Annotated in this window: 52 protein-coding genes and 9 pseudogenes (1 of these 61 cut by a window edge); 37 read left to right on the top strand and 24 right to left on the bottom strand. The window is 58.6% G+C overall.

All coding sequences use genetic code 11. From position 1 onward, the window contains the following. The 5 genes from BFP89_RS06075 to BFP89_RS06055 form a co-directional block, all read left to right on the top strand. Window positions 1-900, top strand: the 3' portion of a protein-coding gene (locus BFP89_RS06075; protein WP_065884624.1) for an MFS transporter. Its footprint begins 393 nt before the window's first position; 900 of the gene's 1,293 nt are visible here — the last part of the coding sequence; the start codon falls outside the window, past its left edge; the stop codon is at window positions 898-900. A 243-nt stretch (window positions 901-1,143) separates the two neighbouring features. Then, a complete protein-coding gene (gene mexE, locus BFP89_RS06070) occupies window positions 1,144-2,385 on the top strand; it encodes a multidrug efflux RND transporter periplasmic adaptor subunit MexE (protein ID WP_065884626.1) in 1,242 nt (413 codons plus the stop codon). A 15-nt stretch (window positions 2,386-2,400) separates the two neighbouring features. Continuing rightward, window positions 2,401-5,580, top strand: coding sequence for an efflux RND transporter permease subunit (locus tag BFP89_RS06065; protein WP_065884623.1), 3,180 nt, complete (start codon window positions 2,401-2,403; stop codon window positions 5,578-5,580). Then, window positions 5,577-6,992, top strand: a complete 1,416-nt coding sequence (locus BFP89_RS06060; RefSeq protein WP_065884622.1) for an efflux transporter outer membrane subunit — start codon at window positions 5,577-5,579, stop codon at window positions 6,990-6,992. The genes BFP89_RS06065 and BFP89_RS06060 overlap by 4 nt, the downstream gene beginning before the upstream one ends. Window positions 6,993-7,211: 219 nt before the next feature. Then, the gene (locus tag BFP89_RS06055; RefSeq protein ID WP_065884621.1) at window positions 7,212-7,736 is read left to right on the top strand and encodes a hypothetical protein; all 525 of its coding nucleotides are present in this window, start codon (window positions 7,212-7,214) and stop codon (window positions 7,734-7,736) included. Between the two features lie 716 nt (window positions 7,737-8,452). Here the strand turns inward: BFP89_RS06055 and BFP89_RS06050 are convergent. Next, window positions 8,453-9,478, bottom strand: coding sequence for an AraC family transcriptional regulator (locus tag BFP89_RS06050; RefSeq protein WP_065884620.1), 1,026 nt, complete (start codon window positions 9,476-9,478; stop codon window positions 8,453-8,455). Between the two features lie 168 nt (window positions 9,479-9,646). Here BFP89_RS06050 and efeU point away from each other — a divergent pair, with 168 nt between their 5' ends. The 4 genes from efeU to efeO (BFP89_RS06030) are packed head-to-tail and all read left to right on the top strand — an operon-like array spanning window position 9,647 to window position 13,868. After that, window positions 9,647-10,492, top strand: coding sequence for an iron uptake transporter permease EfeU (gene efeU / locus BFP89_RS06045; RefSeq protein ID WP_065884619.1), 846 nt, complete (start codon window positions 9,647-9,649; stop codon window positions 10,490-10,492). Window positions 10,493-10,502: 10 nt separating this feature from the next. After that, complete coding sequence (gene efeO / locus BFP89_RS06040; RefSeq protein ID WP_065884618.1) at window positions 10,503-11,705, top strand: iron uptake system protein EfeO; 1,203 nt, start codon at window positions 10,503-10,505, stop codon at window positions 11,703-11,705. A 13-nt stretch (window positions 11,706-11,718) separates the two neighbouring features. Continuing rightward, window positions 11,719-13,023 carry an iron uptake transporter deferrochelatase/peroxidase subunit gene (gene efeB, locus BFP89_RS06035; protein ID WP_065884617.1) on the top strand — a complete coding sequence of 435 codons (1,305 nt, stop codon included), beginning with the start codon at window positions 11,719-11,721 and terminating at the stop codon, window positions 13,021-13,023. Between the two features lie 26 nt (window positions 13,024-13,049). Further along, window positions 13,050-13,868, top strand: coding sequence for an iron uptake system protein EfeO (gene efeO, locus BFP89_RS06030; RefSeq protein WP_065884616.1), 819 nt, complete (start codon window positions 13,050-13,052; stop codon window positions 13,866-13,868). 86 nt (window positions 13,869-13,954) lie between these two features. Here the strand turns inward: efeO (BFP89_RS06030) and pssA are convergent, their stop codons facing one another. Next, window positions 13,955-15,298, bottom strand: coding sequence for a CDP-diacylglycerol--serine O-phosphatidyltransferase (gene pssA, locus BFP89_RS06025; RefSeq protein WP_065884615.1), 1,344 nt, complete (start codon window positions 15,296-15,298; stop codon window positions 13,955-13,957). A gap of 124 nt (window positions 15,299-15,422) precedes the next feature. Here pssA and BFP89_RS06020 point away from each other — a divergent pair, with 124 nt between their 5' ends. Next, window positions 15,423-15,986, top strand: a complete 564-nt coding sequence (locus BFP89_RS06020) for a TetR/AcrR family transcriptional regulator (protein ID WP_065884614.1) — start codon at window positions 15,423-15,425, stop codon at window positions 15,984-15,986. 52 nt (window positions 15,987-16,038) lie between these two features. Beyond that, window positions 16,039-16,518: a nuclear transport factor 2 family protein gene (locus BFP89_RS06015; protein WP_065884613.1), complete on the top strand. Its 480-nt coding sequence runs from the start codon at window positions 16,039-16,041 to the stop codon at window positions 16,516-16,518. 472 nt (window positions 16,519-16,990) lie between these two features. Here the strand turns inward: BFP89_RS06015 and BFP89_RS06010 are convergent, their stop codons facing one another. Both BFP89_RS06010 and BFP89_RS06005 read right to left on the bottom strand, forming a co-directional pair. Next, window positions 16,991-18,148, bottom strand: a complete 1,158-nt coding sequence (locus BFP89_RS06010) for a PQQ-dependent sugar dehydrogenase (RefSeq protein WP_065884612.1) — start codon at window positions 18,146-18,148, stop codon at window positions 16,991-16,993. Between the two features lie 11 nt (window positions 18,149-18,159). After that, complete coding sequence (locus BFP89_RS06005) at window positions 18,160-18,474, bottom strand: hypothetical protein (RefSeq protein ID WP_065884611.1); 315 nt, start codon at window positions 18,472-18,474, stop codon at window positions 18,160-18,162. Between the two features lie 189 nt (window positions 18,475-18,663). Here BFP89_RS06005 and BFP89_RS06000 point away from each other — a divergent pair, with 189 nt between their 5' ends. Both BFP89_RS06000 and ligD read left to right on the top strand, forming a co-directional pair. After that, entirely contained in the window at window positions 18,664-19,503 is an 840-nt protein-coding gene (locus tag BFP89_RS06000; protein WP_065884610.1) for a non-homologous end joining protein Ku, read from the top strand. 24 nt (window positions 19,504-19,527) lie between these two features. After that, entirely contained in the window at window positions 19,528-22,053 is a 2,526-nt protein-coding gene (gene ligD / locus BFP89_RS05995) for a DNA ligase D (RefSeq protein WP_065884609.1), read from the top strand. A gap of 31 nt (window positions 22,054-22,084) precedes the next feature. Here the strand turns inward: ligD and lpxO are convergent, their stop codons facing one another. Together lpxO and BFP89_RS05985 are read right to left on the bottom strand one after the other, a co-directional pair. After that, a complete protein-coding gene (gene lpxO / locus BFP89_RS05990; protein WP_065884608.1) occupies window positions 22,085-22,984 on the bottom strand; it encodes a lipid A hydroxylase LpxO in 900 nt (299 codons plus the stop codon). A gap of 266 nt (window positions 22,985-23,250) precedes the next feature. Next, the gene (locus tag BFP89_RS05985) at window positions 23,251-24,543 is read right to left on the bottom strand and encodes a Wzz/FepE/Etk N-terminal domain-containing protein (RefSeq protein WP_141689041.1); all 1,293 of its coding nucleotides are present in this window, start codon (window positions 24,541-24,543) and stop codon (window positions 23,251-23,253) included. A gap of 382 nt (window positions 24,544-24,925) precedes the next feature. On the opposite strand from BFP89_RS05985, the gene BFP89_RS05980 reads away from it, so the two are divergent. From BFP89_RS05980 to BFP89_RS05970, 3 genes are all read left to right on the top strand, one after another. Beyond that, on the top strand, window positions 24,926-25,312 hold the full coding sequence (locus BFP89_RS05980; RefSeq protein WP_065884606.1) for a TIGR03067 domain-containing protein: 387 nt from the start codon (window positions 24,926-24,928) through the stop codon (window positions 25,310-25,312). Between the two features lie 222 nt (window positions 25,313-25,534). Further along, window positions 25,535-26,773 carry an MFS transporter gene (locus BFP89_RS05975; protein WP_065884605.1) on the top strand — a complete coding sequence of 413 codons (1,239 nt, stop codon included), beginning with the start codon at window positions 25,535-25,537 and terminating at the stop codon, window positions 26,771-26,773. Window positions 26,774-27,174: 401 nt separating this feature from the next. Further along, complete coding sequence (locus BFP89_RS05970) at window positions 27,175-27,393, top strand: hypothetical protein (RefSeq protein ID WP_065884604.1); 219 nt, start codon at window positions 27,175-27,177, stop codon at window positions 27,391-27,393. Window positions 27,394-27,620: 227 nt separating this feature from the next. Here the strand turns inward: BFP89_RS05970 and BFP89_RS05965 are convergent, their stop codons facing one another. Then, entirely contained in the window at window positions 27,621-28,184 is a 564-nt protein-coding gene (locus BFP89_RS05965; protein WP_065884603.1) for a hypothetical protein, read from the bottom strand. 68 nt (window positions 28,185-28,252) lie between these two features. Further along, complete coding sequence (locus tag BFP89_RS05960; protein ID WP_065884602.1) at window positions 28,253-28,636, bottom strand: Rap1a/Tai family immunity protein; 384 nt, start codon at window positions 28,634-28,636, stop codon at window positions 28,253-28,255. 133 nt (window positions 28,637-28,769) lie between these two features. Between BFP89_RS05960 and BFP89_RS05955 the strand changes: the two genes are divergently transcribed. Continuing rightward, window positions 28,770-29,075 (top strand): NIPSNAP family protein, encoded by a 306-nt coding sequence (locus BFP89_RS05955; protein ID WP_065884601.1) that lies wholly within the window; start codon window positions 28,770-28,772, stop codon window positions 29,073-29,075. Window positions 29,076-29,160: 85 nt separating this feature from the next. Here BFP89_RS05955 and BFP89_RS28885 read toward each other — a convergent pair whose 3' ends face one another. After that, window positions 29,161-29,316, bottom strand: coding sequence for a hypothetical protein (locus BFP89_RS28885; protein ID WP_176718397.1), 156 nt, complete (start codon window positions 29,314-29,316; stop codon window positions 29,161-29,163). Between the two features lie 141 nt (window positions 29,317-29,457). Between BFP89_RS28885 and BFP89_RS05950 the strand changes: the two genes are divergently transcribed. Both BFP89_RS05950 and BFP89_RS27110 read left to right on the top strand, forming a co-directional pair. Further along, window positions 29,458-29,781, top strand: a complete 324-nt coding sequence (locus tag BFP89_RS05950) for a hypothetical protein (RefSeq protein ID WP_065884600.1) — start codon at window positions 29,458-29,460, stop codon at window positions 29,779-29,781. 79 nt (window positions 29,782-29,860) lie between these two features. Beyond that, window positions 29,861-30,076, top strand: coding sequence for a hypothetical protein (locus BFP89_RS27110; protein WP_256097322.1), 216 nt, complete (start codon window positions 29,861-29,863; stop codon window positions 30,074-30,076). Window positions 30,077-30,326: 250 nt separating this feature from the next. Here the strand turns inward: BFP89_RS27110 and BFP89_RS05940 are convergent, their stop codons facing one another. Next, complete coding sequence (locus BFP89_RS05940; RefSeq protein ID WP_141689042.1) at window positions 30,327-31,082, bottom strand: C40 family peptidase; 756 nt, start codon at window positions 31,080-31,082, stop codon at window positions 30,327-30,329. Between BFP89_RS05940 and BFP89_RS27105 the strand changes: the two are divergent. The 4 genes and pseudogenes from BFP89_RS27105 to BFP89_RS05920 all read left to right on the top strand — a co-directional run. Beyond that, window positions 31,029-31,395, top strand: a pseudogene (locus BFP89_RS27105) (siphovirus Gp157 family protein); the annotation flags it as partial. The gene BFP89_RS05940 and the pseudogene BFP89_RS27105 sit on opposite strands and share 54 nt — an antisense overlap. Before the next feature lie 7 nt (window positions 31,396-31,402). Then, window positions 31,403-31,648 (top strand): hypothetical protein, encoded by a 246-nt coding sequence (locus tag BFP89_RS05930; protein WP_065884597.1) that lies wholly within the window; start codon window positions 31,403-31,405, stop codon window positions 31,646-31,648. Then, window positions 31,645-32,028: pseudogene (locus tag BFP89_RS29665) on the top strand (hypothetical protein); the annotation flags it as partial. The gene BFP89_RS05930 and the pseudogene BFP89_RS29665, both read left to right, overlap by 4 nt. Before the next feature lie 25 nt (window positions 32,029-32,053). Continuing rightward, window positions 32,054-32,382, top strand: a pseudogene (locus BFP89_RS05920) (hypothetical protein). A 91-nt stretch (window positions 32,383-32,473) separates the two neighbouring features. On the opposite strand, the gene BFP89_RS05915 reads toward BFP89_RS05920, so the two are convergent. After that, window positions 32,474-33,343: a hypothetical protein gene (locus BFP89_RS05915; protein WP_141689040.1), complete on the bottom strand. Its 870-nt coding sequence runs from the start codon at window positions 33,341-33,343 to the stop codon at window positions 32,474-32,476. 109 nt (window positions 33,344-33,452) lie between these two features. Here BFP89_RS05915 and yejK point away from each other — a divergent pair. After that, a pseudogene (yejK, locus tag BFP89_RS05910) lies at window positions 33,453-34,460 on the top strand (nucleoid-associated protein YejK). Window positions 34,461-34,474: 14 nt separating this feature from the next. Here yejK and BFP89_RS05905 read toward each other — a convergent pair. From BFP89_RS05905 to BFP89_RS05895, 3 genes are all read right to left on the bottom strand, one after another. Then, window positions 34,475-34,732: a hypothetical protein gene (locus tag BFP89_RS05905; RefSeq protein ID WP_065884595.1), complete on the bottom strand. Its 258-nt coding sequence runs from the start codon at window positions 34,730-34,732 to the stop codon at window positions 34,475-34,477. Window positions 34,733-34,826: 94 nt separating this feature from the next. Then, a complete protein-coding gene (locus tag BFP89_RS05900) occupies window positions 34,827-35,051 on the bottom strand; it encodes a hypothetical protein (protein WP_065884594.1) in 225 nt (74 codons plus the stop codon). Between the two features lie 90 nt (window positions 35,052-35,141). Then, window positions 35,142-35,702 (bottom strand): GNAT family N-acetyltransferase, encoded by a 561-nt coding sequence (locus BFP89_RS05895; RefSeq protein WP_065884593.1) that lies wholly within the window; start codon window positions 35,700-35,702, stop codon window positions 35,142-35,144. 630 nt (window positions 35,703-36,332) lie between these two features. Between BFP89_RS05895 and BFP89_RS05885 the strand changes: the two genes are divergently transcribed. Continuing rightward, the gene (locus tag BFP89_RS05885) at window positions 36,333-37,058 is read left to right on the top strand and encodes a hypothetical protein (protein WP_256097320.1); all 726 of its coding nucleotides are present in this window, start codon (window positions 36,333-36,335) and stop codon (window positions 37,056-37,058) included. Window positions 37,059-37,085: 27 nt separating this feature from the next. Here BFP89_RS05885 and BFP89_RS05880 read toward each other — a convergent pair whose 3' ends face one another. From BFP89_RS05880 to BFP89_RS28290, 4 genes are all read right to left on the bottom strand, one after another. Further along, a complete protein-coding gene (locus tag BFP89_RS05880) occupies window positions 37,086-37,490 on the bottom strand; it encodes a hypothetical protein (RefSeq protein WP_141689039.1) in 405 nt (134 codons plus the stop codon). Window positions 37,491-37,673: 183 nt separating this feature from the next. Beyond that, on the bottom strand, window positions 37,674-37,907 hold the full coding sequence (locus BFP89_RS05875; RefSeq protein ID WP_065884590.1) for a hypothetical protein: 234 nt from the start codon (window positions 37,905-37,907) through the stop codon (window positions 37,674-37,676). 30 nt (window positions 37,908-37,937) lie between these two features. Next, entirely contained in the window at window positions 37,938-38,426 is a 489-nt protein-coding gene (locus BFP89_RS05870; RefSeq protein ID WP_065884589.1) for a hypothetical protein, read from the bottom strand. Between the two features lie 112 nt (window positions 38,427-38,538). Next, window positions 38,539-39,189: a hypothetical protein gene (locus tag BFP89_RS28290; protein WP_141689038.1), complete on the bottom strand. Its 651-nt coding sequence runs from the start codon at window positions 39,187-39,189 to the stop codon at window positions 38,539-38,541. A 50-nt stretch (window positions 39,190-39,239) separates the two neighbouring features. Between BFP89_RS28290 and BFP89_RS05860 the strand changes: the two are divergent. Continuing rightward, window positions 39,240-40,888 (top strand): annotated as a pseudogene (locus tag BFP89_RS05860) (DNA cytosine methyltransferase). A 98-nt stretch (window positions 40,889-40,986) separates the two neighbouring features. Here the strand turns inward: BFP89_RS05860 and BFP89_RS05855 are convergent. After that, the gene (locus tag BFP89_RS05855; protein ID WP_065884587.1) at window positions 40,987-41,925 is read right to left on the bottom strand and encodes a hypothetical protein; all 939 of its coding nucleotides are present in this window, start codon (window positions 41,923-41,925) and stop codon (window positions 40,987-40,989) included. 110 nt (window positions 41,926-42,035) lie between these two features. Between BFP89_RS05855 and BFP89_RS05850 the strand changes: the two are divergent. The 3 genes and pseudogenes from BFP89_RS05850 (at window position 42,036) to BFP89_RS05840 (ending at window position 44,171) form a co-directional block, all read left to right on the top strand. Continuing rightward, window positions 42,036-42,632, top strand: a pseudogene (locus BFP89_RS05850) (DUF4406 domain-containing protein). Between the two features lie 91 nt (window positions 42,633-42,723). Beyond that, window positions 42,724-43,407, top strand: coding sequence for a hypothetical protein (locus tag BFP89_RS05845; RefSeq protein WP_065884586.1), 684 nt, complete (start codon window positions 42,724-42,726; stop codon window positions 43,405-43,407). A 106-nt stretch (window positions 43,408-43,513) separates the two neighbouring features. After that, window positions 43,514-44,171, top strand: a pseudogene (locus BFP89_RS05840) (morphogenetic protein). An 84-nt stretch (window positions 44,172-44,255) separates the two neighbouring features. Here BFP89_RS05840 and BFP89_RS05835 read toward each other — a convergent pair. Continuing rightward, on the bottom strand, window positions 44,256-44,531 hold the full coding sequence (locus BFP89_RS05835) for a hypothetical protein (RefSeq protein ID WP_065884585.1): 276 nt from the start codon (window positions 44,529-44,531) through the stop codon (window positions 44,256-44,258). 106 nt (window positions 44,532-44,637) lie between these two features. On the opposite strand from BFP89_RS05835, the pseudogene BFP89_RS05830 reads away from it, so the two are divergent. From BFP89_RS05830 to BFP89_RS05810, 5 genes and pseudogenes are all read left to right on the top strand, one after another. Next, window positions 44,638-45,101: pseudogene (locus BFP89_RS05830) on the top strand (hypothetical protein). Between the two features lie 36 nt (window positions 45,102-45,137). Continuing rightward, a complete protein-coding gene (locus BFP89_RS05825; protein ID WP_065884584.1) occupies window positions 45,138-45,359 on the top strand; it encodes a hypothetical protein in 222 nt (73 codons plus the stop codon). A gap of 187 nt (window positions 45,360-45,546) precedes the next feature. Then, window positions 45,547-46,740, top strand: a pseudogene (locus tag BFP89_RS05820) (tyrosine-type recombinase/integrase). A 20-nt stretch (window positions 46,741-46,760) separates the two neighbouring features. After that, window positions 46,761-48,347: an ABC-F family ATPase gene (locus tag BFP89_RS05815; RefSeq protein WP_082632055.1), complete on the top strand. Its 1,587-nt coding sequence runs from the start codon at window positions 46,761-46,763 to the stop codon at window positions 48,345-48,347. 225 nt (window positions 48,348-48,572) lie between these two features. After that, window positions 48,573-49,745: an MFS transporter gene (locus BFP89_RS05810; protein ID WP_065884583.1), complete on the top strand. Its 1,173-nt coding sequence runs from the start codon at window positions 48,573-48,575 to the stop codon at window positions 49,743-49,745. Here BFP89_RS05810 and BFP89_RS05805 read toward each other — a convergent pair. Continuing rightward, window positions 49,739-50,776, bottom strand: a complete 1,038-nt coding sequence (locus BFP89_RS05805) for an alpha/beta hydrolase family protein (protein ID WP_065884582.1) — start codon at window positions 50,774-50,776, stop codon at window positions 49,739-49,741. The genes BFP89_RS05810 and BFP89_RS05805 overlap by 7 nt on opposite strands. Window positions 50,777-50,967: 191 nt before the next feature. Beyond that, a complete protein-coding gene (locus BFP89_RS05800) occupies window positions 50,968-51,579 on the bottom strand; it encodes an FMN-dependent NADH-azoreductase (protein ID WP_065884581.1) in 612 nt (203 codons plus the stop codon). Window positions 51,580-51,704: 125 nt separating this feature from the next. Here BFP89_RS05800 and BFP89_RS05795 point away from each other — a divergent pair, with 125 nt between their 5' ends. Both BFP89_RS05795 and BFP89_RS05790 read left to right on the top strand, forming a co-directional pair. After that, window positions 51,705-52,613, top strand: coding sequence for a LysR substrate-binding domain-containing protein (locus BFP89_RS05795; protein ID WP_065884580.1), 909 nt, complete (start codon window positions 51,705-51,707; stop codon window positions 52,611-52,613). After that, on the top strand, window positions 52,610-52,972 hold the full coding sequence (locus tag BFP89_RS05790) for an MmcQ/YjbR family DNA-binding protein (RefSeq protein WP_065884579.1): 363 nt from the start codon (window positions 52,610-52,612) through the stop codon (window positions 52,970-52,972). The genes BFP89_RS05795 and BFP89_RS05790 overlap by 4 nt, the downstream gene beginning before the upstream one ends. Here the strand turns inward: BFP89_RS05790 and BFP89_RS05785 are convergent. Together BFP89_RS05785 and BFP89_RS05780 are read right to left on the bottom strand one after the other, a co-directional pair. Continuing rightward, window positions 52,955-53,338 (bottom strand): DUF1294 domain-containing protein, encoded by a 384-nt coding sequence (locus BFP89_RS05785; protein ID WP_065884578.1) that lies wholly within the window; start codon window positions 53,336-53,338, stop codon window positions 52,955-52,957. The two genes, BFP89_RS05790 and BFP89_RS05785, sit on opposite strands and share 18 nt — an antisense overlap. Further along, window positions 53,335-54,165 (bottom strand): undecaprenyl-diphosphate phosphatase, encoded by an 831-nt coding sequence (locus BFP89_RS05780; RefSeq protein WP_065884577.1) that lies wholly within the window; start codon window positions 54,163-54,165, stop codon window positions 53,335-53,337. The genes BFP89_RS05785 and BFP89_RS05780 overlap by 4 nt, the downstream gene beginning before the upstream one ends. Before the next feature lie 228 nt (window positions 54,166-54,393). Here BFP89_RS05780 and BFP89_RS05775 point away from each other — a divergent pair, with 228 nt between their 5' ends. Further along, window positions 54,394-56,028, top strand: coding sequence for a methyl-accepting chemotaxis protein (locus BFP89_RS05775; protein ID WP_065884576.1), 1,635 nt, complete (start codon window positions 54,394-54,396; stop codon window positions 56,026-56,028). The last annotated feature ends 241 nt before the right edge of the window (window positions 56,029-56,269 follow it).

Here is a 56,269-nt window from a genome sequence, read left to right as displayed (position 1 = left end):
TTGCTCGCGCTGTACATGATCGTGCTGTATGGCGCAGGCGTACTGGGCCAGGCGGCGCTGGGCAGGATCGCCGGCCTGAGCGAGAGCGCACCGTTCATGGTGGCCGGCATGCTCGCGTCGTTGTCGGTATTGCCGATTGTGATCCTGCCCCGGGTATCGCCCCTGCTGGATCAGGTTGAACCGCTCAAGCCACGGCAACTGCTGGGCGTGACGCCGACCGGGCTGGTCGGGTGCTTCGGCTCGGGGGTCAGCATCGCGGCGATCTACACCTTGCTGCCGCTGTACCTGCAACGCGCCGGCCTGAACGTTGGCGACGTCGGCAGCATGATGGCCTGGACGATCCTCGGCGCCATGCTGTTGCAATACCCGGTCGGACGCTGGTCCGACCACAAGGATCGCTTGCAGGTGCTGACCATCTTGGCGGTGGCCTGCACCCTGTTGTCCCTGCTGATCGTACTGCTGCCCCTGTCGTCGATGCTGCTTGCGGTGCTGCTGTTCCTGCTCGGCGGCGCGGTGTTCGCGCTGTACCCGGTCGCCGTCAGCCATGCCGCCGACCGCGCGCCTGCCGACGCGTTGGTACCGATGATCCAGGGCCTGTTGCTGATCAACTCGCTGGGCTCGGCCATCAGTCCGATGATGATCTCGCCGGTGATGAATTCGTTCGGCGCCAACGGCCTGTTCTGGGTATTTGCGCTGGTGAACCTGTGCATGGTCACCTTCTTCCTGTGGCGACGCGGCAAGCGCCCCGTTCCGGCCAACCCCGCGCCGTTTGCGGCAGCGGCAACGTTCTCGCCGACGGGCGCTGAACTGCGGGTCACCGAGGATCTGCGCCAGGCGGTGCAGGAACACCCACCCATGATGGATGCATTGAGCGGTGAGCCCGCTCAGCCTCAGCCGTAAAAGTCATCCGATTGTCCCGGCCTGAGTGGCCGGGACACTACCGGTGAGTTTAGATACGTCAGCAACAACAGTGTTTTGTCATCACGCACATTGATAGCTCCCTAACTAAAACTGCAGACTGGGGGGCTGTCCGCAGCGCTTATATCATTCCGAATGATAGTCACCTTTGCTTCATTCGATTCGTGACATACCGCCTCCCCGCGCATGATCCGCCCATCTCAAATACATTGGCGGATGCACCTCATGGAACAGTCACTCAAACATTTGCGCTTGCCCCTGGCGATATTGGCCGTGGTGGTGATGAGCGCGTGCGGCAAGTCCCCGGACCAAGCGGCCGCCATGCCTGCCGCCAAGGTCAGCGTGGCCAAGGTGCTGGAACAGCCGGTCAACGAGTGGGATGAATTCACCGGGCGCCTGGAAGCCCCGGAAACCGTACAGATTCGCCCACGGGTTTCTGGCCAGATTGACCAAGTCGCTTTCACCGAAGGCGCTTTGGTCAAGAAAGGCGACCTGCTGTTCCAGATCGACCCGCGCCCGTTCCAGGCCGAAGTGCGCCGTCTTGAAGCGCAGCTCGCGCAGACCAAGGCCGCCGCCACCCGCAGTGATAACGAAGCACAACGCGGCGAACGCCTGCGCCAGAGCAATGCGATCTCCGCCGAACTCGCCGACTCGCGCGCCACCGCCGCCCAGGAAGCCCGCGCCGCCATGGCCGGGATCCAGGCGCAGTTGGACCTGGCCAAGTTGAACCTGAGCTTTACCCGCGTCACCTCGCCCATCAGCGGCCGCGTCAGCCGTGCCGAAATCACCGCCGGCAACCTGGTGACCGCCGACACCACCGCGCTGACCAGCGTGGTGTCCACCGACAAGGTCTACGCCTACTTCGACGCCGATGAGCGTGTGTTCCTCAAGTACACCGAGCTGGCCCGCCAAGGCCGTCGGGGCGCGACCACGCCGGTGTACCTGGGTCTGTCGAACGAAACCGGCAACCCGCACCTGGGCCAGATGAACTTCGTCGACAACCAGGTCAACCCGGCCACCGGCACCATCCGTGGCCGCGCGGTGTTCGATAACAGCAAGGGCGAATACACCCCTGGCCTGTATGCACGCCTGAAGCTGGTCGGCAGCGGCACCTACTCCGCCGTGCTGATCAACGACGAAGCCGTGGGCACCGACCTGGGCAAGAAGTTCGTGCTGGTGATGGAAGGCGACAAGCCGGCCTATCGCGCCGTGGAACTGGGTCCGAAGATCGAAGGCTTGCGCATCGTGCGCAGCGGTTTGAACAAGGACGACACCATTATCGTCAAGGGCCTGCAGCGCGTGCGGCCGGGCTCGCCGGTGGCGCCGGAAACCATTCCGATGGCCAGCCAGGAAACCCTCGCCGCCCTGGCCCAACAACGACAAGCGCTTGAAGCCAGCAACCTGGAGCAGGTGGCGCCGGAAAAACCCGCGCCCAAGCTTGCCAGCAGCGCGACTCCACGCGGTTAAGGGATACGACTCAAGATGAATTTTTCCAAGTTCTTCATATCGCGGCCGATCTTCGCAGCGGTGCTGTCGCTGTTGATCCTGATCGCCGGCGCCATCTCGCTGTTCCAGCTGCCGATCAGTGAATACCCGGAAGTGGTGCCGCCGACCGTGGTGGTACGCGCCAACTTCCCGGGTGCGAACCCCAAAGTCATCGGCGAAACCGTGGCGGCGCCGCTGGAGCAAGCCATTACCGGCGTCGAGAACATGCTGTACATGTCCTCGCAGTCGACCGCCGACGGCAAGCTGACCCTGACCATCACCTTCGCCCTGGGCACTGACCTGGACAACGCGCAGGTGCAGGTACAAAACCGGGTGACGCGCACTCAGCCAAAACTGCCCGAGGAAGTGACACGCATCGGTATCACCGTGGACAAGGCCTCTCCCGACCTGACCATGGTGGTGCACTTGACCTCCCCGGATCAGCGTTACGACATGCTGTACCTGTCCAACTACGCGATCCTCAATATCAAGGATGAGCTGGCCCGCCTGGGCGGCGTCGGCGACGTGCAGTTGTTCGGCATGGGCGACTATTCCCTGCGCGTGTGGCTGGACCCGAACAAGACCGCTTCGCGCAACCTGACCGCGACCGATGTGGTCACGGCGATTCGCGAGCAGAACCGTCAAGTGGCCGCCGGTGCCCTGGGCGCGCAGCCTGCGCCGAGTGCCACCAGCTTCCAGTTGTCGGTCAATACCCAAGGCCGCCTGGTCACCGAGGAAGAGTTCGAGAACATTGTGATTCGCGCCGGCGCCAACGGTGAAATCACGCGGCTCAAGGACATCGCTCGGGTCGAGTTGGGCTCCAGCCAATACGCGCTGCGCTCGTTGATCGATAACCAGCCGGCCGTGGCGATTCCGATTTTCCAGCGACCCGGTTCCAACGCCATCGACATCTCCAACGATGTACGCGCGAAAATGGCCGAGCTGAAAAAGAGCTTTCCGGCGGGGATGGACTACCGCATCGCCTATGACCCGACGATCTTTGTGCGCGGCTCCATCGAAGCGGTGGTGCATACCCTGTTCGAAGCACTGATCCTGGTCGTGCTGGTGGTGATCCTGTTCCTGCAGACCTGGCGCGCCTCGATCATTCCCCTGGTGGCGGTGCCGGTCTCCCTGATCGGTACGTTTGCGGTGATGCACCTGTTCGGCTTCTCGCTCAACGCGCTGTCCCTGTTCGGCCTGGTACTGGCCATCGGGATCGTGGTGGACGACGCCATCGTAGTGGTGGAGAACGTCGAGCGTAATATCGAGCTGGGCCTGGAGCCGTTCCCGGCCACTGAAAAGGCCATGAGCGAAGTGACCGGCCCGATCATCGCCACGGCGCTGGTGCTGTGCGCGGTGTTCATCCCGGCCGCCTTTATCAGCGGCTTGACCGGACAGTTCTACAAACAGTTCGCCTTGACCATTGCCATCTCGACAGTGATCTCGGCGTTCAACTCGCTGACGCTGTCCCCTGCCCTGGCCGCCGTGTTGCTGCGGGCCCACGATGCGCCGAAGGATCGTTTCTCCAGGTTCCTCGACAAGATTTTCGGCGGCTGGTTGTTCCGTCCGTTCAACCGCTTCTTCGAAAAGGCCAGCCATGGCTACGTGGGGACCGTTCGCCGGGTGATTCGCGGCAGCGGCATTGCCCTGTTCGTGTACGCCGGCCTGATGGTGCTGACGTTCTTCGGTTTTGCCCACACCCCGACCGGTTTCGTCCCGGCCCAGGACAAGCAATACCTGGTGGCCTTCGCCCAACTGCCCGATGCCGCGAGCCTTGATCGCACCGAAAGCGTGATGAAGCGCATGTCGGAGATCGCCCTGAAACAACCTGGCGTGGAAGCCGCGATTGCCTTCCCCGGCCTGTCGATCAACGGTTTCACCAACAGCCCCAACAGCGGCATCGTGTTCGTGACCTTGAAACCCTTCGACGAGCGTAAGGACGCGAGCATGTCCGCCGGTGCGATTGCCGGTGCACTGAACGGTCAATACGCCAATATCGAAGAAGCCTACATGGCGATCTTCCCGCCGCCGCCGGTACAAGGCCTGGGCACCATCGGCGGGTTCCGCCTGCAGATCGAAGACCGTGGCAACCTCGGCTATGACGAGCTGTACAAAGAAGTGCAGAACATCATCGCCAAGAGCCACAACGTGCCCGAGCTGTTCGGCCTGTTCACCAGCTACACGGTGAACGTGCCGCAAGTCGACGCGGCCATCGACCGTGAAAAGGCCAAGACCCATGGCGTGGCGATCAGCGACATCTTCGACACGCTGCAGGTCTACCTGGGCTCGTTGTATGCCAACGACTTCAACCGCTTCGGACGTACCTATCAGGTCAACGTGCAGGCCGAGCAGCAGTTCCGCCAGGACGCCGACCAGATCGGCCAGTTGAAAGTGCGCAACAACAAGGGCGAGATGATCCCGCTGGCGACCTTTATCAAGGTCAGCGACACCTCGGGCCCCGACCGCGTGATGCACTACAACGGCTTTATCACCGCTGAAATCAACGGCAACGCCGCACCGGGCTACAGCTCCGGCCAGGCCCAGATAGCCATTGAAAAGCTGTTGAAAGATGAACTGCCCAACGGCATGACCTATGAGTGGACCGACCTGACCTATCAGCAAATCCTCTCGGGCAATACCGCGCTGTTCGTGTTCCCGCTCTGCGTACTGCTGGCGTTCCTGGTACTGGCCGCCCAATACGAAAGCTGGAGCCTGCCGCTGGCGGTGATCCTGATCGTACCGATGACACTGCTGTCGGCCATCACCGGGGTGATTCTCTCGGGCAGCGACAACAACATCTTCACCCAGATCGGCCTGATCGTACTGGTGGGCCTGGCCTGCAAGAACGCGATCCTGATCGTCGAGTTTGCCAAGGATAAACAGCAGGAAGGCCTCGACCCGCTGGCGGCGGTACTGGAAGCCTGCCGCCTGCGTCTGCGGCCGATCCTGATGACTTCCTTCGCCTTCATCATGGGTGTGGTGCCGCTGGTGCTGTCCAGCGGTGCCGGTGCCGAGATGCGCCATGCCATGGGTGTGGCGGTGTTCTCCGGGATGATCGGGGTGACCTTCTTCGGTCTGTTGCTGACGCCCGTGTTCTACGTACTGATCCGGCGTTATGTGGAGCGCCAGGAAGCGCGCAAAGCGGCCAAGGCCTTGAAGCTGGAGACACAGCAATGAGTGTGAAAATATTCCTGCCGAGCCTGCTGGTACTGGCGCTCGCCGCCTGTGCCGTAGGCCCGGACTACAAGACCCAACAGCTGGAGGCGGCCAATATCACGGCCGCCGCCGACAGCAAAAGCTACGACCACGCCAAATACGAAGGCATCTGGTGGCAGCAGTTCGAAGACCCGACGCTTAACCAGCTGGTGACCCAGTCGTTGAGCGGCAACCGTGATTTACGCGTAGCGTTTGCCCGCCTGCGGGCGGCACGTGCGATTCGCGATGACGCGGCCAACGACATCATGCCGGTGGTCACCTCCCGCGCCAGCAGTGAAGTGGGCAAAGGCCAGATTCCGGGCCAGACCACCAAGCGTGTCAACAGCGAGCGCTATGACCTGGGCCTGGACATGGCCTGGGAAGTCGACCTGTTCGGGCGCATCCGCCGCAACCTGGAAGCCAGCGACGCCGACCAGCAAGTGGCCGAAGCCGACCTGTACCAACTGCAAGTCACCATGATTGCCGAACTGGTGGACGCCTACGGCCAACTGCGCGGTGCGCAACTGCGAGAACGCATCGCCCTGGACAACCTGAAGAACCAGCAGGACTCGCGCGCCATCACCATGAGCCTGCGCGATGCCGGTGTGGGTGATCAGCTTGACGTGGAACGTGCCGATGCGCGCCTGGCAGCGGTGGAAGCCAGCGTGCCGCAACTGCAGGCCGAGCAAGTGCGCGAGCGTAACCGCATCGCCACCCTCCTCGGCCAGCGCCCGGACAAACTGAGCGTGGACCTGAGCCCCAAAGACCTGCCGGCGATTGCCAAGGCATTACCGATCGGCGATCCGGGGCAACTGCTGCAACGACGCCCGGACATTCTCAGCGCCGAACGCAAACTGGCCGCCGCCACCGCGCGGATCGGCGTGGCCAAGGCCGATCTGTTTCCACGGGTCAGCCTCAGCGGCTTCCTCGGCTTCACCGCCGGGCGCGGCTCGCAGATCGGTTCGGCCGCCGCGAATGCCTGGTCCCTGGGCCCGAGCATCACCTGGGCCGCATTCGACCTGGGCAGCGTGCGCGCCCGTTTGCGCGGTGCGAATGCCGAAGCCGAAGGCGCCCTGGCAACCTATGAGCAGCAAGTGCTGCTGGCCCTGGAAGAATCCGAAAACGCTTTCAGCGACTACGGCAAGCGCCAGCAACGCCTGGTCTCGCTGATCCGCCAAAGCGAATCCAGCCGCGCCGCCGCCGACCTCGCGGCGATCCGCTACCGCGAAGGCACCGTGGACTTCCTGGTGTTGCTCGACGCCCAGCGCGAACGCCTGGCCGCCGAAGACGCCCAGGCCCAGGCCGAAGTGGACCTGTATCGCGGCATAGTGGCGATCTACAAAGCGTTGGGTGGTGGCTGGCAGCCGGACACGGTGGTCGCCGGCAACAAGTGATGTAAAGAGCTCCTTTGGTTGGTCGCATCCAGCCAATTTTTAGCCCTGCGATCCATTCGGTCGCGGGGCTTTTTTTTACCCGGTTATCAGTGAGCCAAACGGTTTCCGCCTGTTGGTAATCCTTATCTGTCAGACACTTCCCAAATTTCCAAATGACTTAAATATCACTCAAAAGAGGTCGATAACGGGACGTACCCTTCATCCTATAAGGAGACGAACATGGACATGAGAGTGACAATACCTAATGTACTTTCCAAACAGACGGATGCGGTCGTCATCAAGAACCCGGAAAAGGTCACGAATGCGTTCACCATTACGGAGGAGTCAAACGCCGTTGACGAACTGCGAATGTGGCAGCAAGACGAACTGGCGGATTTGAAAGCGTTTTTGAAGAAGTATGATATGACGTCTATCAGCACCGATGAGCTTAAGCAGGTGGGGCGGCGGTTGTTCGATAGTAAAGTAATCGATGAGCAGGCTTTCCTGATTTTCATATCCGGAGATGGCGCCTCTGACGCCACCGGCCGACAAACGAACACGCATGTGAAATTCAATGCAATTGCGCTGTTTGACGAAAAGCTGGAGGGCTACCTTGCATTTGTAAAAAGCAACCCGGACGTAGGGCGCTCACAGGGCATTCCGGAATATATACAGGGCATGTTTGACGCCAATCGTGCCATTAATGCCCTGGCGTATTTCGCAAACTCGTCAAAACATGATTTGTCGGTGGAGGAGCGGGCCTGATGATGAAGCATCAGGAAGGTAGCAGCGTGCCAGCGCTCTGACACACTGCTATCACTGCCGCCTAGCGTCCGTATCTGACAGTTCCTGAAAAGACCTTCGAGCCGGTATCAGGATTGTGCGCCCTGACTCGATATGTACCCAGAGGCCCCAGCCAAGACACACTAGGAGACAAAGGATTGGCCGCAACCTTCGTCCAAGAGGAGCCAACTTCACGCTCGATGGATATCTGGGGCGCTCTTCCCGCACCCGCTGCTGAAATCATTGCCTCAATATTCGCATTAGAACATCCATTACTGCCCGTTATTGCGAACGGCCCATGTACGGTAACTTCAGTTTCCGGCTCTACTATTCCGCTAAAACTCTCCGAGATATTCAAGCACAGTGCCGACGCCTGAACCGAGGCCAGCATCAACGCGGCAAAGGGTAACGCAACGAAACGATTCATAAGTTCACCATCAAGTTATTGATTGGAGACGTCACATATGAAGGTCATCACACCACGCTTTACTGGGTATCCAGCAAACCCTCACAGTTAACAACGCGACCCGTACGGCCTGAATCGTCCGACTTCACCCATCTACCGAGTAGGATCACGGTTAAAACTGTGCACGATTTTTTATTCCGGATATGCCAGCCGCTTCCTAAAAACAATAAGGAAGGTTCTGTCATACCCAAGTGAAAGAAACTGTAAGTTGCTTCCTAGTCCCGCACCGGCGCTACATTCCAGGCGTTATCTCATTCAGAATCAAACTCCGATAATGCCCCGGATTCGACCCCGACCATTTACGGAACGCCTTATAGAAAGAACTGGCATCGGCAAACCCCAGTCGCTCGGCAATCTCGGCAAAGCTGATCTGCGGCTCCGCCAGCCATACAACTGCCAGCTCCTTGCGCACGCTGTCCTTGAGGCCCTGATAAGTCTGCCCTTCTTCCGCCAGGCGGCGGCGCAAGGTGGAGGCGGAGATGCACAAGGTGGCTGCCAGGCCCTCCGTTTCCGGCCAGGTGTCGGGAGGCATCTGCCGAAGGTCGTGCTTGATGCGCGTGGCGAGGCTTTCGGGATCGCGGTATTTGACCAGGATGTTAGCCGGCGCATGGGCGAGAAAACGTTGGAGCTCCTGCGGACTGCGCTTGATCGGCAGGTCCAGGCAGTCGGCGGAAAAGATCATGCGGGTACGTGGGCGATTAAAACGCAGGTTGTCGGAAAACATCACCTGGTAATCATCACAAAAATCCGGACGGGCGCAGCGCAGTTCGATGGCCAGGATCGGAATGCGCCGCCCGGCCAGCCAGCAGGCAACGCCGTGCACGATCATCCAATAGGTGAAATAGGTGAACGCGCGCTTGGGCTCAGGCTCGGGTTCAAGCAGAACGATCTCCGCCAGGCTCTGTTGACGCACCAACTGGGCAGGCATGCGCTCGAGCATCAGCGACAGAAAACCCAACCCGGTTTCCAGGCCGGCCATCAGGCTCGGTTGTGCCATGGCGGCGCGACACAGAAACGCCAGGCTGCCGCTTTTGAGCTTGCGCGGGTCCATGCCAAAAAACTCGTCATCCCTGCGCCGCGCCAGCAAACGCCACAGGCGCGCATAGGCCGTGGCCGGGACACGGGCATTGGGCTGCTCAAGCAACGCAGGATCAATCCCGACTTTGCTCAATGCCTCGACAGTGGCCGCACCAGGCGCACAGCTTTGCAGCAAGGCTTCGCGCACAAGGTGGATGGAGATGGTGTCTTTTTCCGACATGGGATGTTGAGTTGTCCGACTGCAAACCAGGTGGCCTGCATCATAAGGGCGGTTGCGCTTCGCCACCACCGTTCAGCCGAGGTTCAGCAAAGGTCAATATTTCTTGTTTAGCAATGAGTATCATTATGTTACAACTTAGCTTCCTATCTAGTTACGCCGTGGTGCCCGATGCTCGTTCCTTTTTTAATCATGCTGCGCGAAGGCATTGAGGCGGCGTTGATCGTTGGCATCATCGCCAGTTACCTGCAACAGACCGGGCGCGGCCAGTGGATGCCTGCCGTGTGGATCGGTGTATTTCTCGCTGCTGCCCTGTCTTTGCTGGTGGGCGGTGGGCTGGAACTGGTCAGCGCCGAATTCCCGCAGAAACAGCAGGAATTGTTCGAAGGCATCGTCGGACTGGTCGCGGTGGGCATCCTCAGTTCCATGGTGTTCTGGATGCGCAAGGTGGCGCGCTCCATCAAGCATTCGCTGCATGAGTCCCTTGACCATGCCTTGGCTGGCTCCCGGCATCAAGTGTTTGCGCTGATCGCCATGGTGTTTTTCGCGGTGGCGCGCGAAGGCCTGGAAACGGTGTTCTTTCTGCTCGCCGTGTTCCAGCAGAGCGAAGGCCCCGGCGCGCCGATGGGTGCCCTGCTCGGCCTGATCCTCGCAATTGTCGTGGGCTTTTTGATCTATTCCGGCAGCATGCGCCTGAACCTCGGCGCGTTTTTCCGCTGGACCGGGCTGTTCATTCTCGTGGTGGCGGCCGGCATTCTCGCCAACTCGGTGCAGGCCCTGCATGAAGCGGGCGTGTGGAATCACCTGCAAACCGTGCTGTTCGATTTCAGCGCCGCGCTGCCGATGGACAGCCCGCTCGGCTCAGTGCTCGCCGGTATGTTCGGCTATCAGGAAGCACCGACCGTCAGCACGCTCGGCGCTTATCTGATCTACCTGGTGGTGGCGCTGGTGATGTTCTTCCTGCCCGCGCCGTCCGCCAAGCCTGTCACGCCCACTTCTTCCGTCTCCAGCCAGTAAGGACCGTCCCTTGTCCAGCCCAACTCCTCAACCGGCCCCGCCGTCCCGCGCGCTGCGCTGGGCCCTGGCCGGCTCAGTGGTCGTGATGATCGCCGCCGGCGGCCTGTTCTATTACGCCTCGCAGCTGGCCGCCGGCAAGCGCCAGGCCAACCACAATGAAATCGCGGTGACCATCCACGGCCACGCCTGCGAGCCCAACGCTCTGACGGTGCCGGCTGGACGAGCGAGCTTTCGCATCATCAACCGCTCCGATCGCGCGGTGGAATGGGAAATCCTCGACGGCGTGCTGGTCGTCGAAGAGCGGGAGAATATCGCCCCAGGCTTGAGCCAGGTGATCAACGCCAACCTGCTGCCCGGCGACTACGCCATCACGTGCGGCCTGCTGAGTAACCCGCGCGGCACCTTGCATGTGACGCCCACGGCTGAATCCGAAGCCCAGGCCAAGGCCAAGCCGTCGATGGTGGCGTTTATCGGGCCGCTGTCGGAGTTCCGCGTGTACCTGAGCGGCCAAGGCAGTGCACTGGTCAAGGCTGTGACGGCGTTGCAGCAGGCGATTGCTGCGGGCGACCTCGCCCAGGCCCAGGCCTTGTACGTACCGGCCCGCGAGGCCTACCAACGCCTGGCGCCGGCCTCGCAACGTTTGGCCGAGCTGGACAACGCCATCAACGCCCGCGCCGACTATTTCGAAAAGCGCGAGCAGGACCCGGCCTTCAGCGGCTTCCACCGCCTGGAATACAGCCTGTTCCAGCAGCGCAGCCTCGATGGCCTGGCGCCCGTTGCGCAGCGTTTGGTCGACGACGTCACCACGCTCAAGCAACAGTTGCTCGCGCAATCGCTGCCGCCGGAGCAACTGGTGAGCATTGTGGTGCGCAACCTCAACAGCCTCGCCGATGTCCGTGCCGCCAGCGGTGAAGAAGAACGCTACAGCCATATCGACCTCAATGGTTTCGCCGCCAACCTGCAGGTGGCGCACAAAGTGGTCGACCTGATGCGCCCACTGTTGACCCAGTCGGCGGCCGACCTGCTGCCGACCATCGACAGCGCACTGGCGCAATTGGATGCCGAACTGGCCGGTTTCAAAGTCGGCAGCCGCTACAGCACGTACGACAGCGTCACGGCCGATCAGCGCAAGCAGATCGCCGACAAGGCCAAGGCACTGGCCGCCGCACTCGATGGAATCGACCCCGCCCTCGGCCTTTCCGGCCTGCAGTGAGACGAACGCACACATGAGTGATCCACAACAATTCAACCTTCAGCGTCGCCGTGTCCTGCTCGGCATGGCGGCCACCGGCGCAGCCATTGCGGGCAGCACCCTGACCTGCCCGGCCATGGCTGCGGCCGCCGAACAAGTCACCACCGCGCCGCGCAGCGACAAGACCCAGGACCACCACGCGTTCTTCGGCCGGCACCAGAGCGGTATCGTCACCCCGCGCCCGGCCTGCGGCATGGTGGTGGCATTCGATGTGCTCGCCAGCGACCGCGAAGACCTGGAACGTCTGTTTCGCACCTTGAACGAGCGCATCGCGTTCCTGATGAGCGGCGGCACCGTGCCGCAGGTCGACCCGAAACTGCCGCCCACCGACTCCGGCATCCTCGGCCCGGTGGTCACCCCGGATAACCTGACCATCACGGTTTCCGTCGGCGAGTCGTTGTTCGATGAGCGCTTCGGCCTCGCTGCGGCCAAACCCAAGCGCCTGATTCGCATGGTCGGCTTTCCCAACGATGCGCTGGAGCCGGCACAGTGTCACGGCGACCTGAGCCTGCAGTTCAGCTCAAATACACCGGACACCAATATCCACGCCCTGCGCGACATCGTGAAGAACCTGCCGGACCTGTTGCTGGTGCGCTGGAAACAGGAAGGCAGCGTACCGCCCCAGGCGCCGGCCAAACCCGGCGAGCCTGCGCAAAGTGCGCGCAACTTCCTGGGCTTTCGTGACGGCTCGGCCAACCCCGACTCCAACGACGCCAAGGCCATGGACCGCATCGTCTGGGTCCAGCCCGGCGGCGACGAACCTGCCTGGGCCGCCCATGGCAGCTACCAGGCGGTGCGCATCATCCGCAACTTCGTCGAACGCTGGGACCGTACCCCGCTGCAGGAACAGGAAAGCATCATTGGCCGCGTCAAACCCACCGGCGCGCCGATGGGGGGCGACAAAGAGTCCCAGGTGCCCGATTACAGCAAGGACCCGGAAGGCAAGTTGACCAAGCTCGATGCGCACATTCGCCTGGCCAACCCGCGCACGCCCCAGACCCAGGCCAACCTGATCCTGCGCCGGCCGTTCAACTACTCCAACGGTGTGAATAAAAACGGTCAGCTGGACATGGGGCTGTTGTTCATCTGCTACCAGGCTGACCTGGAGCAAGGCTTTATCAGCGTGCAAACCCGGCTCAACGGCGAGCCCCTGGAGGAGTACCTCAAGCCGGTCGGCGGCGGCTATTTCTTTACCTTGCCGGGCGTCACGGGCGCTGAGGATTTCATCGGGCGCTCGCTGCTCGCGGCAACGCCCCTTCAAACTACTGCCAACACCTAAAACAAACTCAGAGCGGATACCGTCCCATGAAAAAGTCGACCCTCGCGTTGTCGTTGCTGATCACCCTTTCGCCACTGGCCGCGTTCGCCGCCACGGCACCACTGGACCTGGTAGGGCCGGTGTCCGACTACAAGATCTACGTCACCGAAGAGATCGGTGAACTGGTCACCCAGACCCAGGCCTTCACCGCCGCCGTGAAAAAAGGCGACCTGGCCACCGCGAAAAAACTCTACGCGCCGACCCGGGTGCACTATGAGTCCATCGAGCCGATTGCCGAGCTGTTCAGCGACCTCGACGCCTCCATCGACTCACGGGTCGACGACCACGAAAAAGGCGTAAAGGCTGAAGACTTCACCGGCTTTCACCGCATCGAATACAGCCTGTTTTCCGAGAACACCACCCAGGGTCTCGACGCTCTCACCGACAAGCTCAACAGCGACGTGCTGGACCTCAAGACCCGCGTGGACGGCCTGACCTTCCCACCGGAAAAAGTCGTCGGCGGCGCCGCAGCGCTGCTTGAAGAAGTGGCCGCCACCAAGATTTCCGGCGAAGAAGACCGCTACAGCCACACCGACCTGTATGACTTCCAGGGCAATATCGACGGCGCGAAGAAGATTGTTGACCTGTTTCGTGGCCAGATCGAAAAGCAAGACAAGGCATTCCTGGCCAAGGTCGACAAGAACTTTGCCACCGTGGACAAGATCCTCGCCAAGTACAAGACCCCGGACGGCGGGTTTCAGACCTACGACAAGGTCAAGGATAACGACCGCAAGGCCCTGGTGGGCCCGGTCAATACCCTGGCCGAAGACCTGTCGATGCTGCGCGGCAAGTTGGGCCTGAACTAATCGGGCCTGAGCCAGGCCGCCCGCGCAAAAAAAAACACCCAGGCCCCGTGGGAAGCCTGGGTGTTTTTTTATGGGCCGGGGTGAATTTACAGAATCCGGTACAGCAACCGCTCGATACGCACCCTGCTCACCCGCCGCAGGAACTTGCCCACCGCCGCCGGATAATCCACCAGCGTCTGCAATTGCTGGTAGCCGGCAATGCGCGTGGCGTGCTGGAAAATATGCGCCAGCTCCTGCGCTCGCGGCGCCAGCCATTCGCCCTTGGGGTCGTCGATCAGCAAGGCGTTTTCCAGGTCGAGTCGGAAAGCCCTGGGGTTGAGGTTGTTGCCGGTCAGCAAGGTATAACGCTCGTCGACCCACATGCCCTTGAGGTGGTAGCTGTGCTCACCGTCACGCCACAGGTGCAGGTTCAACTGGCCGCTGTCGATCATCGGCTGGTGGCGCTTGGCAAAGCGACGCAGGCTGATCTCATACAGATAAGGCAAGGCTGCGATCACCTTGAAAGGTTCGCTGGGCGGAATGTAGAAGTCGTTGGCGGTCTTGTCGCCGACGATGATGTCGATCTTCACGCCGCGCGCCAGGGCCCGGTTGATCTCCCGAGTCACCGGCAGCGGCAGGTTGAAATACGGCGTGCAGATCGTCAGTTGCTGCTGGGCGCTGGCGATCAGTTCCAGGATCACCCGGCTGAGCGGGTTGTTCTTGCCCACACCGAGCAGCGGGCTGACCTGCAAGTGCCCGTTGGGCAACTGCCCGGCGCTGGTGTCGTACGTCGCATGCTTGAGGCGGCTGCGCAGGTCACCGATGTCGTTGCGCAGGCTGCGGGTGGTGGGCGGGTTGGGCAGGTCGAGGCGATGCACCGCCTTGGACGCCACCAGGCCATGCTCCACCAGGTGCTGCATGGAATCGGCCAGCGGCTGGCTGTGGATCAGGTGATAACGGTCGAAGCGGTACTTGTCGAACTTGTGCAGGTACACATTGTTCAGGCTGGCGCCGCTGTACAACACCGTGTCGTCGATCACAAAGCCCTTGAGGTGCAATACGCCGAACAATTCGCGGGTTTGCACCGGCACGCCGTACACCGGCACTTCAGTGGCATGGCTCTGGGTCATGGCCTGGTACCAGGCGCTGTTGCCCGGCTGCTTGCCCGCGCCAATCAGCCCACGCTGGGCGCGCAGCCAGTCGACCATCACCACGATGTCCAGCTCCGGCCGTGCGGCCTTGGCGGCGTGCAGTGCGTCGTAGATCTCCTGCCCCGCTTCATCCTGCTGCAAGTACAACGCAACGATGTAGATGCGCCGGGTGGCCTGCGGGATTTTCTCCAGCAGGCAACGCCGATAGGCATCGGCGCCGGACAGCACCTCGATGGCCTCGGTGGACACTGGGAAACCGCGCAGCTTGGGCAACAGGGAGCGTTTGAAGAACGACGGCATAAGGCTCGCAAAGGGTCGAATCCGAAGAGGCCCAAAGCTTACACCATGAAGATGCTCAGGTCTCGTCAGCGCTATCCGAAAAACCCCCTTGACCAAGAAGAACGATCGTTCTACTGTTTAAGTCATGAACGATATGACCTCTAATGAAACACGCGACATCATTCTCGACGTTACCGAGAAGCTGATTTATCGCCATGGCATCGCGGCCACCGGTATGGACTTGCTGGTGAAAACGGCCGGCGTCTCGAGAAAAAGCATCTACCGCTATTTCGCCAACAAGGATGAACTGGTGATTGCCGCCCTGCAGCGCCGCGACGAACGCTGGATGCACTGGCTGCGCACGCACGTGGAGCGCAGCAACGACAGTGGCGAGCGCCTGCTGGCGCTGTTCAGCGCGTTGAAAAGCTGGTTCGGCTCGGCGGATTTCCGCGGCTGCGCCTTTATCAATACCAGTGGCGAGACCGGCAACCCGCAAGACCCGGTACGCCTGTTGGCCAAGGCCCACAAACGCAAACTGTTCGAGTACGCACTCAAGTTATGTCACGCACACGGCACCCCCGACCCGGAGCGGCAGGCCGCACAACTGCTGATCCTGATCGATGGCGCCATTACCGTTGCCCTGGTGATGGGTGATTCAACGGCTGCCGATAATGCGCAGGATATGGCACGAACATTATTGGCACTTTGAACCACATGCCTGGCAACTTTCGATCCACTGTATTGCTTTCAGGAGTTGCTCTATGTCCACTGACGCAGAAGTACGCCCGCCACTGCCGCCCTTTACCCGCGAATCGGCCATGGAAAAAGTGCGCCTGGCCGAAGACGGCTGGAATTCCCGTGACCCGCATCGGGTTTCACTGGCGTATACGCTGGACACCCAATGGCGCAACCGCGCCGAGTTTGTCCACAACCGCGAACAAGCCAAGGGTTTTCTCACGCGCAAATGGGCCAGGGAACTGGACTATCGACTGATCAAGGAGTTATGGGCGTTTACCGACAATCGCATTGCCGTGCGCTACGCCTACGAATGGCACGATGACTCCGGCAACTGGTTTCGCTCATACGGTAACGAGAATTGGGAATTCGATGAGAACGGCCTGATGGCCAACCGTTTTGCGTGCATCAACGACCTGCCGATCAAGGCAAGCGAACGCAAGTTCCACTGGCCGTTGGGGCGGCGTCCGGATGATCATCCGGGGTTGTCGGAATTGGGCCTGTAACCTGTGGGAGGGGGCTTGCCCCTGATGAGCATAGGCATCTACACAACTCTGTAGCGCCCAACCGTAACCACGATGCGAAGCGAGTCGCTCTTGATCTGCTTTTGATCTTGATCTCAGGCGCCCCGTTAAACCACGCTGGCCGAACGCAGGCTTGAATCCGTGGGCAACCCGGCAGGACGCCGGGTTAGCCGCACTGGGCCAGGGATGGCCCATTGCGGCGGCCCACGGATTCAGGCCTGCGTTCGGGCACACCGAGCCTAGGCGAGGTGCCGAGTGGTGGGGCAAGAGCGTTTTGCTTACTTTTGACTGGGCCGGCATTCCGGCTTTTCAAAAGTGAGCCGCTGTAAAAGCGGAACCCATAGCAGCCGTGACCGCAGAAACGGATATGTACTCGATCTGATCCAACATCCTGGTCGCCCCGGAGGCCGTCATCGGGGGCAAGCCCCCTCCCACATTCGTCAGCTATATCTGCCTAGTCCTGATTCAGCCCGACGCGGTACAGCACGCCATCATCTTCATCCGTCAGCACATACAGAAAGCCATCCGGCCCTTGCCGCACGTCACGAATGCGCGCTTTCAAATCACCGAGCAAACGCTCCTCATGGACAACCTTGTCACCCTCGAACTGCAATCGAATCAGCTCCTGGCTGGCCAATGCGCCGATAAACACGTTGTGCTGCCAGGCCTTGAACCGATCGGCGTCGTAGAACGCCATGCCACTGATCCCCGGTGACTTCTCCCACACATGGTGCGGCGCTACGGTGCCTTCGGCGGTCTTGCCCTTGGCCTCGGGAATCGGCGCAAGCGAATAGTTGATGCCATGCGTGGCCAACGGCCAACCGTAGTTCTTGCCGCGCTCGATGATGTTGATTTCATCCCCGCCACGTGGCCCGTGTTCGTTTTCCCAGATCGTCCCGCTCCACGGGTTCAGCGCCAGGCCCTGCGGGTTGCGCTGGCCGTAGGACCAGATTTCGGGGCGTACCCCGGGCTGGCCGACAAACGGGTTGTCGTCGGGTACGCGGCCGTCCGGGTAGATGCGCACGACCTTGCCTTGCAGCTTGTCCAGGTCCTGGGCAGTGGGCCGGTCGTTGTTTTCGCCCAATGTCACGAACAGGTAGCCGTCACGGTCAAACGCCAGGCGCGAACCAAAGTGATTGCCGGTCGACAGCTTGGGCTCCTGGCGCAGAATCACCGTAAAGTCCTTCAAGCCACTCAAGTCATCGGCCAGGCGCCCTCGCCCCACGGCGGTCCCGGCCTTGCCATCCTTGCCGCCCCCTTCGGCGTACGACAGGTAGACCAGGCGGTCTTGCTTGAAGTCGGGCGACAGCACCACGTCAAGCAAACCGCCCTGCCCCTTGGCCCACACCTGCGGCACGCCCGTCAACGGCGCGGAAAGCTTGCCGTCCTGGCTGACGAAACGCAGCTGGCCGGGAAGCTCGGTCACCAGGAAGCCTTGCCTGTCCGGCAGGAAAGCCACCGCCCAGGGATGATGCAGGCCCTTGGCGACCGGCGTCGCGGTGATGCTGCCTTGCTCACTGGGAAACTGTCGGCCCTCGGCGGCTTGAGCCACGGTCAATGGCAGCAGCGTGGTTGCGCACAGGGCGGCTAGCAGGGTTTTGCGTAGAAACATAAGACGAGTCCTTACCGGCGATTGCCGTTGGCATCATAGGTGGGCGCTTGGGTTTCGGTGGTCGGGCGACTGGGCGCGGGGTCGCGCTTGGGATAGCGATTGCCGATCCCGCCGTTTTCCACCGTAGGCCGAGGGTTGCTCGGGGCGGTCTGGATACCGCGAACGGCCGGCGCATTGGGCTGGGTGCCCTGCATGCTGTTGGGGTTGGCCCGATGAATGGGGCTGTTGTTGGAATCGTATTGGCCCGGCAGGGTTTGCGCCTGGACCACGGGCGCCAGGACCAGCCCCAACGCCAGCACGGCCAGATAACGCCTACAACTGTTCATGACGATGCCTCTCTATGTCGAGTAATGCTCGTACTTTCGATAACACGCTACCCCAGGGGTTCGGCTGGCGACATTAAATTGTTTCTCATCAGGTGTAACAGGATCTGTCCGAGCATCCAGCCGCCGAAACTTTTGCCCGGCCCCATGAGTCACCAGAACACAGGCTTATTCTTTGAAGGAGAGGTATCTATGCCCCGGGCAATCTGGAAAGGCGCCATCAGCTTCGGTCTGGTTCACATCCCGGTCTCGCTGGTGTCAGCGACATCCACCCAAGGCGTTGATTTCGACTGGCTGGATAAACGCAGCATGGACCCGGTGGGCTACAAGCGCATCAACAAAGCGACCGGCAAAGAGATCAACAAGGAGAATATCGTCAAGGGCGTGGCGTATGAAAAGGGCCGCTACGTGGTGCTCAGCGAAGAGGAAATCCGCTCGGCCCACCCGAAGTCGACCCAGACCATCGAAATCATCGCCTTTGTCGCCAGCGACCAGATTCCCCTGCAGAACATCGACACGCCCTACTTCCTGGCCCCTGACAAGCGCGGCGGCAAGGTCTATGCGCTGCTGCGCGAGACCTTGAAAAAAACCGGCAAAGTCGCCCTGGCCAATGTGGTGTTGCACACCAAGCAACACCTGGCCGCACTGATGCCGCTGGAGTCGGCGCTGGTGCTGGTGATGCTGCGCTGGCCCGCCGAAGTGCGCAGCCTGGATGAACTGGAATTGGGCAGCGACGTGATCAAGCCGACCCTGGCCAAGGGTGAGTTGGACATGGCCAAGCGTCTGGTGCAAGACATGAGCGCAGACTGGCAACCCGAGGAATACCGCGACAGCTTCCAGGAAAAGATCATGGCGCTGGTGGAGAAGAAGGCCAAGGCCGGCAAGATCGAAGACGTCGAATCGACCGAGGGCAGCGAGGAGCGCAAATCCGCCGATGTGATCGACCTGACCGAACTGCTCAAGCGCAGCCTGGCGGGCAAACCTGCGGCGAAAAAACCCGCAGCGAAAAAGTCCAACAAAAAGGCCTCTTGAGCCTGCCATTGGCTGGAGAACGACATGGCAAAGCCCCTGGGCGAGTACAACCGCAAACGCGACTTCGGGATTACCGGCGAGCCGGCCGGCGGGTCACCGGCCGGCAGGCGCAACGCGTCGGCGCTGAGCTTTGTGATCCAGAAGCATGCTGCGCGCAACCTGCACTACGATTTTCGCCTGGAACTTGACGGTGTGCTGTTGAGCTGGGCTGTGCCCAAGGGCCCGAGCCTGGACCCGAGCCAGAAACGCCTGGCGGTGCACGTCGAGGACCATCCCCTGAGTTATGGCGGCTTTGAAGGTAGCATTCCCGCCGGGCAATATGGCGCAGGCGATGTCATCGTGTGGGACCGCGGCATCTGGCAACCCCACGACGATCCGCACAAGGCCTACGCCGCCGGCAAACTGAAATTCAGCCTGGTCGGCGAAAAACTCACGGGCGATTGGACCTTGGTGCGCACCCGGCTCAAAGGCAGCGGTGATAAGGAACAATGGCTGCTGATCAAGGAAAAGGACCAACAGGCGCGCCCCTCGGCTGAGTACGATATCGTCGCGGCCCAACCCGCCAGCGTGCTCAGCGATGCGGTGGTCGGTAAACCCAAGGCCAAGACCAAAACGCCAGCGAAACCCAAAGCCGCGCGCAAGGCGAGCACGCGCAAGGCGGCAACCGCCGTGCCCGAGGCATTCTCCCCGCAACTGGCGACCCTGGTCGATCGGGCCCCCGAAGGTGACTGGCACTACGAGATCAAATTCGACGGTTACCGCATCCTGGCGCGCATCCGCGATGGAGAGGTACGCCTGTTCACCCGCAACGGCCATGACTGGACCGAGCGCCTGCCGCGCCAGGCCAAAGCCTTGCAAGCGCTCAAACTCAAGGACAGTTGGCTGGATGGCGAAGTGGTCAGTCTCAACGACGACGGCTTGCCGGATTTCCAGGCCTTGCAGAATGCCTTCGACATCGGTCGCAGCCTCGACATCGTTTACTACCTGTTCGATGCGCCGTTTCTTGACGGCCGCGATCAGCGCGAGGAACCGCTCGAAACCCGTCGCGCGGCACTTGAGTCCGCCCTGTCCACCAGCAAAAGCAAGCTGCTGCGTTTCTCCGAAGCCTTTGCCGCCGACCACCGCGACATCTTCCAAAGCGCCTGCGACCTGACCCTGGAGGGTGTGATCGGCAAGCGCGCCGGCAGCCCTTATGTGTCCAGCCGCAGTGCCGACTGGATCAAACTCAAATGCCGGTTGCGCCAGGAGTTCGTGATTGTCGGCTATACCCGCCCCCAAGGCTCGCGCACCGGGTTTGGTGCGCTGCTCCTGGCGGTCAACGACGATGCCGGGCTGGTGTATGCCGGGCGCGTGGGCACCGGTTTCGACCAGGCGTCGCTCAACGCCATCTACGGCCAACTCACCGCGCTGGAGCGCACGGACTCGCCGCTGCAAAAACCGTTGACCAGCGCCCAGGCGCGCGGCGTGCACTGGGTCGAGCCGCGCCTGGTCGGTGAAGTGCAATTTGCGCAATGGACCCGGGAAGGCCTGGTGCGCCAGGCTGCATTTGTGGGCATGCGCACCGACAAGCCCGCTGAGCAGATCATTCATGAACAGCCGCGTACGGCCACATCGGTGACGGCGCCAAAGGCGAAAAAACCCGAGAAGGCGGTGAAAACCGTGAAAGCCATGAAAATCACCCACCCTGATCGTGTCATCGACACGCAGAGCGGCACGCAAAAGCAGGCACTGGCGCAGTTCTACGCCGATATCAGCGCATCCATCCTGCCCTTCCTGCGCAACCGGCCCGTCTCGCTGCTCAGGGCGCCGGAGGGCATCGAAGGCGAACAGTTCTTCCAGAAGCATTCCGAGCGCATGACCATCCCGCACATCAAGCAGTTGGACCAGGCACTGGACCCCGGCCACGCCCGCCTGATGGAAATAGACAGCGTCGATGCCCTGATCGGCGCGGTGCAAATGGGCACGGTTGAGCTGCACACCTGGGGCGCGACCACGGACAAGATCGAAACCCCCGACCTGTTCGTCCTTGACCTCGACCCGGACCCCGCCCTGCCCTGGAAGTCCATGCTGGAAGCTGCGCAGTTGACGCTGTCGGTACTGGATGAAATAGGTTTGCAGGCCTTCGTCAAAACCAGCGGTGGCAAAGGTTTTCACCTGATCGTACCGTTGGCGCGACGGGATAATTGGGACACCGTCAAAGCCTTCGCCAAAGCCATCGCCCAATTCATGACCCGGCAACTGCCGGAGCGCTTTACCGCCACCAGCGGCCCGAAGAACCGCGTGGGCAAAATCTTCATCGATTACCTGCGCAACGCCCGCGGCGCGAGCACCGTGGCGGCTTACTCCGTGCGGGCACGTCCGGGCCTGCCGGTGTCGGTGCCCGTCAGTCGGGATGAACTCAATGACTTGCGCGGCGCCCAGCAATGGACAGTGGCCAATCTGCACGAACGGTTGCGCGATTTGAAGGATGACCCTTGGGCCGGCTATGCCAATCGTCAGAAGATCAGCAAGCGGATGTGGGACAAGCTGGGCGCGAAGCCACCGAAGTGATTCGCGCACACTCAGATCAGATCAGATCAGATCAGATCAGGATGAAGATCAGCGCCAACGCGGCGAAGATCGCCCATTTTTCCAGGTAATAGCGCGTGCGATTGCGCTTTTTGAGTTCCTTGCCACGCAACCTGATCTTGTACAGGCGGGTAAAGGCACGATTGAGTGCGCCGGTCTTGTCGCCCTCGTCATTGGGCGACCCCGCAGCGGCCATCACATTGCGGCTGAACCAGCGGTTGAATGCGGCCGCCCAGCGGTATTTCATCGGCCGTTCGATGTCGCAGAACAGAATGATGCGGTTTTGCGACGTGGTGTTCTCGGCATAATGAATGTAGGTCTCGTCAAACATCACTGCCTCGCCGTCGCGCCAGTAATAGCTTTCACCGTCCACATTGATATAGCAGCCCGGATCGTTCGGCGTATCCAGCCCCAGGTGATAACGATAAGACCCCGCGTACGGGTCACGGTGACGCACGAGTTTGGAGCCCGGCGGCAGCTCGGCGAACATCGCGGCCTTGATCGAGCCGATGCTTTGCACCAGTTCTGTGGTGCGCGGGCACAGTTTCATCGCTGAGGGATGACTGTCGCCGTACCATTTGAGATAGAAGCGCTTCCAGCCGGACTTGAAGAACGAATTGAAACCCACATCGTTGTACTGCTGCGAACGCTTGATTTCCCCGGCGCGCATCAGGCTCTGGCCTTCCTGGCGGATTTCTTCCCAGTGCTCCTGCAACGGGCTCAGGTCCGCAAAGTCGCTGGGCGACAGAAACGGGCGGCTGGGTTGCTTGGAGAACAGGTACAGGAAGCAGTTGATCGGCGCCAGGAATGTCGAATGATCGCTGAGCTGGCGGCCCAGCTTGTGTCGCACCCGGCCACGCAAATGTACATACGCGATGGAGGCAACGTAGAGAGCAACAATGATGAGTTTCAAGGGATTCGTCACACGTCAGGGAGAGAACAGGCTGCTCCTGCGTGCCCACAACGGCCGAGGATGGATAAGCAGCACCTGAAATCACAATTCACATACAGGTGACACGACCGGCTGGATGACCATGCGATGTGTGACCATTGGCGGTTATTTAGCCATACTTTGTAACCAAAGGTTAACTAAGAATTGTGAAAAGCTGTCTATGAAGTGTGCTGGGGGGATGAGCAGGCGGGCCGCAAGACCCGCCCACTGGAGGGCGGTGCAACGGCTTACAGTTGATCGTCCTTACGCTCACGGCGGGAAAAACTGCTGTCTTCCAATGCCGAGAACGGCACGACTTCGCGTCGGGTCAGTACCAGGTGGCGGACCAGCGCGATCACCAGGCCCAGCAGCAAACCGCCCACCAGGCTCAATGCAATAACCAGGGCTTTTTTCGGTTTGACCGGTGACAGCGGCTCCTGGGCACGGCGGTCGATCGTCACCAGTTTCAGGTTGCTCATGTCGATGTTCAAACCCCGCAGCCTGGCGATTTCGGCGCGCAGCGGCTCTACGTCCTGCAGGAAAATGTCTTCATTGCCTCGTTTGCGCAGCACTTCAACTTCGCGGTTGGCGTCCAGCAACCGCAGTTCCTTGCCAATTTCGGCAATACGCGGGTTGGTGAAGTCATCGCTGGTGCGCTTTTGCAGCGAGGCACGCTCGGCCTCCAGCGCCTCGGTACCCATGAAGTACAGCGGAATCTTCTGATTGTTGACCTCGGTGCGCATCACCTGGCTTGAGCCGGTTCGCGTAGCGTCGGCCATCGAGGATGGCGTGGTCGGAGTTCTGATGCCCATGGACTGGGCGATGCCGATGGCTTCAGCCAATTCCGCCAGGCGGTTGGTCCGTTCCATTTTCATCTGCAGGCGCAGGGCGCTGAGCTCATCTTCCAGTTGGGCGCGCTTGAGCCGGTCGGCTTCGAGCAGCTTGGCGATCTTCGATTCCTTGTCGGTGTCGTAGTTGGCGCGGGCCGCGTCGATCTTGCCCTTGAGCTCATTGAGGCGGTTGTTCACGATCACCTTGAGGTCGGCCCCCACCTGCTGACGCTCTGCGGCAATGGCGTAGTCAACAAAGCCGTTGAGGATTTTCACCCCGTCGACATCGGTCGGATACTGCAATTCCAGGCGAATGTAGTTGCTCAGCGAATCGGCCTTCTTCGGGTCCGGCAGGATCAGATTGACCGAGTTGCGATTGAAGTCTTCAAAACTCTGCTCCAGGGTTTGCCCTGGCTTCTTGAACGCCTTGAACAACTCCTCATGGTCCTTGAAGAAGCCCAGGCGCGCCTCGTAGGAGTCCAACTGCGCGCCTACTTTGAGCAACGCATCAGCGGGCGGCAATTTATACACTTCGGAGCGGTTCAGTGCGTCCAGTTCATTGATCGCCGCAGGCCGCAGCACGCTGCTGACTTCAAAGGTCTTGGGTGCCAGAAAGGCATACCCCGCACCCAGGATCCCCGCCAGAACCGTAGACCCCACGATCAGCTTCTTCTGCCGCCATATGGCATTGAACAATTCAAACAGATCCATTTCATCAGACGCCACAGCGGGCGTGAGCGAGGAACTTCGATTCAAAATAAGAACACCTTAAATTAATACTAAAAGGCCATCACTTAGCGGAAGCCTTAGCGGCTTCAAGTCAGGGACAACGCCCTGAACACGGCCGACCAATGGCAGTCTGACCACTTAGGCTGACGAAAAATCCCACTGCTTTAGGGATTATTTCTGCTTTATGCCGACGTGTAGTCACGACGATATTTTTATGTGGGACTTATCACGCTATAAGCGTAGTCAATACAACATGAAAAAGCTGTCAAATGGCTGTCCCATAAAGAAAAAAATCTCGTTATCCGCAGTGTTGTTACATTGCCGATACAATTGCCCGCCTCTCCCCTCAGCAAAAGGAAGTTGCATGCCATCCTCTTCAGCCACGGACTATCGCGCCCTACAAGGTGCCTGGGAGCAAATCGCTCTGGAAGACAATGGCGTGCTTAACCCGCCAGATGCACATAGCGCGCCAGGTGCCATTACCACCATCAGTGCCGATACATTCGAAGTCGTCACCGTCGAGGGGGAAACCCTGCTGGCGGGCCGTTTTGTGCTGGACGCCGACACCACGCCCAAAAGCATTACCTGGGTGGACGCAACCGGCGCGGACGCCGGCAAGTCGTTACCGGCCAGCTATCACCTGGACGGCGATCATTTTGTGTTTATCGCCGCCGATGAAGGCATGCCCCGGCCCACCGTATTCAGCACGGGCCCGGGGCAGACCATGCGCACCTTCGTGCGTCGGGCATGAACGGCCTGCTTTCGCGGTTTGATCACAGCATTTTCACAAGGCCTTCACTTTGCGACCTATAGGGTGAAGCCTACCTACTCCAGTGAATCCCTTGGCCCGCCTCTGCTTGCGGGCTTTTTTTTGCGCCTGAAATTGCCTGGCGACCGCGAACTAATTACCCGGCGTGCAGGTCATTACCCCAACGCGTGTCCAGCCCCGGACGGCGCTCTGGAAGATAGCATCGTGGCCCATCACTCAGACCTGCGCACTGCCTTGTCCCTGGACAGCCTGAATTTCTTCCTCGCGGATGTGCGCGACGGCCTGGGGCCGTACCTGGCGATTTACCTGCTCGCGGTCCACCAATGGGACCCGGCCAGTATCGGCGTGGTCATGACCCTGGCCGGGGTCGCCGCGTTGCTCACCCAGGGCCCGGCGGGTGCGCTGATCGATCGCACCCGCAGCAAACGCGCGGTGATTGCGATTGCCGCGCTGCTGGTCACGCTCAGTTGCCTGATGCTGCCCTTCGTCAGTTCATTTGGCTGGGTGGCGCTGACCCAGGCCGCCAGCGCCATCGCCGCCTCGGTGTTCGCCCCGGCGATTTCCGCGATTTCCCTGGGCATCACCGGCCCGCGCGCGTTTACCCGGCGCACCGGGCGCAACGAAACCTTCAATCACGCCGGCAACGCCGTCGCGGCATTGCTGGCCGGCGGCCTGGCGTATCTGTTCGGACCGGTGGTGGTGTTCTACCTGATGGCGTTTATGGCCGTCGCCAGTGTCGTCGCCGTCAGTTGCGTCCCGGCCAGGGCGATCGATCACGAGGTGGCCCGTGGCTTCGACCCGGCTCACCACACCGACCATGAGCAGCCCTCGGGCCTGCGCGTGCTGCTCGCCAACCGTCCGCTGCTGCTGTTCGCCATGTGCTGCGCGCTGTTTCACCTGGCCAATGCCGCGATGCTGCCGCTGGTCAGCCAGAAGCTGTCGCAGATCAACCTGCAGATGGCCACGCCGTTGACCTCGGCCTGCATCGTCGCGGCGCAGTTGGTGATGGTGCCGACGGCGATGCTGGTGGGGATCAAGGCCGATGTGTGGGGGCGCAAGCCGCTGCTGCTGGCGGGGTTCATGATCCTGCCCCTGCGCGGCGTGCTCTATACCTTGTCCAACGACCCCTACTGGCTGGTTGCCGTGCAGATGCTCGATGGCATCGGCGCGGGCATTTTCGGCGCGTTGTTCCCGGTGATCGTCAAGGACCTGACCCAAGGTACCGGCCGCTTCAACGTCAGCCTCGGCGCGCTGTCGACCGTATTCGGCCTGGGCGCGGCACTGAGCAGCAGCCTGGCCGGCTTTGTGGTGCAAATGGCCGGCTACAACGCCGCCTTCCTGACCCTGGCGGGGGTGGCCGCCGCCGCATTGCTGCTGCTGTGGCTGGCCATGCCGGAGACATTGGCTAAACCAACCTTCGCTGGCCATACAACTGTCGCCTGACATATGCGACAATGCGCGCCAAATTCCAACACACATCCCAAATTTTCCGTTCAGCGACCGGGTTTCGCGCCTTGATGTCGCTGTTGACGCATGCCTGAAGGCACCTGCCGTCACGCTCGCAACCCATTGATAGGTAAAGTAATTGATCTCCACAGCTAACATCACCATGCGGTATGAAACGCATAATGGTGATTACTAGTGATCAGTGTTTACTGGGCCAAGTGGTCATGAGTAAGCAACAATAACGCACCGAAATGCACCCGTTGGTTCCAAGACTGGTCCCAACGGGTAAATTCAAGCTCATGCCGAAACTGCATAACCCCCTCCTCCGGCGTCCTGCCGACCGATCTCCCAACTCCATAATTTGCCTGCTACGCTGTCCACTCCATATCGGAACAACGATGCTGAATTCTGACCTGATCCCTTCCCTACTATCCAAACTCTACGAGAACCAACTCGCCCTCGAGGCCTCAATCATGGAACTGTCGGACTGGGTGGAGCAGCGCGGCTCCGCTGAAGTGGCAGACAACGTGCGCGGCGCTCTACACACCATTGACGAGAACGAAGAGTTCATTAAGCTGACCCTGGTCGTTCTGATGACGCCCAACCGCAAATCCTAAGCCCCCCCTTATGGCTGCAATGCAGGAATTACTCCCGGCCTGAGTTGTGAGAGGCCGGCAAGGTCGTCGACTGACCGCTGCAGGCTCCCAGCAGCAGCGCTAACCTCCATGTAAGAAAGGACTGTACCGCGTACCTGGCAAGGCATCCACTTCACTGATGCGCTGATGCAAAAAGCCCAGCGCGGGGCTGGGCTACTCAAGCTGCCGTCGAATTTCTCGAAACTCTGCTACTTCAAGATCTTGTACCAAATCTGCGCGTTGACCAGCATTCTGATCGCGTTAACTTTGTCGATCGCATACTGTGGGGGTGTCTCCCAAGGTAGCGAACTACCTGTAAAGACCAGCAGCGGCTCATCCGTGCCGCGCTCAAGCACAAGCCGAGCCTTAATAGATGTGAACTCAGGTTTTGCATTCAATGCATCGCGTATATTCTGGCGCTGTATTGGCGGAAGCTGACTCCAGGCAACAAACTCTTTGAAGGGCTCCAGCCCAGCTGGAAACGTGTCGCGATGTAGGGTATTTCCAAATGTTTTATAAACTTGCCCCATGTCATCAGTGAAGTCGATCCATTGATTGTTATCGGCTATCCGTGCGGGCAGCATTCTATTCCGAAAATTTGGATTAGAACTCAGCATGCCCGACTCACCATCGAAGTGATCGTACTTGATGTCTGTTCGGTTCCACTCATAAAAACGCAAGGTTGCATACTTGTCGAAAGTCGACACAGCTGAGCAGCCAGGCAGCATGAGCGTGGCAATAGTGATCGACAACGCTATCAAAATTTTACGCATGTGCATCCTTGAGTTTCAGATGAATTGGAAAGCTGGACCTCAACTACTGCAACTCGTGCCTGCCCACGCTATTTACAAAGATACTCGGCTTTGAGTGCGAGCAATGCGATTAGCGTGGGTCTTTTCGTTGAGAAATCAGGGTGACTTTCCGAGTACTTGACAATTGCCTGCACGCCCATTTGATCAACGTAGTTTTCAGGCAAGCAAATACCTGGGAACTTGTTTACAGCTCCTCCGGTAAGATATTGAAGAGTTTCACGAACCCCGGCAACCACACCCACACAGTAACCCATATCAACCTGATTGTCGTTCGCAGCCATATGCTTCGTTTCAAAAAAGCGTAAGGCAACCTTGCATCCGTTTAAAAATCTTGTTCCTGCATTACTTTCAGCGAACACTGCATTGCTTGCCAGCAATCCAATTATCGCCACCGCCGCTATCAAAATCCGCATGTCGTTCCCTCATTGGTTTGGTGGGACTGTAGCACTGAGGGGGAGATGCAAAAAGCCCAGTGCCTAGTCGGGTTTTACCTATCACATGGATGTCCATTAAGCTGCTCACTCAAACTATACAAGGACGACTAGCGTGATCACCTGCCATCTGAAGTATCAGATTGACCCCTACCAAATCGACGCCTTTGAAAACTATTCGAGACTTTGGATTGGCATAGTCAACCGAATGGGGGGCACCCACCACGGGTACTTCCTTCCTGCCGAGGGTGCTAATAACGTCGCCTATTGCCTTTTCAGCTTTCCGAGCCTTGCGGAGTACGAGCGTTATCGCGAAGAGTCCAAAACTGACACCGAATGCGTGAGTACTTTCGCGCTGGCGGCGCAGAAGATATTCATCGTCAGTACAGAGAGAAGCTTCATGCGCCCAGTGCTCGACTGAAAGCAGCAAACTCGGCCCGCCGGGCTTTTCGTACCCGCTCGAGTCACATAAACGACAAAGCCCGGCGCGGGGCCGGGTTATTCCATTATTTCTCGCGAACATCCAATATCGTAGCGCCCGGATGTTTTTCCAAAATCTTGCGCTCTGCCTCTCGTTGCGTAGTGCCGTTCTGCAACACATTGCTAGAGACAGTTTTATTACTATTTTTGATGCTAAAAACGAATGTCTTTACTGCGGCCATGATGGATCTCCTTTCCCTTTATGGATTCGACCATACCACCCGCCTGTTCAGGTATCCAGCGTGGATGGAATGCCAGTAACGGGATAGTGGTTCGGCGTAGTAGCTTCGTGCCTCCAAGGATGTTTAGAGTGAAGGAACTGCATGAATTCGTCGAATAGAGAAAGGTCGGATGCCATTCAGGAGCAATACGATATTTTGAGCGAGGCGGACGATGCCAATCTCCGTCAGTCAGCCAGAGGCGTGATAGATGAAGTTACGGCCGGCACCTTCATGGCAGCGCAGAGCGTTAGCGTAACGCTGATCCCTTTTGAGGTTCAAACGGCTGACTGGCAGGTATTGCCAGATATCGATTTCAAGAGAATGGACGCACTCATAGGCCATATAAAGAGCGACGACGACCCCTTGCTTTCCGGGGCCGCCGAGGCTTGGCGCCTCGACACTGACCAGGTTGAAGGCCTGAATTAAGAATTCCCTGGTCCTTCGCCTGCAAGCCCAAGTACTGGGGTAGCGCCAATTCCGGCGCGTTTATGAGCTGGAGGTCAATGTGAGCAATGAGCTACCAAAAGATCCAAATAACTCGGGCTGGGTTCTCGGTTGGGGCGTCTTGAAAAATGCTCCCTGGAGCCTGCATGGCGTTTTCTCAAGCAAGGATGAAGCACAGGCCGAGGCAAAGAAAGCTGGTGATGGGTACGTTGTGCGCTATGGGTCTCACAAGTCAGGCACAGATGATTTCATCTCTTCTGACTTAGCTCAGAACTGAATCCATTGTGATCGATTCAGGGCCAGAGACGATCTTCGCCTTCAGCCCTGGCTTCGCACTGTAGCTGCGAGAGTATCCTTCGCCCCCAGGGCCAACCTTCCCCTCAAAGGTCAGCCGATCAATCTCTTTACCATCATCTAGAATGGCCACCTTCGTTATAGCGCCACAAAGCGCGCCGCAAGACGTGGTGGATAGATTGCGAATAGTACCGCTGTGTGGTTTGCATTCTTGCTCCAGCGGCCATTCCGCGTCATTTTGCATCTTTGTGCCTGAGGATCAGGCGCGTACGCTCATGCCAGGGCCCGCCATAGACGATGATCTCCGACGGCCTTCCGTAAAGGTGGTGCAGCAGGAACGGGCCGTGCCCGAAGACGCCCGAATCTTCGTCGGGTAGCGCAGGATCAGTCCCCAAGTAGATCCCGGCGTGGTTCGGGTGCACTGTGCGCCCGACGTGCATGACGATCAGGTCGCCGCGCTCTGGCCGGTCGACGCGCACAAAGCCGGCAGACTCGTAGTGCTGCTCGTACAGGTTGGTGTTCTCAGCGCTCTCCCACCAGCCATCAGTGCGCTGGAAGGCTTCGAACTCAACTCCCCACTCGCACTGATACCAGTCCGCGCAGACCTGCCAGCAATCCCATGCACCATGCACGAACGGGCGCTTAAGCAGCGGCGTGCAGCCCGTTGGGGTGATCGTGCGCAGATCGCCCTCAGGCCAGCTCAGGATGTGCCAGGGCAAGGCGGTTGCCTCGCACATGGCCAAATCATGCGGTGACGGCCTGCTGGTGGCGTCCGGGTGCGAGTGAACAATGCCGATCACTTCGCCCAAGTCTTCCGCTGCGGCGTAGTCCTCGGGATCCAGCCGGAACTCTTCGTTCGGCTCCGTTGCGATGTTCCGGCACGCAAAGTACTTCTGCGCGCGGCCGACGACGAGTAGCAGGCCGCAGCACTCTTTCGGGTAGCCGAACTCAAGCGGATCAAGTCCAACAGCGTGTCGCAGATCAGCAATCTACCTGCGGCGCAACATGGAAGCCGCCAACATCAAGTCGATTAAGCGTCCGCTCTTTACCATCGCACTGGCTATGGGCAGCGAGAGGGTGATCGTTGATAACGAAGATGCGGTACCGGACGAGTTGACCACTGTGAAGTCGAGCATTGCTCCGGACAAAAAGGCCATGGCCGCCAAGCTCAAGGAGATCCGCGAGCATAACGAAGCGGTGCGCAAGCGCATGGCAGCCGGCGAAGATGCTGAACACGAACTTCTACCCGAACCTACCTGGGCTCACTTGGAGCGCTGCGACAGTTCGATCCGAATCAAGTGAGGTCGCCATGTACGTCAGCAACCACTTAAGCCTGGTCGAGGAACAGCGACAGCACGTTGATTCAATCGCGGAACGTACAGCGCAGTTTATGGCCGCTGGCGGAACCGTAGCGCAGTTACCAAGCCCGCCACGCAAACCGCTGCCACCGCCCCGCTCCACCAAGATCGATCCCGAAACCATCCTCAAGCGCCGCAAGCCGCCCATCACCCGGTCCGAGCGTAACGCACTGCGCAAACTAGCGGAGGCATTATGAGCAAGCGCAAGCCCCATAATCCCAAAGTACGCATTGACCGGTCCTGCCGGTCGCTGCTGGCCGCCAACCACGTCGCAGTAGTGAACACCGATCCCAGTGGCCGCCAGGGCATGATCAACTACAAATCGCTGAAAAACATCGCGACCGGGAAGATTGGCCAGGCCGTCTGCGGCATCCCTCACCGCTGGACGATCTAACTCAGCGCGCTTTGCATCGACGCCCGCGGCGACCGCTACAGCAAGTCGGTGGAGATTGCGCCCGATGACGTCTACCTCTCCGACCACCTGGAAGATGTGATCGAGCATTGCTACAAGAAGCTGCGTGACGAGGCAAACCAGAGCCAGATGGTGGCTTCGAGTCAAACCTGGCTCGCACTACCGGCCAGCGGAATAGAAGAGGTAGGCCATGGCAGCAGTACCGCAGGACGAGCGCTCGGCCAAAACTGCCAGGAAGCGCGTGGTGAATGCCGAAGAGGAATTGAGGCTCAGGTTCGCCCAGGGACGCGCAAGGCCCTGGCCGACCTGATGAAGTGGTCAGGCATTACTGAGCAGGGCGAGGCGATGACGCTGATGATTCATCACTTGCATGCGCTGGGTTCCGTGAAGTGTCAGCCGCTGCTGAATCCGCCGCGCCACGAAATTGAGATATCTCAAAACGTGGCGCGGGAATTCCGCAATAAAAGCCTGCTCGCAATTCAGAAAGACCACGGAAACGAGATCATCGAACCAGAATAACCCTCCCTACACGCTTAATCAGGTAACCGCTAGACTGGTACTCAAAAATGGTGGCGGACCACGTAAAATGATAGAAAAAGCAATTGAATTCCTATACAACTTTTACAATATCAAACTTAGAGCTTATCTCTCGAAGAAGCTGAATTCCAAGTTCGGTTAATTTAGAATCAGTACTAACAAAGCCTCTTCGGGCAAGACTCCAAGGCTCTTTGGATGCTGCGATTACCTCAGCATTTTCAGGGCCAAACCCAACAGTTTGAAGCCCAGAAATCGCCCCTTGATTTAATATGCGACGATAAAGGGACTTGTCAAATGCCTCGCAGATATCTTTATCGCAAGGATTGCTAATAAAAGTAGTCAAATTATCCAAAAATACACTCATCATCATATTAACTCTGGACTTTGTCGTAATCATCTTGCGAGCAACTGCAACCGCAATCTCATCCATATCTAAATTGTCAATTGGAACCTCATCGTAGTGCACGATTCCAAAATCATAACGATTGCACCGGGCATTCACCACACATCGAGCAAGAACATTTAGCCAGTCGCTATCAAGAACAAGCTTCGAGCCGCTTGGAATTTTTAAATAAGGTTCACCTTGTATAGCTGGCATTCCATGCCCAGGCTCGAAAACGACATCATCGGGAAGCTTTCCTTCATGGACTAAGGCATTCCTATAGAACTTATATAAAACATCCTCAAGCCAGTATTCTTTCCCCTTAAATTCAACAGCGATACCCGACTTACAGCTACCTTCAGGCACCCTAGTACGGAATAGCTCATTAGACAACCTACTACCCAAGAACATAGGAAACGAATAAAAATCTTTATGCTCAGGGTATGGCAAGACTTTCCTGGAAGAAGCGCCCACGGCTAGCAGCAACATTGAAAGGCATCCTTGATATCTTCCGTGCTCATAAAGAAGAACCGAATCATCTACTTGCTGCTTGATGGTCATTTATATACCGCTCCCTTCCGGCTCAATGCCGGTCACTTGTAATACTCCAAACCAAACCAAATTGCCACCACCGGCCGCCGGAGGGCGGCGCTTACCTGAGGTAAACGAAATGCCTGTACGCCATAGCGTCATCCACAAGATCGACAAGAAGCCTGACGGTAGCCCGGCAGTTCTGTTCTTGGGCGTATCCGAGCAGGTCGAAAGCCAGGCCCGCGACGATCTGACGCAGCAGTTCAACGAAAACTACAACGCCAGCGCCGGCAAGGCCTGGGGGCTCTTTCACGCCGAGTCGGGTGCGTATCCCCTCAGCGGCTGGCTGAGCAAGTACCTGGACGGCGGCTCCACCTTCTTGAAGTTCAGCACCACCTCGGTGGAACACCTGACCAAGCTGATGGAAGAATCGAACCTTTCCACCGATGGGCACGCCCTCTTCTGCCACTACCAGCAAGGCCTGACTGATTACCTGGTCATCGCACCGGTACAGGAAACAGAAGCGGTGACCATGACCGAAGAACTCCACCTGATGACAGTGAAGCGCCTGGACCTGGACCACATCCGCCTGGCCGCGCGGATCAATATCAGCCAATGGCAGAACAACCCTCGGTCACTGCAATACATCTCCTACCTCAAGGCAAGCAGGGCCGCAAGTTCAACGAGTACTGTCGCGATTTCATCGGCTGCCAGGAAGGAATCGACGGCCCGGGCGAAACCAGCACGCTGTTGAAGGCTTTCAGCGACTTTGTTGAGAGCGAGGACATGGTCGATGAGGCGGCCCGTGAGAAGACGGCCACCCTGGTCAACTATTCAATGGCCCAGGCCAAAATCGGGGGAGCCGATCACGCTCGACGAACTCTCGGGCCTGATAGACGAAGACCGCCCGAAGAACTTCTATGACTTCATCAAGGCAAAGGACTACGGCCTTTCTGAAACCCTGCCGCTAGACAAGAAGACGCTCAACAAATTCCGGCGTTTCACCGGCCGAGCCGAGGGCATGTCGATCAGCTTCGAAGCGCACCTGTTGGGCGACAAGATCGAATTCGACGAAGCCGGCGGCACACTGACGCTGCGCAACCTGCCGACACAGCTCACCGATCAGCTAAAACGTGCAGGCGGCTGATGTCTTCAGGCTGTTTACGCGGGAACAATGGTGAGATGAGCGTAATAGTTGGCATCCACAACCATTGCGCGCCCTTCTTCTGTTTCTGAAATGCTACCAACAAATTTCGCACCGAGCCCGGTGGTGTATACCTCATCACCATCAATTCGGTATATCAGTTCGCCGGTATTGCTTCGTACGAACTCATCTTCGTCGATACGACCAATCAGGGGTGCTGCCGGGCCTCGGCCCGAGTAGACGTTATATCGGCCCTTTGTGAAATCGGTAGCCATCTAATTCTCTCCTTGATCCGGCTCCATGCCGGTCATCGTTAGTCCTTCAGACCAAACTCGCGCGATTACAAGCAGTCGGACCAAAAAAATCATCTCAAGTCTCACTTCGCTGCTTCGAAGCCAACATTTCCGCATAGGCATTGTGAAGCTCAGCTACAACCCGCTTCCCAACTGCATCGTTTTCGAAGTGCTTAGAGGCTTTCGTGACAAGTCCGGAGGCATGATCTACAAAACCTTTAGCATCTAGCCCCTGAATATCAATCGAAGCCAACAGCATGCCGAGCGCGAGCTCCAGAGCATTTTCACGGTTATCAATCATAACAATCCACCCAAGGTCGGCCCCATGCCGATCTCCCGTAATACTCCAACCCAAACCAAATTGCCACCTTCGATACTCCAAGGTGGTTGATTAATTAAGAAACCGTGATGCAGCGGCGTCTGAGGCAAGCAGGCCGTACTGGTGAAAACTTAGAAACTTGCCATCCTTAAGCTCAAAATCACGAAGCGTTCCTTCGAGGTGAAACCCAAACTTTGTCAGAAGCGCGCAGCTGGGCTTGTTATCAGGCTCCACGTCTGCGTGGATCCGATGTAGCCCCATATCCCGCAAGCCGTACCGGATAACTGCTGGTAGAGCTTCAGTTAAGAGCCCTTTCCGCCAGTGCCCAGGCATCAGCCAATAGCCGATTTCAGCTTTGCGGTGCTTATGGCACCAATCATTCAGCCCACATGCTCCGATCATTGAATCATCTGTTTTTAGGGCTATAGCCCACCATCTTCCTGTCTCCTGGCTGACTATATGCTCAAACCATCTCATCTGCTCATCAGTAGCAGCCAAGCTTGTATAGGAAACACCGTACTGAGCCACCACTCGCGGATCCGACAGCCCCGCGTAAACAGAACCAACATCCTCAGGACGAACTTTCCTAAGCTTAATTCTCTTGAGAGAAAACTCTGGAAATTCTTCAGGCAATTTTAGACTCACTTTTCTGGCGCGGATCCGTGCCGGTCACCCGTAATACCCCATATCAACGCTTGCTGCCAGTGGAGATATTAGGCGCACCGGCGGATCATTTCCTCGACCCACCTTCGAAGTTGCCAGGCAAAAATGGCCAGCCGCCCTTTCGCTTTTTGCCTGACTTCTCTAGGGACTCGGCGACTCTTTCGCGCTCAAGCTTCTCGTAGAGCTTAGCTCGATACTCGACAGGGGTTGCCTCAAGTAACGCTGCAAGCTCTTTGAACGGGTGTTTTCGCCGATGTCGCTCTGCACGGGTCGGCCTATCCTTTTTCGACATCCTGCATCTCCTTTTCGCCGTATAAGCAGTTCAAACCTATCTCACTTAAACGAATCACGCCAGCCGGCGAGGATCCCTTATGAATACGTATCGACACACTTTCGCAGCGGTGTGCCGGTCTGACGGCGAAACCATTGTTTATCGGCTTGAGTTGAAATCCTTGTCGAGCATATCCGGGCAGCCACCGCGCTGATTAAAAAAGGCTGGCATGAACAGGTCGCCGATCGGCTGTCGGAATCTTTGGGTGGCGATCAAACCATCATCGCTACGCACCAGGGCGTCGAGATCGAAACAGTGAGGCTTAGCGGATGATCCATTACCACGGCACGCCTGTCGGCGGTAAGCGAGAGGATGCAGCAAAGTTCCTGGCAGGCCGGCATGCGCTGGTGCCGTTCCCACGCAAGGACGATCTCGGGATTGTCGCCGATGTGTGCAAGTCGTTTGTATTCGATAACGGTGCCTTCACGGTGTGGATGAAAGGCGGCCAGGTGGATGTGGACGGTTATACACGCTGGGTAGAAGACTGCACCGTCACCCTGGGTTCACTTGGGCGCTCATTCCGGATGTCATCGATGGCGACGAAGAGGCCAACGACGACCTTGTTCGGCAGTGGCCAGAGGAACTCCGCGGCGTGCCTGTCTGGCATTTGCACGAATCGCTTGAGCGGTTACAGCGGCTGGCGAGGTGCTGGCGAACAGTTGCGCTGGGCAGTTCAGGGCAATGGGTTTCACCGGGCACTGGAGCATGGTGGAAGCGTATGGGTGTCGCGATGGATGCCATCTGCGACGATCAAGGCCGACCGATGTGCAGTCTGCACGGGTTGCGGATGCTCGACCCGGCCATCTTCCAGAACCTGCCTTTTCGCATCAGCCGACTCGACGAACGCTGCGGTGAATGGCGGAAGCATCAGCCGATTCGGCATGTACGCCCCGCCCACTGCTGGCCAGCGCGCAAATGTTATCGCCGACCGGATCGAGGCGCATAACAGCTCACCAATCTGGCAGCGTGAAGCACAGACCGAATTGGCGCTATAGGAAGCACCATCAGCTTCTCAATAGCGACTAACTCCAGTTGAAAATCATGTCTCCATACCCCCAAATCAAGGCGCCAAACATCGCTAAAAGTAATCCGACGATCCGCTGAATTTGTAATTTCTTCCAGTAGCCCAATTGCCTCAGCTCATCATTTAGTCTTCCAATTCCTTCGCTGAGTTGAGCCTCGTTTACAAGCGCAAGTATCGTAATTACAGCCCCAGATCGTGAAAACCATGAGCCTGCATCGCTTCCTAAAAAGTAGAACCAACTTAATAGTGCAAATCCGAATGAAACGATCGTCGATGCCAAAGCAGTCTTTAGCCGCCGCTTTATTTCTCGTTCAGACGCTACTATTTGCCACTCTGGGATTTTTGGAAATTGCTTTGGCTCCACGAGTTGCTCCATATCCGAATCTCTTCGTGCTTCAGTCACTTACCGATCCTTTGTTGGTGGTTATCAGTACAACCCAATACGCCATCATATTGCCTTCACCATAGTAAGGCCTCCTAAAGGCAAGATCTAGCGTTCTAAGTACACGCAACTTTTCTCCTTCTGAGACCAAAGCTGCGGTGAGAGCTTACGCTGCCGAACTGATTGACCACGCCCACAGCAAACCTATAGGCCCGCCCCGGCAATCAGCCTGGCCCCAACCTCACGCCCGGCAACCTGCGCCAGGCCGCTGTCAACATAGGTTCGGTCACCGACAAGAACCGGCACCAACACTTCACCACCACGCTTCACCTCAACATCGATACGCCAAGTCTCCCGGCCTTCCTCGTCCTTGTCGCACTCCATGTAGTTCCAAACCTGAAAGCCTTCGATGTCATCGTAAATATCGTGCTTGGTCATGGGTCTGTCCGTTTGTAGGAAGATTCTGTATCACTTCATTATTACATGGACCTCGTAACCCTTGCCGTTCGGCCAGTCATCTCGAGTGACCTCAATGCTGCCACTTCCGACTTGAGAGGTCACAGGCACGCCCTTAACGATAGCTTTACGTATTTCGTTGTTCAGCTTCGCACCAAGTACTTTTGGAGCTAGTGCTTCTGATGCCTTGCCAAGAGCACCAATTGCAGGACCTTTTGACTTAGGCTGATTAAAATTTAGGACAAGTTTTACCTGTTCGACCGCAGTAGCTGTGCCTGTGGCGTAGTACGCCAGATTATTTGACAGTGGCGAACCGGAACCTATCTCCTTGTAGTCGCTCGCGCACCCAAAGGATTCATCACCATAGTCCGTCCATTTTCGCCCCTTCAAGCCCGAATCGGACAGCAGCGCACACGCGATACTAGGTTCGGTAACTTTGAGCTCAGCCAAGCATGTCGCAGAGAAAAGGAAAGCCAGCGGCACAACAATAATTTTCAGCATCTGTCTTGATCCATCCATTTTGTATTCGGCTCCATGCCGGTCACCCGTAATACCACCTATCAAAATTTCACGCCAGTCGTTTCAAACAAAGCTGGCTTGAATGCGTTTTAGCTCAGCGTATCAACTTCGATTTCAAGAGCTGCTCTAATTTTTCCGATACATTATCTAAATCGTCTCCAAACAGATCGCGGCCTTCCAATCTCTTTATAAACACAGTCCTTCTTGCATCCAGAAACTCTTTCTGGTCCTGCCTATCCTCCTCTGATTCATCTGGATCAATCGTCAGTAATTTCAAAGCAACGTAGTCTTCAAACTCATCCTTTAATAGCTCAAGATTTCTTATATACTTAACCACCTCTCGCCCCCATAAAGCCTCTGCCTCAAACATTGATACAGAAAGTGTAGCATACTCAAGATTGATGGCTTTAATTCTGCGATAAAACCCTAGCTGCTGACGTTTGAATCGGTCAATTACGCTGTGATTAAAAGCAGGATCACCTACCTGCTGAACCTCATAAGGATATACTGATGGAGTTCTAGAGTTAGAAAAAACCTGCTTAAATTTATATAGCTCTATTAACATCCTTCTAGATAATTCATGGTCGTTTTGACCACCAATTTGCTTTCTCCATGTCGCTAGCCCATTAACCCCCACATATGAAGCAACAATAACCCCAAGCGCAGTAATTCCGGCCCCAACGACAGAAACTAAGTCCTTCGTTTGGGCCCAGTCAACATCACTAATTGCTATACAAAAACTCATCCTAACTCCCTGCTCGAAGAATGCTCCAATATACCTTGCGAGGAATCTCTATGCCCATCGTTTACGGAAGCGTGTGCAGCGGCATCGAAGCCGCGACACAAGCCTGGCACCCGCTGGGCATGCGCGCCGCCTGGTTCGCCGAGATTGAGCCGTTCCCCTCGGCGGTGCTAGCCCACCACTCCCCAGACGTGCCGAACCACGGCGACATGACCAAGCTGGCCGCCTTGGTGCTGGCCGGCAAGATCCCGGCGCCGGACGTGCTGGTCGGCGGCACCCCGTGCCAGGCCTCTCGGTCGCCGGTATGCGCGAAGGCCTCACCGACCCGCGCGGCGCCCTCACCATCAAATACGTGGAGCTTGCAGATGCAGTTGAATATGTTCGCGCCGGCCAGCGAAAGCCCGCCAGCGTCATCATCTGGGAGAACGTCCCCGGCGTCCTCAGCGACAAAGGGAACGCCTTCGGATGCTTTCTTGGCGCGCTTGCTGGGGAAGACAGAGAGCTGCAGCCTCCAGGGAAAAAATGGCAGGACGCTGGTTGTGTGTATGGACCCAAAAGAACAATCGCGTGGCGGGTCCTGGACGCCCAATATTTCGGCTTTGCCCAACGGCGCCGTCGTGTGTTCGTTGTCGCAAGTGCTCGTGACGGATTTGATCCCGCCGAGGTACTTTTTGAGCGAGAAGGCGTGCGCCGGGATACTGCGCCGCGGCGAGGCCAGGCGCAGGACGTTACCGGAACAGCTCCTTTCGGCCCTGCGCTCCAGTGCGGAGAGGGATGCGAGTACGTCTTCCCCGAGCAGTTAGGTTCGTATGGCTGCCCAAACTGCGAGGGCGACTTAGGGCCTGCGGTATCAATATTCGGCGGCATACCCGCATTCGGCGCCGGGCGCATGTCTGGATCCGTCGAGAAGGCAGGCACCCTCACCCACTACGAAGGCCGCAATGATCTGGATAGCGAGACATTCTTTGTTCAGGACAAGCCGGTAGCTGCACTGACTGCGAACGGTGTTGGTACATGCGGTGCTGACGACAACCAGGCCCAGGCCGGGCACTTGATCGCAGGCACACTCAACGCCAACGGTAAGGCAGCGGGTAGCGCGACCAATCAGGACGCAGAGTCAGGCCTGCTGGTAGTGCACGGCACTCAAGACCCGGGCGTAAGCGACAAGCTCGCCTTCGCTCTGGGCAGGAACAACGGCCAGGAAAACGCGGTACTGGCTTTCTCCTGCAAGGATCACGGCGCCGACGCCGGGGAGATCGCGCCGACTCTGCGTGCCATGAACCATTCGGGCAGTCACGCCAATGCCGGCGGCCAGGTGGCAGTATGCATCACCGGCGATATCACCCACACGCTGAAGGCTGAAGGATTCGACGGTAGCGAGGACGGCACCGGACGAGGCCAACCGATTGTGTCGGTTTTGCGCAGTATCAGCGACTACGGGAGGGGCCTCCCCTCGCTTCGTCAAAGCTCCGGCGATGCTGGAGGTGGGAGCGAGGCTTTGGTCTCGACCAGCAGTGTTAGGCGCCTCGTCCCAGTCGAGTGCGAACGCCTTCAGGGCATGGCCGACGACTACACGCTGATCCCCTGGCGCGGCAAGCCTGCCAGCGAATGCCCGGACGGCCCCCGCTACAAGGCGATCGGCAACAGCAAGGCCGTCACCGTGGTTCGCTGGATAGGCTGCAGACTACTGCAACAACTCTGAACTCCCCCACTCCACCGCCCGGGCATGGCCCGGCAAGGAATCCCCATGCCCACAGAAAATAAATCGGCCGAGCCATTCGCACCAAACTGTTCCGCAGATCAGCTCAGGTACTGGTCGTACTTGAGCGGAAGTAAGGATACTTCACCCCAAGCCAAATTACTGACAGCCAAGCCGACGCCGCTCTCCCTCACAATTCCGTAGAACAAAACAAATCGCCCTACAGATTGCTCGTTAAGACTATGCAACTCCGCGTCGTATTTTTGTATTTTCATGGAAAAATCTGCGTACCCTCCTCCTCGATTAAACTCCAACTTCACGAATCGAATGTTGTGAGGGTTGGGACCTGCATCCCAAATGCTTTTAATCCGCCCGAACCCGAGGATTTCCTTTTGAATTGGCGAGTCCATTGCCGAAACATCTCGCAGAGAATCAAGAAGCAACTGAGCATGCTGTGCGCCAGGAAAAACATAGTATTTGAACAAGTTCTCATCAAAGCTCCTACAAAGCCCTCGAACCGTAGTTAGTTTTGAAGGCAAATTAAAAGATTTACCACGATGCCGGGCGATGGGTACGGTGGCAATCTCTCCGTCCAGATCTTCAACGGCAGTTTCTCCGTAAACCTCAGACTGTTTTACAGGAACAGCGGGACGCGACTGTAGAAAACCTTCAACAACTACCAGCTTCCCATCAACAATTGCCTGGGCAGCTTCCTCTTCACTAAGGTACTTTTTACCTTCGGCTTTCTTAGTCCGCAACCCGCATTCTGTAACTATGTTTCGGCGATGTGCATAGAAGGCATTTTTACCCTTTTTGTTAGCCTCTTCATTTATGGGCGACCTGAAGAGCGGGCAGCAACACTCCGGACAAAAAATCGCCCCTTTCATATCTGGCTGATATTCAGAGACCAACACGGGCTTCCCGTTGGCACGCAAAGTTACCTCGCTATCCCTCCTAAACATCCAGCCAGGAAGATGGATCGCGTGTTTTATGCGATTGCTATCCCAGTTTTGAGCTTTTTTGACAGATCCGTCAGCCATCCTAAGAACTCCATTTGTAGGGCTGAGCGGACAATTACAGTAAGTAAAGGCAAAAAGCCATACTCCTAAGGTATCCCAATGACTACAGAAAACGTATCGACTGCCCGGCGATGCACAAGCGCAGCAACAGCTACCCGTTTGGCGAGCGGGTGCCGCGTACAGTCCGGATGCTCAAGACTGTCACTCCCGACCCAATGCCTGGCATCGGCCTGGCCTGCATCAAAGGCAGCGTACCGATCACCCTTGCTGGTCAGTCGTACCATGTGTGGACGAAAAGCCATGGCGCAATTTCAGCAGTGATGCCCGACGGGGAACGTCTGGGCCTGCGCCCGGCGGATTTCGAGGTGGACACCTGGCACGAACTTTCGCCGGCACCATCAGCGCCCGGAGTGACCAACCGAGTGTACGTGGCCGGGCCCATGACCGGGATTGAGGACTTCAACTACCCAGCCTTCAACGCCGTGGCCGACCAACTGCGCGCCCTGGGCTACGAATTCGAGAACCCAGCAGACCATGGCATCGTCGAGGGCGCGCAGTGGGCCGGCTACATGGCCTAAGACCTGACCCGCCTTGGACTGTAAGGAATGATCGCCCTGCTGCCGGACTGGGAGAAGTCGCAAGGCGCCCGCCTGGAAGTGCTGATCGCCGAGAAGCTCGGCATGACCATGGTGGATGCCCATGATCTGCTAACGAGTGAGATTGAATAGCATTGATGGTAGTCGGCCACCTAGAATGCCAGATGATTGATCAGGCACATTTCATCTACTGATCGAATTGAAGAACATGGAAGATCATTAAATGTACGAACTCTATATTGGCCCAAAACCCCTAAACTTTCCTAATGCAGAGAAGCCTGGGGCGTACAAACTGTTATCGAGAATAGCTGAAAACACATACAACCCGGGCGATACGATAAAGCTAGAGCAATTTATAACAGGCTATGGGTCGAACTCGGGATTCAAAATAATATGTCACATGTCAGATAACTTATTTGACGAAACGCAATCTACACTAATTACAGGGCTCCAGGCTCCTACCGCGGACAATCCCATGCTTCGATGGGGAGCGGAAGAGGTGCACATCAGCAATGGTGGGTACTCTTTCATCTTGAGCTCGATGCAAAATGATCGCTGGAAAACACCAGCTCAAACCTTTGACACAAAACAACACTTGAATTACGTCATAACTGAAAGAAACCTTTCAGGAGCCCCAATTTCGTACTCATTAAAACTAAAGAAAACTGTTAGACCGGGCATGCATTACCTTACCTCCTACATGACTTTCTTCAATGGACAAGAGTGGACCTGCCAAGAAGAACGCATACCCTTCAAGATCAATAATACATTCGAGCGATACAATACACTTTTATCAGCGCTGGCAGCGGCAGCTTTGATGGTAACTATTTTCCACGACGGCGTGGCCCCACTCATTGAGTGCTTCCATGACTTAGGTAAATTTATTACTGCACTACATCAGAAATAGATCGTCTTTCAACGTAAGCAGAAGAACATCTACAGCGGCAAGGGTTTCCCCAAGCCGCCCACCCCTCCCCCTTCAAAGTCAGCCGCTGTAGCGGCAAGGACGACTCATGTCTCAAGTAAAGGAACGGCCCATCTTGTTCTCTGCGTCGATGGTGCGCGCCATCCTGGAAGGCCGGAAGACGGTCACGCGCCGGGCGGTAAAGGCTCAGCCCAGTTCGAGAGCCGACATCGGCAGCTATGGCCGTGGCCAGCCCTTCATTCGCAACGCTGACGTGTGACGTGACGAGGCCTAAACCTGAGTGTCCCTACGGACAACCCGGCGACCGGCTGTGGGTGCGAGAGACATTCATCGATCTGCGCGGCACCGGCGTCGAGCATCGCCCAGACCCGAACGGCCCACTCCAGCGATACGCCTACGCCGCTGACTGCCGACCTGGGTCACACAGTGACGAAGCGAGGAAAGACTTCGGCCTGAAGTACAAACCCAGCATTCACATGCCTCGCGTCGAGTGCCGCATCCTAATGGAGATAACCGACGTGCGCGTCGAGCGGTTGCAGGATATCAGCGAGGATCAGGCCAAGGCCGAAGGCGTCCGGCTTTACACCGATCATGCCGAACTCGGTGACTGGTGGCACGTCGATGGGATCAATACCTACAGCGCTGACCCGCTCAAATCATTTGAGCTGCTCTGGTCATCAGTCGGCGGTGACTGGGCTGCAAACCCGTGGGTCTGGGTAGTCGAGTTCAAGCGGGTGACACCATGACCGCCACCCTCTGGTTCGCCTACGTCTTCATCTAAAAGGGGCCTGGGCCATGGCTGAGAAGTCCATCCACCACCAAGCCACCCATCATTTTCTTGTAAACATCGATCTTAGAGCAACCGAGAGAGCCGCTGCTATGAAGGAAGCGGCAATTTTCGAAGAAGAATGAATCACATTAAGGAAATCACCGAAGGTCGCCGTCTCCGGATCAGCTTTCAGGAGAAATAATACGATGAAGCCAAGATAGCAGCCTAGAGCACACCCCAGAAAAGCCTTCATTTCAGAGCGCGCAAAAACTATGGAGCGTTGAGTTAACAAAGCACCACTGTGGGCGGCGCTTCTTAGCGACTCGTTGATGTTCATAGGCTAGTTCCTTCCATTGATTGCTGGCTGGCCAATAGTAAATCAATGCAAACCAAACCCCAATCCCCCTAAATGCCTGCCGGTGAGCGGCGGGCGAGGTATTCCTATGTCCGAAGAAAAGAATGCATTCCGCGAAGCGGCTATCGAGGCGATCTCGGATAGGGCTCAGCACCTGCCGCTGGGCTGCGAACTGCTGGTGGTGGCATGCAGCCCAGGTGGAAGAGACTTTGACCTGGTGCTGCCTTCACCCGAGTCGAACTTGAACAACGCTCTGGACGCACTTCGCCGCAACGGCCTAAGCATCGACGGCGACAACGCCTACAAGCGAGACCTGTGCGACACGATTGTCGGGGCCCTGGCTCTGGGTGCACAGAACACCAACCCTCCGCCAATGGATCACTGGGCGAAACAGTTCTGGAGATCGGTAGAGAAGAGCGCGCTTTGCACGATGAGCTGCTCGAAAGCCTATCCAACTTGGTCGGCTTGTCGAAGCTTGGCGCCGCCAGGCTCGACAAGTACCACGCGGCCCTTGCCCACGCTGAAGCAGTAATCGCCAAAGCCACCACCTAATCCACCTTCTGCCGCCCAGCGCGGCAAGGACACCCCATGTTCGCTATGAAACTCACCCTGATACTGCTGGGCGCTTTGCTGTACCTGGTAGGAACACTCGTCTGGTTCTTCTGGGCCGGGCCTTACCTGCTCGACACTGGCGACACCGAGGCACTGACCTACGCATTCGCCGGCACCTGCGCCTGGCTGCTGATCACCTTCGGCCTGGCAGTTCACATCATCAAGACAGCGCGGCCCACCGTGGGCGGCGGGAGGTAGGTATGGCAGCAGCAGAACAGCTAAACGACGGGATCACTGGCGACAAGGTGCCCGAGGCACAAATGGCCGAAATCCTGGGCACCACCCTCGCCGCCCTGCGCTCCAAGCGTGCCAGAAAGCAGATACCTGAAGGTGTCTGGAACACTCATTGCGGCAGGATCATCTACAGCATCAGGAGATATTATGAATGGCTCGAAAGCCAATGGGTTTGCCCGCAGGAATGGACTTGCACCACGGATCGATCCGCATCCGCTTTATGTGGAACGGCAGCCGGCGGAGTGAAACGCTCCCCTATCCCCCGACACAGAAAGGAATCAAGTCTGCCGCACAGGTTGTTGATCAAGTAAGAGGCTTGATAAAGCTGGGGCTGCTCGACGACGACAAATATGCCGAGCTTTTCCCGAGTTCCAGCAACCTCGCCGGCGGTAAAATCAACTTCGGCGAATACGCGCAGCTCTGGCTGGACAGCCGTGAGGTGGTGGACGGCACGAAGGCGAACTACAAGGGAGAACTGAACAGGTACTGGATGCCGGGGCTGGCCCTGGTGCGGATCGACCTGATCACTACCACCCTGCTCCGCCGGGTAATGGCCGCCAGCGCGTGGAAGTCGCCGGGCGTTAAGCGCAATGCCATCTCGAAGCTGTCCACCATCCTGAATTCAGCCGTATCTGAAGAACTGATCCCGAAGAACCCAGCGGCAATCCTTGAGCTGCCTAAGCGCAGCAAAAAGGAAATTGATCCTTTCACGCTGGAAGAAGCAAACCAGATCATCGCGAAGATGTATCAGCACGACCACTGGCCCAGCACGATCTATGCAGCTTTTTTTGAGTTTGTGTTTTTTACAGGAATGCGTCTGTCCGAAGCCCTGGCTATGCGCTGGGATGCAGTAGACGAAGAGAAGAGGACGGCCCACGTGTGACGCGGGATCGCCTTGGGGGAAGTGGTGGAACGTACGAAAACTGGCGGAGATCGCTTCGTTTTGTTGAATGACCGCGCCATGCACGCTCTGCAATTTGCCAGGGAGTACGCAGAACGTCGGAAAAAAGGGAAAGGCAAGGTGCTGGAAACGTCTTTCATTTTTCCGCCCTCGAAGAACGCGGAGTACGTGAAACAGACATCTGACCTACACAAACAGTGGGTTCCGACGCTAAAAGCGCTGAATATCCGTCGTCGGCCGCCATACAACTGTCGTCACACCTATGCGACAATATGCATTATGTCTGGCATGAACCCCGCCTTCATTTCCCAGCAGCTCGGCCATAGTGTGCAGATGCTGCTCTCGACTTATGCGCGTTGGATCAACTCAAGCTCGGACTGGAGCGAAATGGAAAAGCTCCAGATTGGTCCCAAATTGGTCCCAGCTCAAATAAGCGCACCCTAAGCTATTGATAGGTAAAGTAATTGATCTCCACAGCTAACATCACCATGCAGTTCGGCGCCAAGCCGCTCTTCGAGAACGTCTCGGTCAAGTTCGGCGCCGGCAACCGCTATGGTTTGATCGGTGCCAACGGTTGCGGCAAGTCGACCTTCATGAAAATCCTCGGCGGCGACCTCGAGCCGTCCGGTGGCCAGGTCATGCTGGAGCCGAATGTGCGCCTGGGCAAGCTGCGCCAGGACCAGTTCGCCTACGAACAATTCACCGTGCTCGACACCGTGATCATGGGCCACGAAGAGCTGTGGAGGGTCAAGGCCGAGCGTGACCGCATCTACTCGCTGCCGGAAATGAGCGAAGAAGACGGCATGGCCGTGGCCGAGCTGGAAACCGAGTTCGCCGAGATGGACGGCTACACCGCCGAATCCCGTGCCGGCGAGCTGCTGCTGGGCCTGGGTATTCCACTGGAACAGCATTTCGGCCCGATGAGCGAAGTGTCGCCCGGCTGGAAGCTGCGCGTATTGCTGGCCCAGGCGCTGTTCTCCGATCCGGAAGTGCTGTTGCTCGACGAACCGACCAACCACCTGGACATCAACACCATTCGCTGGCTGGAAAACATCCTCACCCAGCGCTCCAGCCTGATGATCATCATCTCTCACGACCGTCACTTCCTGAACAGCGTGTGCACCCACATGGCCGACCTGGACTACGGCGAGCTGCGCCTGTTCCCGGGCAACTACGACGAATACATGACCGTGGCGACCCAGTCCCGCGAGCAACTGCTGTCGGACAACGCCAAGAAGAAGGCGCAGATCTCCGAGCTGCAATCCTTCGTCAGCCGCTTCTCGGCCAACGCCTCGAAAGCCAAGCAGGCCACTTCCCGTGCCAAGGCGATCGACAAGATCCAACTGGCCGAGGTCAAGCCGTCAAGCCGCGTGAGCCCGTTCATCCGTTTCGAACAGAACAAAAAGCTGCACCGTCAGGCGGTCATGGTCGAGAAGATGGCCAAGGGTTTTGACGGCAAGCCGTTGTTCAAGGACTTCAGCTTCCAGGTTGAAGCCGGCGAGCGCGTGGCGATCATCGGCCCGAACGGTATCGGCAAGACCACCCTGCTGCGCACCCTGGTCAACGAACTGACCCCGGACGCCGGCAGCATCAAGTGGACCGACGCCGCGGAACTGGGTTACTACGCCCAGGACCACGCCCATGACTTCGAAGACGACGTCACCCTGTTCGACTGGATGGGCCAGTGGACCCAGGGCGAGCAGATGATTCGTGGCACATTGGGCCGCATGCTGTTCTCCAACGACGAAATCCAGAAGTCGGTAAAAGTGATCTCCGGTGGTGAACAAGGCCGCATGCTGTTCGGCAAGCTGATCCTGCAAAAGCCGAACGTGCTGATCATGGACGAACCGACCAACCACTTGGACATGGAATCCATCGAAGCGCTGAACCTGGCGCTGGAGAACTATCCGGGTACGCTGATCTTCGTCAGCCATGACCGTGAGTTCGTATCGTCCCTGGCCACCCGCATCATCGAGTTGAGCGCCAGCGGCGTGATCGACTTCAGCGGCACCTATGACGACTACCTGCGCAGCCAGGGTGTGGTGTTCTAAGAGCAGCACTCAGCTGCAAGCTGCAAGAAAAAGCCCTGTCCCTGTGACAGGGCTTTTTTGCATGCACACGCCTGTAGGAGCGAGCTTGCTCGCGAAAAACCTCAGAGCACCGCGCAGAATCAGGCAACCCGCGTTATCGTTGACGTTCTTCGCGAGCAAGCTCGCTCCTACAGTCGTGCAGGATATGCCATGATGCTTCTACCGCCCGCCAGCGATTGACTATTCATGCCCGCCGCCCCCTCCTCCCTGTCGATCACCCTGCAGATCGTCTCCATCGTCTTCTACACCTTTATCGCGTTTATCTGCATCGGCCTGCCGATTGCGGTGATTCCAGGCTATGTGCACGAGCATCTGGGCTACAGCGCAGTCGTTGCCGGCGTGACCATCGGATCGCAGTACCTGGCCACCCTGCTCAGTCGGCCAATGGCCGGGCGCATGTCGGACAATGTCGGCACCAAGCGTGCGATTGTGCTGGGCCTGGCCGGTATCCTGATCAGTGGCGTGCTGACGTTCATCGCCGTCCTGCTTGAGCACTTGCCGGCGCTGAGCCTGGCTATCCTGATCGCCGGTCGGCTGCTGCTAGGGGTGGCCCAGGGTTTGATTGGCGTCGGCACCATCAGTTGGTGCATGGGCGCGGTCGGCACCGAGCATACGGGCCGCTCGATCTCCTGGAACGGCATCGCCTCCTACGGCGCAATTGCCATTAGCGCGCCGCTGGGGGTGGTGATGGTGGCCGATTACGGCTTCTCCAGCCTGGGCCTGGCGCTGGCGGGGTTGGCCGCGCTGGGCCTGGTGCTGATCCGCAATAAACCTTCGGTACCGGTGGTGCGCGGCAAGCGCCTGCCGTTCTGGGCGGTGTTCGGTCATATCGCACCGTATGGCGCCAGCCTGTGCCTGGCCTCGATTGGCTACGGCACGCTGACCACGTTTATCACCCTGTATTACCTGAATCGCGGCTGGACCGGCGCGGCGTACTGCCTGACGGTGTTCGGCGCGTGTTTCATTCTGTCGCGCCTGGTGTTTATTTCCGCCATCAGCCGCGTCGGTGGTTTTACCGCCGCCATCGCCTGCATGGTCATCGAAACCCTGGGCCTCGCGCTGCTGTGGTTGGCGCCGTCCACCGGCGTGGCGTTGATTGGCGCAGGGTTGGCCGGCGTCGGTTTGTCACTGGTCTACCCGGCGCTTGGGGTGGAAGCCATCAAGCGCGTGCCGGACAGCAGCCGGGGCGCCGGACTGAGTGCGTTTGCGGTGTTTTTCGACCTGTCCCTGGCGATTGCCGGGCCGTTGATGGGCGCCGTGGCACTGAACCTCGGCTACGACTGGATCTTCTTCTGCGCGGCGCTGCTGTCAGTGACCGCGCTGGTACTGACCGTGCAGCTCAAGCGTCGCGCTTACTGATCAGCGGTCTGTAGTCCGGCGCGGGTCGCCTCGCCGAGGGTGTGACTGAAAAAGCGCCCGGCCTCGGAGACCAGGTCGCGGTGGATGCCCTCACGGTCGACGCCATCGGCATCGGTACAGATGGCCGGCATCGTCGCCAATTGATCGCTGTCACACGGCGCCATGAACACGAAGTGCCCTGCCCCCGCCAGCAGTTTGAAGTCCGGCGGCTGCGGCAGTTTGCGCGCCAGGGCGGCCGCGTTCTTGTCCACGGCCACCAACTGGTCGCCATCGCCGCTGTAGAGCAGCACCGGTACGTGCACGTCGGCCAGGGTATGGCGACCGAACATCAGGCTCAGCGGCGCCATTAGCATCAGCGCATGGATGCGCGGATCGGCCTGGGGCTGCAAATCGTCACGGTCGACCACCAGCTCGCCTTTGGTGGTGCAGGCGTCACGGTCCTCCGGGCGCTGCTGGCAATAGCGGCGCAGGCGCTCGAAATCCGGTTTGGCACCCGCCAGGATCAACGCGGTTTCGCCGCCGGCCGAATAGCCGATCACACCCACCTGGTCGATATCGACGAAGGGCGACAGCATCGGGTCGTTCAACGCCGCAGTGATGGCCTGTGAAATCTGGATTGGCCGACCATACAAATTGCTCACGGTGCCCAGGCGGCTGTGGTCCTGGTAGTTGTCGCCGGGGTGCAGTACTGCCACCACCACAAAGCCCTTGCGCGCCAGCGAGGTGGCCAGGTCATGCAGGGCCAGCGGCGTACCGGTATTGCCGTGAGACAACATCAGCATCGGGAAACGGCCGATGGCAACCTTGGCGTCTTCGCCAGCCGCCACGTGGTAGGGGCCCAGCGCCGTGGTGTGTTCGGCGTCGGTGGAAGGGTAAAACGCAATGGCCTTCATCGGCTGCGAATCCAGCGGGTCGAGAATGCTCATGCGATGAAAGCCCACACTCCAATGCGGGTGCGGCGCAGGCGCGGCGTGCACTGAAAGCAGGCCGCCGCACAGGGAAAGAACCAAAACAGCACAGAGACGCATCATGGGGATGTCCACCTTTGCTGCATGAGAACCGGCAGGCCGTCTAAAAATTCCCGGGTATTGAACCCAAGCTGCATAACCTGGGCCATAAATGGAAAAACTCCGTACTCCGCTCGCGCTCAGGCGATCAGAATACAGAGTTTAGGCGCCCGGCTTCAGATTGACACCGGGCGAAGCGAACATTTACACAAGTCTTACGCGGCGGCGAACAATTGCTCGCTGATCTGCACGTTGGCGTCGCTCATCGCTTTGCTGCGCACGTCGTCGCCGTAGGCCAGGCCTTCGGCGCGTACGATTTCGATATCGGTGATGCCGAGGAAGCCAAACAGCAGCTTCAGATAGCCTTCATGGGCGGCACCGGATGCCTGGCCGGCATGCAGGCCGCCGGCGGTGGAGACGATGATGACTTTCTTGTTGCCGCACAGGCCTTCAGGACCGGCTTCGGTGTAGTGGAAGGTCTGGCCGGCGACGGCGATACGGTCGATCCAGGCTTTGAGTTGGGTCGGGATGGTGAAGTTGTACATCGGCGCACCCACCACCACGGCATCGGCGGCGAGGAACTCAGCCAGCGACGATGCACTCAGTTCGGCTTCATGCTTTTGCGCGGCATCGCGCAGTTCGGCGGCGGTGCCCAAGGCGCCCAGGGTCGCGCCGGAAAAATGGTTGATGCCTTCGCTGGCGAGGTCACGGTAAGTCACTTCCACGCCCGGCTCGGCGGCTTGCCATGCCTTGACCACGCCAGCGCTGAGCTGACGGGAAGCCGAGTTGTCGCCGAGGATGCTGGAATCGATATGCAACAGTTTCATGATGGATCTCCGAGGTGGGATCGACAGGGGCGATCAGATGGTGGTGATGCTACGCACCTAACCAATGTTCGATAAGCCACCTGGAATGCGATAGATTGTCCCACTGACAGGACAATAGGCCCAGCATGCAAGACCTTAACGACCTCTATTACTTTGCCAAAGTCGTCGAAGCCGGTGGTTTCGCCGCCGCCGGGCGGCTACTGGGGATTCCCAAGTCGCGGCTGTCGCGGCGCATTGCCGAGCTGGAGGAGCGCCTGGGCGCACGCCTGCTGCAACGCACCACGCGGCAACTGACCCTGACCGCCGTCGGCGAACGCTACCTGCGCCACTGCCAGGCAATGCTGCTGGAGGCGGAGATGGCCGACGAGGCCGTGGCCAGCATGTCCACCGAGCCCCGGGGGCGACTGCGGGTCACGTGCCCGGTCGGGCTGGCCCAGCAGATCCTGCCGGAACTGGTGGCCGGGTTTCTCGCCGCGCACCCGCTGGTGCAGTTGGACATGACCCTGGTCAACCGTCGCGTCGACCTGGTGGCCGAAGGTATCGACGTGGCGTTACGGGTACGCGAGTTGGGCGACGAAGACCCGCTGTTGGTCACCAAACGCCTGCGCCAGGCGCAAACGGTGCTGGTGGCCAGCCCGGTACTCCTGCGTGACCGCCGGGTAGAGACCCTGGAAGACCTCAAGCAATTGCCGATCATGGGCGCACTGGAGGCGGACCGCATGGTGCACCAGCGCATCATCGACCCTAAGGGCAACGCCCATGAGCTGGTCATGGAGGCTCGCCTGGGCATCGAAGACTTTATCGTACGCAAGACCAGCGCACTCATGGGCGTGGGCTTCACGGTGCTGCCGATGATGGATTGCGAAGAAGAACTGGCCAACGGCCGGCTGGTGCAACTGTTGCCGCAATGGTCGTTACCCGGTGGCTGGCTGCAGGCCGTGTACCCGCACCGGCGCGGCGTGCTGCCGGCGATTCGCGCCTGGATCGACTATATGGAAGAGGGCTTCAAAGGCTGCGGAGACCGTCTGTTATGAGCATGAGCGAAGCACAAGTCGCGGCGTTCTGCCTGAGCCTGCCGGGGGCGCGCGAGGACTACAAATGGGGCGGCGTGCGAGTGTTCTCGATTGCCGGCAACAAGATGTTCGCGTTGCAGAACCTGCGCGGCGACTCCCTGGCGTTCAAGGTCGACAAGGCGCTGTTCCTCGGCCACGTTGATCGACCGGGCATCCACCCGGCGCCGTACCTGGCACGTGCGCAGTGGATCATCATGAACACGCCCTACCCGCTCGGTTCCGAGGAACTGCGTGGCTTGTTGCAGCGCTCGCACCAGTTGGTGGTGAGCAAGCTGCCCAAGCGCACACAGGTCGGGTTGATGCTAGAGGATCGACAGTAGCGTACCGCCGAGAAACAATTGGTCCAGCCAGAACACCTGATGCAGCAACACGATCACCCAGAACAGCACCTGGTAGGACACCTTGCGCGTCTTGTGCCGGAACACCTGCTGCGCGATCAATGCTCCCGGCCAGCCGCCCGCCAGCTCGACGGCGTGCAGGATGTTTTCCGGGATGCGCCGGCCCTCGGTCTGCGCCTTGCGCTTGTCGCTCCAGTACAGGAAAAACGCCATCACGCTGACCACGCCGTAGGCTGCCAGCGGGATCACGGTCTCGCCGCGCTGCCACAGCAGCGCCGAACCCAGCAGCGGCGCCGCGCACAGCAGCACCAGGAGCAACGCTTTCAGGCGTGGGTGCTGGATGTTCATGGCTTGACGGCGGTCCAGTCGATCCAGCCGAATTGCCAGGTCGCCAGGATCACCAGGCCGAACGCGATGCGGTACCAGGCAAAGGCCGCATAGCTGTGGTTGGCGATGAATTTGAGCAGGCCCTTGACCGCAATCATCGCGAAGATGAACGAGGTGACAAAGCCAATGGCGAACACCGGCAGGTCCGCCGGCTGGAACAGGTCACGGTATTTGTAGCCCGAGTACAGCGCAGCACCGACCATGGTCGGCATGGCCAGGAAGAACGAAAACTCGGTAGCGGTCTTGCGTGACAGGCCGAACAACAGGCCGCCGATGATCGTCGCGCCGGAGCGTGAAGTGCCCGGGATCATGGCCAGGCACTGCGCCACGCCGACCTTGAGCGCGTCCTTCCAGGTGATCTCGTCGACAGTTTGCGCATGCACCGCATGTTGGCGACGTTCAGCCCACAACATGATCACACCGCCCACCACCAGGGCCGTGGCCACGGTGATCGGGTTGAACAGGTAATGCTTGATCAGGTCAGCGAAAATCACCCCCAGCACCACCGCCGGCAACACCGCGATGATCAGGTTCACGGTGAAACGCTGGGCGTTGCGCTGGGTGGGCAAGCCGATGACCACGTCGAGGATCTTGCGCCGGAATTCCCAGACCACGGCGAGGATCGCGCCCAGCTGGATAATGATATTGAATGCCTCGAAACGCTCGCCGCCGAAGTTGATCAGGTCGGCGACGATGATCTGGTGGCCGGTGCTGGAGATCGGCAGAAACTCCGTCAGCCCCTCGACCACGCCAAGAATCAGTGCCTGTATGGCGGTCCAAAAATCCATGCTTTCTCCAAAGGTCACGCGCCTGGCGTGCCTCCTAGTGTTTTTTAAAGTTCACTGACAACGAGCGCACTGCAGCGCCCGGCGTTGATTCTCAATGCCGGAATGCAAAAATTCCGTGAAAAATCAGGCAGTACTCAGGTTTTTCGATTACGGGCCGAAAGCCTATCAGACAAGCCGCAAAAGTCGATGCAGCACCCACAATTATAAAAGGCTCGGAGTGACAGGACGATGAACAGTTTGCGCAATATGTCGATCAGCCGGCGCCTCTGGCTGATCCTGATAGTCGCCGTGCTGATGCTGCTGACTTTGGGCGCCCTGATGCTCAAACAGATCCATGATGACCTCTACCAGGCCAAGCGCCAACAGACCCAGCACGTGGTGCAAACCGCCAGCAGCGTGCTCGGCTACTACCAGAACCTGGAAAAGACCGGCGCACTCACCCGTCAAGCGGCGCAGCAACAAGCCCTGAGCACAGTGCGCAGCCTGCGGTACGACCACGACGACTACTTCTGGATCAACGACCTCACCCCCGTGATGATCATGCACGCGGCCAACCCCAAGCTGGACGGCCAGAACCTCTCGGCGATCCGCGATCCGGACGGGTTTGCCGTGTTCAATGAATTCGTGAGCCTGGCCAAGGCCAAGGGCGCCGGCATCGTCAATTACCGCTGGCCCAAGCCTGGGGCCGATGCGCCGGTGCAGAAAACCTCATACATCCAACTGTTCGAGCCCTGGGGCTGGATCATCGGCTCGGGCGTCTACGTGGACGACGTGCAGGCCGAGTTCAGCGTCCAGGTGTGGAAAGCCTCTGCTATCGGCCTGGCCATTGCGCTGGTCATGGCCCTGCTGGTGCTGTTGATCGCGCGCAGTATCGTGCAGCCGTTGCAGGCGGCGGTGACTGCGATGGCCAACATCGCCAGCGGCGAAAGCGACCTGACCCGTAGCCTCGACACTCACGGGCGTGACGAGGTCACCCAGCTGTCCCGGCACTTCAATACCTTCACCGCCAAATTGCGCCAGGTGGTCGGCCAATTGCAGGTGTGCGCCAACGCCCTGGGCGAGTCATCCACCGAGTTGGGCCACAACGCCAGCCAGGCCCACGACCGCAGCCAGCAGCAGTCGCAACAGATGGAACTGGTGGCCACCGCCATCAATGAAGTCACCTACGGCGTGCAGGACGTGGCCAAGAATGCCGAGCACGCCGCCAGCGAAATGCGCGATGCCCAGGCCCAGGCGCAACAGGGCCAGGTCAACATCGACGGCAGTCTGCAGCAGATCGACCAGCTCTCGAGCACCATCAGCCAGGCCGTGGAGGTGATCCGTACTTTGTCCAGCGAAAGCACCCAGATCGGCGGCGTGCTGGAAGTAATTCGTTCGATTGCCGACCAGACCAACCTGCTCGCCCTCAACGCCGCCATCGAAGCCGCACGCGCCGGCGAGCAGGGCCGTGGGTTTGCCGTGGTAGCCGATGAGGTACGCCTGCTCGCCCAGCGCACGCAAAAATCCACGGCTGAAATCCAGGCGATGATCGAGCGCCTGCAAGGGCATTCGGAAGCGGCGGTCAAGGTGATCAGCGACAGCCACAGCGCCTCGCAACTGACCATCGAGCAAGCCGGCCTGGCTGGTGCGAGCCTCAATGCGATCGGCCAGGCGCTGCATAATCTCAACGGTCTGAATGCCTCGATTGCCAGTGCCACCCTGCAACAGGCGCATGTGGTGGAGGACATCAACCAGAACGTCACCCAGGCGGCCGGGCTGTCCCACAGCACCGCGCTGGCGGCTGAACAGTCGAGCGTGGCCAGCGCGCAGTTGCGTGGCTTGAGCGAGCAGCTTGACGGGTTGTTGCGCCAGTTCCGAATCTAGCCCTGGGTTAAATTGTGGGAGGGGGCGTGCTCCCGATGGCGGCCTCTGGGCCGACCAGGATGTTGAGTCGATCCCGGTCCAAATGTGGGAGGGGGCTTGCCCCCGATGGCGGCCTCTGGGCCGACCAGGATGTTGAGTCGATCCCGGTCCAAATGTGGGAGGGGGCTTGCTCCCGATGGCGGCCTCAGGGCCGACCAGGATGCTGGATCAGACCGAGTACATATCCGTTTCTTCGGTCACG

It is taken from the genome of Pseudomonas sp. 31 R 17 (assembly GCF_900004915.1).
In the GTDB taxonomy this organism is placed as follows: Bacteria; Pseudomonadota; Gammaproteobacteria; order Pseudomonadales; family Pseudomonadaceae; genus Aquipseudomonas; species Aquipseudomonas orientalis_A.
This window is presented reverse-complemented; position numbering and strand designations above follow the sequence as displayed.

What these genes read in the sequence shown, in the direction of transcription:
- mexE (WP_065884626.1), top strand. Translation starts at nt 1,144, where the DNA reads ATGGAACAGTCACTCAAACATTTGCGCTTGCCCCTGGCGATATTGGCC.
- BFP89_RS05870 (WP_065884589.1), bottom strand. Translation starts at nt 38,426, where the DNA reads ATGCTGAAAATTATTGTTGTGCCGCTGGCTTTCCTTTTCTCTGCGACA.
- BFP89_RS05960 (WP_065884602.1), bottom strand. Translation starts at nt 28,636, where the DNA reads ATGCGGATTTTGATAGCGGCGGTGGCGATAATTGGATTGCTGGCAAGC.
- BFP89_RS05775 (WP_065884576.1), top strand. Translation starts at nt 54,394, where the DNA reads ATGAACAGTTTGCGCAATATGTCGATCAGCCGGCGCCTCTGGCTGATC.
- BFP89_RS06005 (WP_065884611.1), bottom strand. Translation starts at nt 18,474, where the DNA reads ATGAACAGTTGTAGGCGTTATCTGGCCGTGCTGGCGTTGGGGCTGGTC.
- BFP89_RS05785 (WP_065884578.1), bottom strand. Translation starts at nt 53,338, where the DNA reads ATGAACATCCAGCACCCACGCCTGAAAGCGTTGCTCCTGGTGCTGCTG.
- BFP89_RS05905 (WP_065884595.1), bottom strand. Translation starts at nt 34,732, where the DNA reads ATGGCTACCGATTTCACAAAGGGCCGATATAACGTCTACTCGGGCCGA.
- efeB (WP_065884617.1), top strand. Translation starts at nt 11,719, where the DNA reads ATGAGTGATCCACAACAATTCAACCTTCAGCGTCGCCGTGTCCTGCTC.
- BFP89_RS06060 (WP_065884622.1), top strand. Translation starts at nt 5,577, where the DNA reads ATGAGTGTGAAAATATTCCTGCCGAGCCTGCTGGTACTGGCGCTCGCC.
- ligD (WP_065884609.1), top strand. Translation starts at nt 19,528, where the DNA reads ATGGCAAAGCCCCTGGGCGAGTACAACCGCAAACGCGACTTCGGGATT.
- pssA (WP_065884615.1), bottom strand. Translation starts at nt 15,298, where the DNA reads ATGCCGTCGTTCTTCAAACGCTCCCTGTTGCCCAAGCTGCGCGGTTTC.
- BFP89_RS05825 (WP_065884584.1), top strand. Translation starts at nt 45,138, where the DNA reads ATGTTCGCTATGAAACTCACCCTGATACTGCTGGGCGCTTTGCTGTAC.
- BFP89_RS05970 (WP_065884604.1), top strand. Translation starts at nt 27,175, where the DNA reads ATGCTGAATTCTGACCTGATCCCTTCCCTACTATCCAAACTCTACGAG.
- BFP89_RS05810 (WP_065884583.1), top strand. Translation starts at nt 48,573, where the DNA reads ATGCCCGCCGCCCCCTCCTCCCTGTCGATCACCCTGCAGATCGTCTCC.
- BFP89_RS28885 (WP_176718397.1), bottom strand. Translation starts at nt 29,316, where the DNA reads ATGGCCGCAGTAAAGACATTCGTTTTTAGCATCAAAAATAGTAATAAA.
- BFP89_RS05950 (WP_065884600.1), top strand. Translation starts at nt 29,458, where the DNA reads ATGAATTCGTCGAATAGAGAAAGGTCGGATGCCATTCAGGAGCAATAC.
- BFP89_RS28290 (WP_141689038.1), bottom strand. Translation starts at nt 39,189, where the DNA reads ATGAGTTTTTGTATAGCAATTAGTGATGTTGACTGGGCCCAAACGAAG.
- BFP89_RS06015 (WP_065884613.1), top strand. Translation starts at nt 16,039, where the DNA reads ATGTCCACTGACGCAGAAGTACGCCCGCCACTGCCGCCCTTTACCCGC.
- BFP89_RS05845 (WP_065884586.1), top strand. Translation starts at nt 42,724, where the DNA reads ATGTACGAACTCTATATTGGCCCAAAACCCCTAAACTTTCCTAATGCA.
- BFP89_RS05930 (WP_065884597.1), top strand. Translation starts at nt 31,403, where the DNA reads ATGTACGTCAGCAACCACTTAAGCCTGGTCGAGGAACAGCGACAGCAC.
- efeO (WP_065884616.1), top strand. Translation starts at nt 13,050, where the DNA reads ATGAAAAAGTCGACCCTCGCGTTGTCGTTGCTGATCACCCTTTCGCCA.
- BFP89_RS06055 (WP_065884621.1), top strand. Translation starts at nt 7,212, where the DNA reads ATGGACATGAGAGTGACAATACCTAATGTACTTTCCAAACAGACGGAT.
- BFP89_RS05915 (WP_141689040.1), bottom strand. Translation starts at nt 33,343, where the DNA reads ATGACCATCAAGCAGCAAGTAGATGATTCGGTTCTTCTTTATGAGCAC.
- BFP89_RS06010 (WP_065884612.1), bottom strand. Translation starts at nt 18,148, where the DNA reads ATGTTTCTACGCAAAACCCTGCTAGCCGCCCTGTGCGCAACCACGCTG.
- BFP89_RS05875 (WP_065884590.1), bottom strand. Translation starts at nt 37,907, where the DNA reads ATGACCAAGCACGATATTTACGATGACATCGAAGGCTTTCAGGTTTGG.
- BFP89_RS05885 (WP_256097320.1), top strand. Translation starts at nt 36,333, where the DNA reads ATGATCCATTACCACGGCACGCCTGTCGGCGGTAAGCGAGAGGATGCA.
- BFP89_RS05780 (WP_065884577.1), bottom strand. Translation starts at nt 54,165, where the DNA reads ATGGATTTTTGGACCGCCATACAGGCACTGATTCTTGGCGTGGTCGAG.
- BFP89_RS06065 (WP_065884623.1), top strand. Translation starts at nt 2,401, where the DNA reads ATGAATTTTTCCAAGTTCTTCATATCGCGGCCGATCTTCGCAGCGGTG.
- BFP89_RS05855 (WP_065884587.1), bottom strand. Translation starts at nt 41,925, where the DNA reads ATGGCTGACGGATCTGTCAAAAAAGCTCAAAACTGGGATAGCAATCGC.
- BFP89_RS05835 (WP_065884585.1), bottom strand. Translation starts at nt 44,531, where the DNA reads ATGAACATCAACGAGTCGCTAAGAAGCGCCGCCCACAGTGGTGCTTTG.
- BFP89_RS06050 (WP_065884620.1), bottom strand. Translation starts at nt 9,478, where the DNA reads ATGTCGGAAAAAGACACCATCTCCATCCACCTTGTGCGCGAAGCCTTG.
- BFP89_RS05790 (WP_065884579.1), top strand. Translation starts at nt 52,610, where the DNA reads ATGAGCATGAGCGAAGCACAAGTCGCGGCGTTCTGCCTGAGCCTGCCG.
- BFP89_RS05800 (WP_065884581.1), bottom strand. Translation starts at nt 51,579, where the DNA reads ATGAAACTGTTGCATATCGATTCCAGCATCCTCGGCGACAACTCGGCT.
- BFP89_RS05805 (WP_065884582.1), bottom strand. Translation starts at nt 50,776, where the DNA reads ATGATGCGTCTCTGTGCTGTTTTGGTTCTTTCCCTGTGCGGCGGCCTG.
- BFP89_RS05985 (WP_141689041.1), bottom strand. Translation starts at nt 24,543, where the DNA reads ATGGATCTGTTTGAATTGTTCAATGCCATATGGCGGCAGAAGAAGCTG.
- BFP89_RS05965 (WP_065884603.1), bottom strand. Translation starts at nt 28,184, where the DNA reads ATGCGTAAAATTTTGATAGCGTTGTCGATCACTATTGCCACGCTCATG.
- efeU (WP_065884619.1), top strand. Translation starts at nt 9,647, where the DNA reads ATGCTCGTTCCTTTTTTAATCATGCTGCGCGAAGGCATTGAGGCGGCG.
- BFP89_RS06020 (WP_065884614.1), top strand. Translation starts at nt 15,423, where the DNA reads ATGAACGATATGACCTCTAATGAAACACGCGACATCATTCTCGACGTT.
- BFP89_RS06000 (WP_065884610.1), top strand. Translation starts at nt 18,664, where the DNA reads ATGCCCCGGGCAATCTGGAAAGGCGCCATCAGCTTCGGTCTGGTTCAC.
- BFP89_RS05795 (WP_065884580.1), top strand. Translation starts at nt 51,705, where the DNA reads ATGCAAGACCTTAACGACCTCTATTACTTTGCCAAAGTCGTCGAAGCC.
- BFP89_RS05900 (WP_065884594.1), bottom strand. Translation starts at nt 35,051, where the DNA reads ATGATTGATAACCGTGAAAATGCTCTGGAGCTCGCGCTCGGCATGCTG.
- BFP89_RS05980 (WP_065884606.1), top strand. Translation starts at nt 24,926, where the DNA reads ATGCCATCCTCTTCAGCCACGGACTATCGCGCCCTACAAGGTGCCTGG.